The organism is Albidovulum denitrificans (assembly GCF_002973535.1).
GTDB classification, from domain to species: Bacteria; Pseudomonadota; Alphaproteobacteria; order Rhodobacterales; family Rhodobacteraceae; genus Albidovulum; species Albidovulum denitrificans.
Genome location: NZ_PVEP01000003.1, coordinates 275,605 through 333,275, shown reverse-complemented (window position 1 = coordinate 333,275; position 57,671 = coordinate 275,605). Strand labels below are relative to the sequence as shown.

At 65.6% G+C, this 57,671-nt stretch carries 49 protein-coding genes (2 of these 49 only partly in view); 18 read left to right on the top strand and 31 right to left on the bottom strand.

The features are described from left to right. The 3 genes in view from nusA to infB are tightly spaced (at most 23 nt apart) and all read left to right on the top strand, a layout consistent with a single transcriptional unit that may run on beyond the window. Positions 1-1,242, top strand: partial view of a transcription termination factor NusA gene (gene nusA, locus LX70_RS10375; protein ID WP_105514691.1) — the 3' portion only. 366 nt of this gene lie to the left of the window's left edge; 1,242 of the gene's 1,608 nt are visible here — the last part of the coding sequence; its start codon lies beyond the left edge, outside the window; its stop codon occupies positions 1,240-1,242. 23 nt (positions 1,243-1,265) lie between these two features. After that, positions 1,266-1,886 (top strand): RNA-binding protein, encoded by a 621-nt coding sequence (locus tag LX70_RS10370; protein ID WP_105514690.1) that lies wholly within the window; start codon positions 1,266-1,268, stop codon positions 1,884-1,886. Positions 1,887-1,891: 5 nt separating this feature from the next. Continuing rightward, entirely contained in the window at positions 1,892-4,420 is a 2,529-nt protein-coding gene (gene infB / locus LX70_RS10365; RefSeq protein WP_105514689.1) for a translation initiation factor IF-2, read from the top strand. A gap of 366 nt (positions 4,421-4,786) precedes the next feature. Here the strand turns inward: infB and LX70_RS10360 are convergent, their stop codons facing one another. Genes LX70_RS10360 through LX70_RS10350 form a run of 3 tightly spaced genes read right to left on the bottom strand, consistent with a single transcriptional unit; the run spans position 4,787 to position 7,411 of the window. Further along, positions 4,787-5,185, bottom strand: a complete 399-nt coding sequence (locus LX70_RS10360; RefSeq protein ID WP_105514688.1) for a (deoxy)nucleoside triphosphate pyrophosphohydrolase — start codon at positions 5,183-5,185, stop codon at positions 4,787-4,789. Beyond that, entirely contained in the window at positions 5,182-6,549 is a 1,368-nt protein-coding gene (gene argJ, locus LX70_RS10355; RefSeq protein WP_105514687.1) for a bifunctional glutamate N-acetyltransferase/amino-acid acetyltransferase ArgJ, read from the bottom strand. The genes LX70_RS10360 and argJ overlap by 4 nt, the downstream gene beginning before the upstream one ends. 22 nt (positions 6,550-6,571) lie before the next feature. Then, a complete protein-coding gene (locus tag LX70_RS10350) occupies positions 6,572-7,411 on the bottom strand; it encodes a peptidylprolyl isomerase (protein WP_105514686.1) in 840 nt (279 codons plus the stop codon). 187 nt (positions 7,412-7,598) lie between these two features. Between LX70_RS10350 and secA the strand changes: the two genes are divergently transcribed. Beyond that, complete coding sequence (secA, locus tag LX70_RS10345; RefSeq protein WP_105514685.1) at positions 7,599-10,310, top strand: preprotein translocase subunit SecA; 2,712 nt, start codon at positions 7,599-7,601, stop codon at positions 10,308-10,310. Between the two features lie 221 nt (positions 10,311-10,531). Further along, on the top strand, positions 10,532-11,554 hold the full coding sequence (locus LX70_RS10340; protein ID WP_105514684.1) for a hypothetical protein: 1,023 nt from the start codon (positions 10,532-10,534) through the stop codon (positions 11,552-11,554). A gap of 5 nt (positions 11,555-11,559) precedes the next feature. Here the strand turns inward: LX70_RS10340 and radC are convergent, their stop codons facing one another. The 9 genes from radC to LX70_RS10295 form a co-directional block, all read right to left on the bottom strand. After that, entirely contained in the window at positions 11,560-12,321 is a 762-nt protein-coding gene (radC, locus tag LX70_RS10335) for a RadC family protein (protein WP_105514722.1), read from the bottom strand. A gap of 62 nt (positions 12,322-12,383) precedes the next feature. Continuing rightward, positions 12,384-13,259, bottom strand: coding sequence for a DMT family transporter (locus LX70_RS10330; RefSeq protein WP_281260440.1), 876 nt, complete (start codon positions 13,257-13,259; stop codon positions 12,384-12,386). An 81-nt stretch (positions 13,260-13,340) separates the two neighbouring features. Then, positions 13,341-14,303 (bottom strand): imelysin family protein, encoded by a 963-nt coding sequence (locus LX70_RS10325; protein WP_105514682.1) that lies wholly within the window; start codon positions 14,301-14,303, stop codon positions 13,341-13,343. Between the two features lie 219 nt (positions 14,304-14,522). Next, positions 14,523-16,961, bottom strand: coding sequence for a DNA topoisomerase (ATP-hydrolyzing) subunit B (gyrB, locus tag LX70_RS10320; RefSeq protein WP_105514681.1), 2,439 nt, complete (start codon positions 16,959-16,961; stop codon positions 14,523-14,525). A gap of 113 nt (positions 16,962-17,074) precedes the next feature. Beyond that, positions 17,075-18,265: a dual-specificity RNA methyltransferase RlmN gene (gene rlmN / locus LX70_RS10315; protein ID WP_105514680.1), complete on the bottom strand. Its 1,191-nt coding sequence runs from the start codon at positions 18,263-18,265 to the stop codon at positions 17,075-17,077. 65 nt (positions 18,266-18,330) lie between these two features. Beyond that, positions 18,331-19,356, bottom strand: coding sequence for an L-threonine 3-dehydrogenase (tdh, locus tag LX70_RS10310; protein ID WP_211301695.1), 1,026 nt, complete (start codon positions 19,354-19,356; stop codon positions 18,331-18,333). Positions 19,357-19,367: 11 nt separating this feature from the next. Next, positions 19,368-20,558 carry a glycine C-acetyltransferase gene (locus tag LX70_RS10305; RefSeq protein ID WP_105514678.1) on the bottom strand — a complete coding sequence of 397 codons (1,191 nt, stop codon included), beginning with the start codon at positions 20,556-20,558 and terminating at the stop codon, positions 19,368-19,370. Between the two features lie 100 nt (positions 20,559-20,658). After that, positions 20,659-21,222, bottom strand: a complete 564-nt coding sequence (locus LX70_RS10300; RefSeq protein WP_425430586.1) for a helix-turn-helix domain-containing protein — start codon at positions 21,220-21,222, stop codon at positions 20,659-20,661. A 30-nt stretch (positions 21,223-21,252) separates the two neighbouring features. Then, positions 21,253-22,170: a LysR family transcriptional regulator gene (locus tag LX70_RS10295; protein ID WP_105514676.1), complete on the bottom strand. Its 918-nt coding sequence runs from the start codon at positions 22,168-22,170 to the stop codon at positions 21,253-21,255. Positions 22,171-22,286: 116 nt separating this feature from the next. Between LX70_RS10295 and LX70_RS10290 the strand changes: the two genes are divergently transcribed. The 5 genes from LX70_RS10290 (at position 22,287) to LX70_RS10270 (ending at position 29,598) form a co-directional block, all read left to right on the top strand. Beyond that, positions 22,287-23,495: an acyl-CoA dehydrogenase gene (locus tag LX70_RS10290; RefSeq protein WP_105514675.1), complete on the top strand. Its 1,209-nt coding sequence runs from the start codon at positions 22,287-22,289 to the stop codon at positions 23,493-23,495. 105 nt (positions 23,496-23,600) lie between these two features. Beyond that, positions 23,601-25,790, top strand: coding sequence for a dehydrogenase E1 component subunit alpha/beta (locus LX70_RS10285; protein WP_105514674.1), 2,190 nt, complete (start codon positions 23,601-23,603; stop codon positions 25,788-25,790). Next, positions 25,787-26,818, top strand: coding sequence for an ACP S-malonyltransferase (locus LX70_RS10280; RefSeq protein WP_105514673.1), 1,032 nt, complete (start codon positions 25,787-25,789; stop codon positions 26,816-26,818). The genes LX70_RS10285 and LX70_RS10280 overlap by 4 nt, the downstream gene beginning before the upstream one ends. Before the next feature lies 1 nt (position 26,819). Further along, positions 26,820-28,319 carry an L-piperidine-6-carboxylate dehydrogenase gene (amaB, locus tag LX70_RS10275; RefSeq protein ID WP_105514672.1) on the top strand — a complete coding sequence of 500 codons (1,500 nt, stop codon included), beginning with the start codon at positions 26,820-26,822 and terminating at the stop codon, positions 28,317-28,319. 199 nt (positions 28,320-28,518) lie between these two features. Then, positions 28,519-29,598, top strand: a complete 1,080-nt coding sequence (locus LX70_RS10270) for a saccharopine dehydrogenase family protein (RefSeq protein WP_105514671.1) — start codon at positions 28,519-28,521, stop codon at positions 29,596-29,598. Here the strand turns inward: LX70_RS10270 and LX70_RS10265 are convergent. The 9 genes from LX70_RS10265 to modB form a co-directional block, all read right to left on the bottom strand. After that, the gene (locus tag LX70_RS10265; protein WP_105514670.1) at positions 29,595-30,773 is read right to left on the bottom strand and encodes an OpgC family protein; all 1,179 of its coding nucleotides are present in this window, start codon (positions 30,771-30,773) and stop codon (positions 29,595-29,597) included. The two genes, LX70_RS10270 and LX70_RS10265, sit on opposite strands and share 4 nt — an antisense overlap. Next, the gene (gene mdoH / locus LX70_RS10260; RefSeq protein ID WP_105514669.1) at positions 30,766-32,541 is read right to left on the bottom strand and encodes a glucans biosynthesis glucosyltransferase MdoH; all 1,776 of its coding nucleotides are present in this window, start codon (positions 32,539-32,541) and stop codon (positions 30,766-30,768) included. Before mdoH ends, LX70_RS10265 begins: the two co-directional genes overlap by 8 nt. 1 nt (position 32,542) lies before the next feature. Further along, complete coding sequence (locus LX70_RS20740) at positions 32,543-32,719, bottom strand: hypothetical protein (RefSeq protein WP_211301690.1); 177 nt, start codon at positions 32,717-32,719, stop codon at positions 32,543-32,545. Beyond that, positions 32,719-34,293, bottom strand: coding sequence for an OpgD/OpgG family glucan biosynthesis protein (locus tag LX70_RS10255; protein WP_105514721.1), 1,575 nt, complete (start codon positions 34,291-34,293; stop codon positions 32,719-32,721). Before LX70_RS10255 ends, LX70_RS20740 begins: the two co-directional genes overlap by 1 nt. A 628-nt stretch (positions 34,294-34,921) precedes the next feature. Further along, complete coding sequence (locus LX70_RS10250; protein WP_170076170.1) at positions 34,922-36,139, bottom strand: S8 family serine peptidase; 1,218 nt, start codon at positions 36,137-36,139, stop codon at positions 34,922-34,924. Between the two features lie 59 nt (positions 36,140-36,198). Continuing rightward, on the bottom strand, positions 36,199-36,771 hold the full coding sequence (locus tag LX70_RS10245) for an anti-sigma factor family protein (RefSeq protein ID WP_170076169.1): 573 nt from the start codon (positions 36,769-36,771) through the stop codon (positions 36,199-36,201). Positions 36,772-36,775: 4 nt separating this feature from the next. After that, positions 36,776-37,354, bottom strand: coding sequence for an RNA polymerase sigma factor (locus tag LX70_RS10240; RefSeq protein WP_105514666.1), 579 nt, complete (start codon positions 37,352-37,354; stop codon positions 36,776-36,778). A 200-nt stretch (positions 37,355-37,554) separates the two neighbouring features. Beyond that, entirely contained in the window at positions 37,555-38,700 is a 1,146-nt protein-coding gene (gene modC, locus LX70_RS10235) for a molybdenum ABC transporter ATP-binding protein (RefSeq protein ID WP_105514665.1), read from the bottom strand. Next, entirely contained in the window at positions 38,697-39,395 is a 699-nt protein-coding gene (gene modB / locus LX70_RS10230) for a molybdate ABC transporter permease subunit (RefSeq protein WP_105514664.1), read from the bottom strand. Before modB ends, modC begins: the two co-directional genes overlap by 4 nt. A 214-nt stretch (positions 39,396-39,609) precedes the next feature. Here modB and LX70_RS10225 point away from each other — a divergent pair, with 214 nt between their 5' ends. After that, entirely contained in the window at positions 39,610-39,891 is a 282-nt protein-coding gene (locus LX70_RS10225; RefSeq protein ID WP_245885027.1) for a YMGG-like glycine zipper-containing protein, read from the top strand. Positions 39,892-39,912: 21 nt separating this feature from the next. On the opposite strand, the gene LX70_RS10220 is transcribed toward LX70_RS10225, so the two are convergent. Then, a complete protein-coding gene (locus LX70_RS10220) occupies positions 39,913-40,782 on the bottom strand; it encodes a branched-chain amino acid aminotransferase (protein WP_105514663.1) in 870 nt (289 codons plus the stop codon). 155 nt (positions 40,783-40,937) lie between these two features. Here LX70_RS10220 and LX70_RS10215 point away from each other — a divergent pair, with 155 nt between their 5' ends. The 7 genes from LX70_RS10215 (at position 40,938) to dxs (ending at position 47,262) form a co-directional block, all read left to right on the top strand. Beyond that, complete coding sequence (locus LX70_RS10215; protein ID WP_425430584.1) at positions 40,938-41,450, top strand: MarR family winged helix-turn-helix transcriptional regulator; 513 nt, start codon at positions 40,938-40,940, stop codon at positions 41,448-41,450. Further along, positions 41,447-42,157, top strand: a complete 711-nt coding sequence (locus tag LX70_RS10210; RefSeq protein ID WP_105514662.1) for a response regulator — start codon at positions 41,447-41,449, stop codon at positions 42,155-42,157. Before LX70_RS10215 ends, LX70_RS10210 begins: the two co-directional genes overlap by 4 nt. A gap of 15 nt (positions 42,158-42,172) precedes the next feature. Then, entirely contained in the window at positions 42,173-43,105 is a 933-nt protein-coding gene (locus LX70_RS10205; RefSeq protein WP_105514661.1) for a histone deacetylase family protein, read from the top strand. Beyond that, on the top strand, positions 43,102-43,338 hold the full coding sequence (locus LX70_RS10200) for an exodeoxyribonuclease VII small subunit (RefSeq protein WP_105514660.1): 237 nt from the start codon (positions 43,102-43,104) through the stop codon (positions 43,336-43,338). The genes LX70_RS10205 and LX70_RS10200 overlap by 4 nt, the downstream gene beginning before the upstream one ends. Continuing rightward, positions 43,339-44,199: a polyprenyl synthetase family protein gene (locus LX70_RS10195; protein ID WP_105514659.1), complete on the top strand. Its 861-nt coding sequence runs from the start codon at positions 43,339-43,341 to the stop codon at positions 44,197-44,199. It abuts the gene before it with no gap. Between the two features lie 10 nt (positions 44,200-44,209). Further along, entirely contained in the window at positions 44,210-45,262 is a 1,053-nt protein-coding gene (gene ltaE / locus LX70_RS10190; protein ID WP_105514658.1) for a low-specificity L-threonine aldolase, read from the top strand. A gap of 83 nt (positions 45,263-45,345) precedes the next feature. Further along, a complete protein-coding gene (gene dxs, locus LX70_RS10185) occupies positions 45,346-47,262 on the top strand; it encodes a 1-deoxy-D-xylulose-5-phosphate synthase (protein ID WP_105514657.1) in 1,917 nt (638 codons plus the stop codon). Between the two features lie 33 nt (positions 47,263-47,295). Here dxs and LX70_RS10180 read toward each other — a convergent pair whose 3' ends face one another. The 9 genes from LX70_RS10180 to LX70_RS10140 form a co-directional block, all read right to left on the bottom strand. Further along, positions 47,296-47,490 carry a hypothetical protein gene (locus LX70_RS10180; RefSeq protein ID WP_105514656.1) on the bottom strand — a complete coding sequence of 65 codons (195 nt, stop codon included), beginning with the start codon at positions 47,488-47,490 and terminating at the stop codon, positions 47,296-47,298. Positions 47,491-47,589: 99 nt separating this feature from the next. Further along, positions 47,590-48,642: a tRNA epoxyqueuosine(34) reductase QueG gene (gene queG / locus LX70_RS10175; protein WP_105514655.1), complete on the bottom strand. Its 1,053-nt coding sequence runs from the start codon at positions 48,640-48,642 to the stop codon at positions 47,590-47,592. A 72-nt stretch (positions 48,643-48,714) separates the two neighbouring features. Beyond that, positions 48,715-49,380 carry an FtsZ-binding protein FzlA gene (gene fzlA / locus LX70_RS10170; RefSeq protein WP_105514654.1) on the bottom strand — a complete coding sequence of 222 codons (666 nt, stop codon included), beginning with the start codon at positions 49,378-49,380 and terminating at the stop codon, positions 48,715-48,717. Between the two features lie 54 nt (positions 49,381-49,434). Then, on the bottom strand, positions 49,435-50,181 hold the full coding sequence (gene mtgA, locus LX70_RS10165) for a monofunctional biosynthetic peptidoglycan transglycosylase (protein WP_105514653.1): 747 nt from the start codon (positions 50,179-50,181) through the stop codon (positions 49,435-49,437). Positions 50,182-50,219: 38 nt separating this feature from the next. After that, positions 50,220-51,107, bottom strand: coding sequence for a Hint domain-containing protein (locus LX70_RS10160; RefSeq protein WP_105514652.1), 888 nt, complete (start codon positions 51,105-51,107; stop codon positions 50,220-50,222). 3 nt (positions 51,108-51,110) lie between these two features. Then, positions 51,111-51,701: a toxin-activating lysine-acyltransferase gene (locus LX70_RS10155; RefSeq protein ID WP_105514651.1), complete on the bottom strand. Its 591-nt coding sequence runs from the start codon at positions 51,699-51,701 to the stop codon at positions 51,111-51,113. Positions 51,702-51,821: 120 nt separating this feature from the next. Further along, a complete protein-coding gene (locus tag LX70_RS10150) occupies positions 51,822-52,745 on the bottom strand; it encodes a Hint domain-containing protein (RefSeq protein ID WP_105514650.1) in 924 nt (307 codons plus the stop codon). Positions 52,746-52,874: 129 nt separating this feature from the next. Then, positions 52,875-57,413 (bottom strand): glutamate synthase large subunit, encoded by a 4,539-nt coding sequence (gene gltB, locus LX70_RS10145; RefSeq protein WP_105514649.1) that lies wholly within the window; start codon positions 57,411-57,413, stop codon positions 52,875-52,877. Beyond that, positions 57,410-57,671, bottom strand: the 3' portion of a protein-coding gene (locus LX70_RS10140; RefSeq protein WP_105514648.1) for a GFA family protein. It continues 182 nt past the right edge of the window; the window shows 262 of its 444 coding nt (coding positions 183-444); its start codon lies off the right edge, out of view; the stop codon is at positions 57,410-57,412. Before LX70_RS10140 ends, gltB begins: the two co-directional genes overlap by 4 nt.

Here is a 57,671-nt window from a genome sequence, read left to right as displayed (position 1 = left end):
CTGCAAAAGGTGCGCGAGGCAGAGCGCGACCGCCAGTTCGAGGAATTCAAGGACCGGAAAGGCACGATCATCAACGGCGTGGTCAAGCGCGAGGAATACGGCAACATCATCGTCGATATCGGCCGGGGCGAGGCGATCCTGCGCCGGAACGAGAAGATCGGCCGCGAAAGCTATCGCCCGAACGACCGCATCCGCTGCTACATCAAGGACGTGCGCCGTGAGCCGCGCGGCCCGCAGGTCTTCCTGTCGCGGACCGATCCGCAATTCATGGCGGAACTCTTCAAGATGGAAGTGCCGGAGATCTATGACGGCATCATCGAGATCAAGGCCGTCGCCCGCGACCCCGGCAGCCGCGCCAAGATCGGCGTCATTTCCTATGACAATTCCATCGACCCGGTCGGTGCCTGCGTCGGTATGCGCGGCAGCCGCGTGCAGGCGGTGGTGAATGAGCTTCAGGGCGAGAAGATCGACATCATTCCGTGGAATGAGGATCAGGCGACCTTCCTCGTGAACGCGCTGCAACCGGCCGAGGTGGCCAAGGTCGTCATCGACGAAGAGGCGGGCAAGATCGAGGTCGTGGTCCCCGATGAGCAGCTGTCGCTTGCCATCGGCCGCCGTGGCCAGAACGTCCGCCTTGCCTCGCAACTGACCGGCCTCGACATCGACATCCTCACCGAAGAGGAAGAAAGCCAGCGCCGTCAGGCCGAATTCGCCGAGCGGACGAAACTGTTCATGGACGCGCTGGACCTGGACGAATTCTTCGCCCAGCTTCTGGTCTCCGAAGGCTTCACCAACCTCGAAGAGGTCGCCTATGTCGATCTGGACGAGCTTCTGTCCATCGAAGGCGTGGACGAGGCGACGGCGGAAGAGCTTCAGGCCCGCGCCCGCGACGTGATCGAGGAACAAAACCGCAAGGCGCTGGAACATGCGCGCGAGTTGGGCGTTGAGGATAGCCTTGTCGGTTTCGAAGGGCTGACCCCGCAGATGATCGAGGCGCTGGCCATGGACGACGTGAAGACGCTTGAGGACTTCGCGACCTGTGCCGACTGGGAACTGGCCGGTGGCTGGACCACGGTCAACGGCGAGCGTGTGAAGGACGAAGGCATCCTTGAGAAGTTCGAGATGAGCCTTGAGGAAGCCCAGCATCTGGTCATGACGGCGCGCATCCAGCTTGGCTGGGTCGACCCGGCAGAGCTTGAGGTCGCCGAGGAAACCGAAACCGACGAGGAGGCCGAGGCCTGATATGGGCCTCGGAGGAGCTGCATATGACCCGAGGGGGACGCGACAAGGCAGGGGATGAACCCGAACGGCGCTGCATCGTCACCGGCGATGTGCAGCCGAAGGCGGGACTCATCCGCTTTGTCGTCGGCCCTGAGGGCATCGTGGTTCCCGACCTCGCGGGCAAGCTGCCGGGGCGGGGCATCTGGGTGACGGCCGATCGCGACCTGATCCGCAAGGCCGCGGCGAAGGGTCTGTTTTCCCGCGCCGCCAAGGCGCCGGTGCAGGCGCCCGAGGATCTAGACGAGATGGTCGAACGCGGTCAGGCGAAGCGGGTCGTGGAACTCGTCTCGCTGGCGCGCAAGGCGGGCGGTGCGGTCGCCGGATTCGAGAAGGTGAAGGGCTGGCTCGCCGACGGAAAGGCGCGGGTCCTTCTTCAGGCTTCGGACGGATCGGAGCGCGGAAAAGGCAAACTCTGGACACCCGAAGGCGGGCGCTGGTTCGGCTGCCTGACCTCGGCAGAGCTTGGGCTGGCCTTTGGCCGCGATAGTGTGATACATGGCGCGCTTGCCGCTGGCAGACTCTCCGCGCGTGTTGTAGAGGAGGCGGCGAAGCTTTCGGGCCTCAGAGCGAAAAACGGCGGATCCGCCGCCGGGAAGGAATTGTAATCGGCATGAGCGAAACAGACGGCAAGAAACCTCTCGGTCTCGGTGGCGGGCGTTCCGGTCAGGTGAAGCAGAGCTTCAGCCACGGGCGTACCAAGAACGTCGTGGTCGAGACGAAGCGCAAGCGCGTCGTCGTTCCCAAACCGGGTGCGCCCTCTGGCACGGGTGGGGCCGGGTCGTCGGGTCTTGGCGATCCCTCGCGCCGCCCCGCAGGCATTTCCGATGCCGAAATGGAACGCCGCCTGAAAGCGCTTCAGGCCGCCAAGGCGCGTGAGGCCGAAGAGGCCGAGCGCCGCGCCGAGGAAGAACGCCAGCGCGAGGAAGAGCGGGAGCGCCGCCGCGCCGAGGCCGAGGCCAAGGAACGCGATGAGCGGGAGCGCGAAGAGGCGCTGAAGGCCAAGGCCGAAGAAGACGCCCGCCGTGCCGAAGAGGCCGAGGCGCGCGCCGCGCGCAAGGAAGAATTCAAGAAACCGGCAGCGGCCAAGCCCGCCGTCGACCAGGCCGCCGCGCAGGCCGCCGCCGCGCGCGCCGAGACCAAGGGCGTGCCCGTCGGCGGGCCGCGCAAGACCGACCGTGAGCGTGACAACCGCAGCCCCGAGCGCGACACCCGTGGCGGCCGTGGCGGGCGCGACGAAAACCGCCGCGCCGGCAAGCTGACCCTGTCCGAGGCGCTGTCCGGTGAAGGTGGGCGTCAACGCTCGCTCGCCGCGATGAAGCGCAAGCAGGAAAAGGCGCGCCAGAAGGCGATGGGCATGGGCCACAAGGCCGAAAAGCAGGTGCGCGATGTGCAGCTGCCGGAAACCATCGTGGTGCAGGAGCTTGCCAACCGGATGGCTGAACGGGCCGCCGACGTGGTCAAGGCGCTGATGAAAATGGGTATGATGGTCAACATGAACCAGCCCATCGACGCCGACACGGCCGAGCTTATCATCGAGGAATTCGGCCACCACGCCGTGCGCGTTTCGGACGCCGACGTGGAACAGGTCATCGACACGGTCGAGGACAAGGCCGAGGACCTGCAATCGCGCCCGCCGATCGTGACGATCATGGGCCACGTCGACCACGGCAAGACCTCGCTTCTCGACGCGATCCGTCACGCCAACGTCGTCTCGGGCGAGGCGGGCGGCATCACCCAGCACATCGGCGCCTATCAGGTGACGACCGAAAGCGGTGCGGTTCTGTCCTTCCTCGACACGCCGGGCCACGCCGCCTTCACCTCCATGCGCGCCCGCGGCGCGCAGGTGACGGATATCGTGGTTCTGGTGGTCGCCGCCGACGATGCGGTGATGCCGCAGACGGTCGAGGCGATCAACCACGCCAAGGCGGCGAAGGTGCCGATGATCGTGGCGATCAACAAGATCGACAAGCCGACCGCCAATCCGCAGAAGGTGCGGACCGACCTTCTCCAGCACGAAGTCGTGGTCGAGGCGATGTCGGGCGACGTGCAGGATGTCGAGGTGTCGGCCACGACCGGCCAGGGCCTTGATGAACTGCTTGAGGCGATCGCGCTTCAGGCGGAGATCCTCGAACTGAAGGCCAACCCGAAGCGCGCCGCGATGGGCGCCGTGATCGAGGCGAAGCTGGATGTCGGCCGTGGCCCGGTGGCGACCGTTCTGGTGCAGAACGGCACGCTGAAACAGGGCGACATCTTCGTCGTGGGCGAGCAGTGGGGCAAGGTCCGCGCGCTGCTCAACGACAAGGGCGACCGCGTGCAGGAGGCCGGGCCTTCGGTTCCGGTCGAGGTTCTGGGCCTGAATGGCACACCCGAGGCGGGCGACGTGCTGAACGTCGTCGAGACCGAGGCGCAGGCGCGGGAGATCGCGGATTACCGCGAGCAGGCCGCGAAGGACAAGCGCGCCGCTGCCGGTGCCGCGACGACGCTGGAACAGCTCATGGCGAAGGCCAAGGCGGATGAGAATGTCGCCGAGCTTCCGATCGTGGTGAAGGCCGATGTGCAGGGCTCTGCCGAGGCGATTGTTCAGGCTATGGAAAAAATCGGAAACGACGAAGTGCGTGTCCGGGTTCTCCATTACGGTGTCGGCGCGATCACGGAATCGGATATCGGCCTGGCCGAGGCCAGCCAGGCGCCCGTCATCGGCTTCAACGTCCGCGCCAATGCACCGGCCCGGACCGCGGCCAACCAGAAGGGTGTCGAGATCCGCTATTACTCGGTCATCTATGATCTGGTCGATGACGTGAAGGCGGCGGCGTCGGGCCTTCTGTCGGCCGAGATCCGCGAGAACTTCATCGGCTATGCCGAGATCAAGGAGGTCTTCAAGGTCTCTGGCGTCGGCAAGGTCGCGGGCTGTCTTGTCACCGAAGGTGTGGCGCGGCGCTCCGCCGGTGTGCGGCTTCTGCGCGACAACGTCGTGATCCACGAGGGGACGCTGAAAACCCTCAAGAGATTCAAGGACGAAGTGAAGGAAGTGCAGTCCGGCCAGGAATGCGGCATGGCCTTCGAGAACTACGAGGACATCCGCCCCGGCGACGTGATCGAGATCTTCGAGCGCGAGGAAGTCGAGCGCAAGCTGACATAGAAAAGGCAGGCCAACGGCCTGCCGACAGCACGAAAAAAAGGGCCGCCTGAAACCTCAGGCGGCCTTTTTTGTCACCGGAAAGCCCTCGAACAAAAGGCTGCCAACCCTGACGAGTATCTTTCCGTTTTCAAGCTGCCGTTCGAAGATTCCCTGAACGGAGACACAGCTTCCAAGAGTGATGGTCCGTAGCATCGCAAATCTCCCCAACTGCGGTGCCTAACTTACTCCTCCAACCCTTAACACTCGGCAAATCACATGCTCATAGTTTTGACACAGTTTTTTGAACATGGAAACAATATTGTCGTGCGACGGCCCCTGCGGCAAGATTTTTCCGCAACTGGCGGTTGCAAAACTGCAACGATCGGTTCAGAGCCAGTCCCGCAGGACGGGAATAAGCGGAATATCGGCGGGTGGCATCGGGTAGCTGGCAAGGTCGCGCGCGCGCACCCAGGCCAGTTTCTGCCCCTCTTGCGCCCGCACAATACCCTGCCACCGGCGGCAGGCGAAAAGCGGCATCAGAAGGTGAAAATCCTCGTAACTGTGGCTCGCGAAGGTCAGCGGCGCGAGGCAGCTTTTCCAGGTGTCGATGCCCAGCTCCTCATGCAACTCACGGATCAGCGCCACTTCGGGCGTCTCGCCGGGCTCAACCTTGCCACCCGGAAATTCCCACAATCCGGCAAGCGACTTGCCCTCTGGCCGCTGGGCCAGAAGAACCCGCCCATCGGCGTCGATCAGCGCGACGGCGGAAACCAGGACCGTCTTCACGACCGATAGTCGGCGTTGATGTCGATGTAGCGATGCGTCAGGTCGCAGGTCCAGACGGTGCGCGCGCCCTTGCCGATGCCAAGATCGACCGCGATCACAAGGTCTTCCTGTTTCATGTAGGACGCGCCATCCTCTTCCCGGTAATCGGGCGACCGCCAGCCCTTCTCGGCCACCAAGATATCGCCGAAACGGATGGTCAGCCGGTCGCGGTCGGCCTTCGCGCCGGATTTGCCGACCGCCGCGACGATCCGGCCCCAGTTCGGGTCCTGCCCGGCGATGGCCGTCTTCACCAGCGGTGAATTGGCGATGGACATGGCCACGCGACGCGCATCGGCGGCATCAGCGGCGCCGGTCACGCGAATCTCGACGAATTTCGTCGCCCCTTCGCCGTCGCGGATCACCTGATGGGCAAGATCCATCATCACCGCGCGCAGGCCCGCATCAAAGGCCCGCGCCGTGGCCGACCGCAGATCGGTAATCGGCGCGGCCTTGCTTTGCCCGGTCGCCGCAAGGATCAGCGCGTCCGAAGTGGAGGTGTCGCTGTCGACGGTGATCGCGTTGAACGTCTCATCGACATTGCGCGACAGAAGCTTTTGAAGCGCGGGCGCGGCGATCTTCGCGTCGGTGAAGATATAGACCAGCATCGTCGCCATATCCGGCGCGATCATGCCCGAGCCTTTGGCGATCCCGGCGATACGGATGGTGCCACCGTCGCCTTCCACCTCGGCCATCGCGCCCTTGGGGAAGGTGTCGGTCGTCATGATCGCGCGGGCTGCCATCTCGATCCCGCCGGGATCGAGCGCCGCGGTCAGTTCGCCGATCTTCGCGATGATCCGGTCATGCGGCAGCGGTTCCCCGATGACGCCGGTCGAAGACGAAAAGACCCGCGTTGCCGGTACGCCAAGCGCATCCGCCACCGCCCCGGTCACCTGATCGACCGAGGTCTGACCGGCCGCGCCGGTAAAGGCGTTGGCATTGCCTGAGTTCACAAGGATCGCCGCGCCGCTGGTGTCATCCACCTTGCCCTTCAGCTTCGCCTGGCAGTCCAGAACGCAGGCGGCGCGGGTCGAAGACCGGGTAAAGGCCCCGGCGATCGCCGTACCGGGCGCAAGCCGGACCAGCATCACGTCCTTGCGGTTGGCATAACGCACACCCGCCTCGACGGCGGCGAAGTCCACCCCGGCGATGACCGGCAACGCCGGGAAACCGCCCTTGGGGGCGAGGGGCGAAACGGGATTGGGCGCCTTGGCCTTCTTCTCCGTCCCGCCCATCCCGGCCTTTTCGCGCAGCCTGGTGCGCAGTTTCTTCACCCGTCCGCGGAGGGCTTTCGCCTCGGCCTTCCAGTCCTTGTCCTTCTTGGCCATAGCGACGCCTCCGAGCCGGTGATCAGTTGTCGAATATCTTGTCGCTCTTGATAACGGCGGGATCAATCCCGTCAGTCATCTTTTCGACCTTCGCGGTATCGGTGACCTCCTTCACGCGGGCTTCCACGGCCTTTTGCCGCAGATCGCCGGTCAGTTCGTCCTTGGCCTCGTCCAGCGTCGGCACCGAGGCGTCGCGGGTCTCATAAAGCTTGATGACATGCCAGCCGAATTCGGTCTGCACCGGGTCAGAGACCTGATCCACCGCAAGCGCCATCACCGCGTCCTCGAACGGCTTGACCATCATGCCCGCCGAGAACCAGCCAAGATCGCCGCCATTGGGGCCCGACGGGCCGGTCGACTTTTCCTTGGCCACGGTGGCGAAATCGGCGCCGCCGTCCAGTTCGGCCTTGATCGCCTTCGCCTCATCCTCGGTCGGAACAAGGATATGGGCCGCGTGGAATTCCTTCGCCGGGTCCGTGGTGCCGTATTTTGCGTCATAGGCCGCCTTCAGCGCGTCGTCGCTGATCGCGCCTTCAGCCGTCGCTTCAAGCACGGTCCCCGCCAGATAGCCCATGCGCTGGTTTTGCAGCGTCAGCTCATCCTTCTTCGTGGGCTTCGCGTCGGCGGCTAGGGCCGTCTGCTGGACAAGCTGGTCAAGGATGCCGTCGAACAGCGTCTTGTCGTCCAGTTGCAGGTATTGTGCGGGCAGCGTGTCGCGCAGAGCGATCATCTGGCCAAGCGTGATGTCGGTCCCGTTGACGGTGGCGACCACCGTGTCGGCGGTCGGGTCTTCGGCCCGCGCCATGGTCCCGACAAGGACCGCAGCGGCGAAAAGCGCCGGAAGAAGTGTCATATTCCGCATCAGGATGCTCCTGTTTGGGCCGTGGGACCCCACGGCGTTGACTATCTGGCGGCAGGCCCTTACATCGCGGTTGGTCCTGTGAAGACCGTGCCGTCCGTTGTTTCGCAGCCGTTCTAGGCAAGGCGCAAAGGCGCGGCAAGGCCGCCTTTCACACGAAACCGTCATGGGTAAGCCGAGCGGAGAAAACATGCTGGGTATCGGTACTATCGCGAAGAAGGTCTTCGGAACCCCGAACGACCGCAAGGTGAAATCGATCCGCCCGCTGGTAGCCAAGATCAACGCCCTTGAGCCTGAATTCGAGGCGCTGAGCGACGATGAGATCAAGCACCGCACCCACGCGCTTTCCAAACGCGCGCAGGAGGGGGAGGATTTGAACGCCATCCTGCCCGAAGCCTTCGCCAACTGCCGTGAGGCCGCGCGCCGCGCGTTGGGCCTGCGCGCCTTCGACGTGCAGCTTATGGGCGGGATCTTCCTGCATCAGGGCAATATCGCCGAGATGAAGACGGGTGAGGGCAAGACCCTCGTCGCCACCTTCCCGGCCTATCTGAACGCGCTGACCGGCAAGGGCGTGCATGTCGTCACGGTCAACGACTACCTCGCCCGGCGCGATGCGGAATGGATGGGCAAGGTCTTTGAACAGCTCGGCATGACGGTGGGTGTCGTCTACCCCTACCAGCCGCCCGAGGAAAAGCGCGAGGCCTATCGCGCCGACGTGACCTATGCCACGAACAACGAACTCGGCTTCGACTACCTGCGCGACAACATGCGTGGTTCGATCGAGGAGATGATGCAGCGCGGGCATAACTTCGCCATCGTGGACGAGGTCGACTCCATCCTCATCGACGAGGCGCGGACCCCTCTGATCATCTCGGGGCCAAGCCAGGACCGGTCGGACCTTTACGTGACGCTGAACCAGTTCATCCCGAACCTGACGGCCGAGCATTACAAGATCGACGAAAAAGCGCGTAACGCGACCTTCACCGAGGAAGGCAACGAGGTTCTGGAACAGCGGCTTCAGGAAGCGGGCGTCCTGCCGGAAGGCCAGACGCTGTACGACCCGGAATCGACGACCATCGTTCACCACGCCACGCAGGCGCTTCGCGCGCATACGATGTTCCACAAGGACCAGCACTACATCGTCCGCGACGGCGAGATCATGCTGATCGACGAATTCACCGGCCGGATGATGCAGGGCCGCCGCCTGTCGGACGGGTTGCATCAGGCCATCGAGGCCAAGGAAGGCGTCAAGATCCAGCCGGAGAACGTCACCCTCGCCTCGGTGACGTTCCAGAACTACTTCCGCCTCTACAACACGCTTTCGGGCATGACCGGCACCGCCGCGACCGAGGCCGACGAATTCATGGACATCTACAAGCTGGGCGTCGTCGAAGTGCCGACCAACCGCCCCGTCGCGCGCAAGGACGACCACGATCAGGTCTATCGCACGGCGCGCGAAAAGCTCGACGCCGTGATGAAGCGTATCCATAAGGCGCATGAAAAAGGGCAGCCGGTCCTCGTCGGCACCACCTCGATCGAGAAGTCCGAGGAACTGTCGGCGATGCTGACCAAGGAAGGCGTCGCGCATAACGTCCTCAACGCCCGCCAGCATGAGCAGGAGGCGAAGATCGTCGCCGATGCCGGCCGGATCGGCGCCGTCACCATCGCGACCAACATGGCCGGGCGCGGTACCGACATCCAGCTTGGCGGCAATGTCGAGATGAAGGTGCTTGAGGAACTCGCCGCCAATCCCGACGCCAACCCCGACGACGTCCGCGCGCGGATCGAGGCGCAGCATGCCGAGGAAAAGCAGAAGGTGATCGAGGCGGGCGGTCTTTTCGTCCTTTCGACCGAACGCCACGAAAGCCGCCGCATCGACAACCAGCTGCGCGGCCGCTCAGGCCGTCAGGGCGACCCCGGCCGCTCCACCTTCTTCCTCAGCCTTGAAGACGACCTGATGCGGATCTTCGGATCCGACCGGCTGGACAAGGTGCTGTCCTCGCTGGGCATGAAGGAAGGCGAGGCGATCATCCACCCTTGGGTCAACAAGTCGCTTGAACGCGCGCAGGCGAAGGTCGAAGGGCGCAACTTCGACATCCGCAAGCAGCTTCTGAAGTTCGACGACGTGATGAATGATCAGCGCAAGGTGATCTTCAGCCAGCGGCTTGAGATCATGCAGACCGAGGATCTTGAGGATATCACCGGCGACATGCGTCATCAGGTGATCGACGACCTCGTCGATACCTACCTGCCGCCGAAAAGCTACGCGGATCAGTGGAACACCGAAGGGCTTCTGGCCGAGACGCGCGACAAGCTGGCGCTTGACCCGCCGCTGGCGGCCTGGGCCGCCGAGGAAGGCGTGGATCAGGAGGTCGTGCGCGAACGTCTCTGTGACGCCAGCGATGCGATGATCGCCGAGAAGACCGAAGCCTTCGGGCCGGAGATGATGCGCCAGATCGAAAAGCAGTTCCTGCTTCAGACGATCGACGGCAAGTGGCGCGAACACCTCGTGACGCTGGAACATCTGCGCTCGGTCATCGGGTTCCGTGGCTATGCGCAGCGCGACCCGCTGGCGGAATACAAGACCGAGGCCTTCGCGCTTTTCGAACATATGCTCGACAGCCTGCGCATCGACGTGACGCAGAAGCTGGCGCGGGTGCGTCCGCTGACCGAGGAAGAACAACAGCAGATGGTCGCGCAGATGGCGCAGCAGCCGGACGCGCCGGAACAGATTCTGGAAGCCGCCGCCGCCGCGGCATTGGCCGAGGGCGATGCGCGCAAACCCCTGGTCGAGGGCTTCGATCCGGCAGATCAGGCGACCTGGGGCAATCCGGGACGGAACGATCCCTGCCCCTGCGGATCGGGCGAGAAGTTCAAGCACTGCCACGGCCGCCTCGCCTGAGTCGGCGGGCAGAGCAAAATGGTGTCAGCATTGTGACGCCGGGGCCAGTGTTGGCCCCGGCGTTTCGCGTATCTAGCGGGGGATTGACCCGCATCCCCCCAAATTCTGTGGCTGTCTGGACGAATTCGGATTCCGAATTGTCATGTCTCAGCCCCGATCATGCCCCGATCGTTCGCTAATCCTGAACAAAAGGTAAAGTTTTCCGGGGGGTGAGTCTTCCAATGAAACGCAGAATCCTGATGGCCGGCGCAACCTTCTTCCTTGCCGCCGCGACAGGCCATGTGATGCAGAACACGCATGAGATCGGGGCAGCCCTGCGCGGCGTCTTCGTCTCGGCCCCCAAACCGGCCGGGACCATCGTCGCCAGCGTCGCGCCCGTCGCCGCGCAGCCGAAGATGGCCGAGATTGCCGGGCCGCAGGTCGCGCAGGTATCGACCGATGCACTGCCCGATTTCCCCGCCGTCGCGGTGGGTGAGCTGAAATCCGGCGTCCTTCTTGCGGCCCGGATGGATGCGGTCGCGGATGACTACAAGCGCCCCGAAACGGATGCCGACAAAAGCTATACGGTCTTTGGCATTCCCTGCGGCGCCCCGGCCCTGACGCTAAGCCTTGGCGCCTCTGGCACGCTGAAAGCGGCACTTTCGGCGCCCTGCCACCCCGAGGAACGGGTGGTCTTCGACCATGCCGGGCTAAGCTTCGCGCTGATGACGGATGCAGCAGGCATGGTCAACGTCACCATTCCGGTGATGGCGACCGACGCCAAGGTGACCGCCAGCTTCGGCGACGGTGAAACGCTCACCTTCGAACGCCGGGTGGCCGATCTGGACCGCATGCGGCGCATCGCCATTTCGGGCGGCGCCGATCTGGGCCTGAACCTTTATCAGGACGGCGCGGCCTATGGCGCCGAGGGCTTTTTCTCCGCCAACCGTCCGGGCGACGCGGGCCTGACCGGTGGCGCAACGCTTGTGGTGCTGGGCGATCCGTCGCTTGACAGGCCGATGCTGGCCGAGGTCTTCACCGCCGCCGACACGGCCAACACCGTCGCGGTCGAGGCCGAGGCGACGACGACCGAGGCCAACTGCGGCACCACGCTGCGCGCCCGGTTCGTCACGATGGAAGGCGGCAAGCCGGGGATGAATGAAACCTTCGTTCAGGCCATGCCGGGATGCGATGCGATCGGTGATTTTGTCGTCGCGCCGCTGCCGGGCTGGGATGGCCCGCTGACCGTCGCCTCGCGCGACTGACGGGCTTACAAAAGCCCCTCGGACCGGAAGCTGAGATCGCGGGTCTTGCCGATGATGAGGTGGTCGTGAACGACGATCCCCATCGTCTCGGCCGCGTCACAGATCCGCGCCGTGATCTCGATGTCCTGCGGCGAAGGCGTGGGGTCCCCCGATGGATGGTTGTGGACCAGAATCAGCGCGCTTGCGGTGATTTCCAGCGCCCGCTTGATGACCTCGCGCGGGTAGACGGGAACGTGATCCACGGTGCCGCGCGCCTGTTCCTCATCCGCGATCAAAACGTTCTTGCGGTCGAGGTACAGCACCCGGAACTGCTCCGTCTCGCGATGCGCCATGGCGCTGCGGCAATAGTCGAGAAGCTGGTCCCATGAGGACAGCACCGGCCGGTGCATCACCTTCGCGCGGGCAAGGCGATGGGCGGCCGCCTCGACGATCTTGAGTTCCTGAACGACGGCGTCACCGGCCCCCTTGATCTCTTTCAACCGCTCCGCCGGGGCGGACAGGACCCGGTTGAAGTCCCCGAACCGTTGCAAAAGCGCGTGAGCCAGAGGTTTGACATCCTGACGCGGAATGGCGCGGAAGAGGACAAGTTCCAGCAGTTCATAATCGGGCATCGCGGCGGCACCGCCCTGCATGAAGCGGGCGCGAAGCCGTTGCCGGTGGTCGCGGATATAGGAGGGAAGCCGCACCCCCGGCAGCGGCAACCCGGCCGCCTCATCGGCGTCAAAGAGGGGCAGGGGCGCTTCGTGAAAGGCGGAGTGTGCGGGCATGGCCCAAGCGTCGCGCTCCATGGTGAAGGAAGGGTTAACACCGCCCTGTTGGCCGCGAAAATCTAACCGGCGCGGCTTTCCCGCAGGATCACGACCACGCCGCTTGCGATGATGATCGCGGCGCCAAGGTAGGTCGCGCTGTCAGGCACCTCGGCCCAGATCAGCCAGCCGAAAGCCGTCGCCCAGATCAGCGCGGTGTAATCCAGCGGCGCAACCAGCGTTGCGGGGGCAAGCCGGAAGGCCTGGGAAATCATCGTCATGCCTGCCGTTCCGAAAAGCGCGATGGAAACGAAAAGCCATACATCCTCGGCCCGGACCGGTAGCCAGACGAACGGTACCAGAACCCCGCTGAGAAGCGCGCCGGTTCCGGTCAGGTACAAAAGCAGCGTCCAGATGCTTTCGCGCGGATCGACCAGCCGCGAGCCCAGCATCAGAAACGCATAGACCAGCGCCGTCGCGACCGGCAGGAGAGAGACCGCCTGAAACGCAGCGCCCCCCGGACGGATCACGATCAGCACCCCGATAAACCCGACGATGACGGCAAGCCAGCGCCGCCAGCCGACCTCTTCGCGCAGGAAGAGGGCGGAGATCGCGGTGATGAAAAGCGGGGCCACGAAGATCAGCGCCGTCGCCTCGGCAAGGCCAAGATGTTTGAGGCTGGTGAAGAACAGGAACGTCGCCGCGACCCAGAGGAACCCGCGCAGAAGATGCGCCATGGGTCGGCGGGACAGAAGCGCGGACGGCCCGCCCAGAACCAGCGCGATCACCACCGCGACGGGCAGCGCGATCAGGTTGCGCAGGAACATGATCTGGAACGGTGCGTAATGGGCCGTCAGCGTCTTGGCCAGCGCGTCATTGGTGCTGAGGCAGGCAACACCGGCGCACATCAAAACGGCCCCGGACAGGCGCCGCCGTTTCTCATCTGCCAGTGTCTGCACCCGTCCCCCTTCGCGCCGCGTCCGGCGATGCTATCGGGCCGGGGGAGCAGATACCAGACGACGCGGCGCGTCGGGGGGACCCTACTGCGACGCCGTGCCCAGATCGGCACCGATCTCGGCCGCGACGGCATCCTGAATGCGGGCGATCTTCTGTTGCAGGATCTCAAGCTTCAGCCGCCCGGTCGGGTCCGCCGCGCCGGACATGTCGGGGTCGTCCAGACCCTCGGCATAGCCGATCGCCACGTCGAACGCGGCTTCGCTGCGCGGAACCGGGCCGGTGGCAAGGTCCATCGCCAACTGCCGCAAGGCCTTCAGCGACAGAACGACATTGCGCATCGACCGCCCCGACCGCCGCGCCTCGGCCAGGTCAGGGCGCGGGGCCTCGAAGGTCCCCATCGGGCGGCTAAGACGCTGGGTCTTGGTGAAATCGAGGCCGGTGAAGAGCGCGGTGAAGAGCGCCTCGCGCGCCGCGCTTTTGTCGGGATAAACCTCATTCCCCGCCGCGCCCGCCGTCGTCAGGCTTTTCGCATGGCCCGGCCATTCCGCGTTCATGTCGCGCGCCACCCGGTTCAGGTCGGCGGCAATGGCAAGCGTCAGGTGGCAGGCATAGTCGTTGCGCCCGTAGTCCGAAAGCGTCTCATCATAAAGCAGCCGTTCAAGCGCGAACAGACCGCGCCCGGCGACCGTGACCTTGGCGAACCCGCTTTCGCTGTCGACCGCCGGGTCCTTCGCCGCGACAAGCCCGACGACGGTCTTGCCCACCATGTCGCCATTGTCGGGCCAAAGCGCGATGGCAAGGTTGCGGCCCCTGTCGGCCAGGGGGCCGAACTGAAACGGGCTTATCGCGATCCAGGCGTCGAAGGTTTCCTGAAAGGCGGGGCGCAGGGCGGCGGGGCGGCAATCGACCAGCGCGCTGTTGACCAGCGCCTCCGTCTCCTCGCCGAAGCGGGCGAAGGCGGGCAGGATGTCCTTCGTCACCGCCGTATCGACATCGGCCATGGCGGGGCCGGCGATCAGGCAGGCAGTAAAGACGAGCATGCGCATCGGCGACTCCACAGGACACGAATCGGGCCGGTCCCGGTGTTACCGGGGGCCGACGTGACGCCATGGTCGCGCTGTGGTTGCGCGTCAAAGGGTCACGGGGACCGCCCTAGCACGGACGTTCGGGGCCGTCATGGTCGAAAAGGCTGTTTTCGGTGCCTGACTTCCGCGCCCGGCACCGAGCGTGCCGGGCTGCCTGTTATCGGAGGCCTGTGACGCGGGTCAGAAATCCAGGTTCTCTACGCTCAGCGCGTTCTGCTGGATGAACTCGCGCCGCGGTTCGACGACGTCGCCCATCAGCTTGGTGAAGATGTCGTCGGCCTCGGCCAGATCCTCGATCTTCACCTGGTTCAGCACCCGTGCCGAGGGGTCGAGCGTGGTTTCCCAAAGCTGATCGGGATTCATTTCCCCCAGACCCTTGTAACGCTGAAGCGTCAGGCCTTTCTCGCCTTCCTGAAGGATCGCGTCCAGCAGGTCGAGCGGGCCGTGGATCGCCTGATCGCGGTCCTTGCGGACCAGATGCGCCGCGCTGCCATAGATCTCGCGCAGCGCCTCGGTATGGGTCGCCAGACGGCGCGCCTCGCCCGAGCGCAGGATCTGACCGTCCAGTGTGCGCACCTCTTCGACGCCGCGCAGGAAGCGGGCGAAGCGCAGCCCCTGATCCTGCGTCGGGCGGCCTTCCCAGCCGCGTTCATATTCCACCGCGACCTCGTCGAGACGCCGGGCCACCTCACTTGCCACGCCCTGCGCATCGGCATCGACGCGGCCGGGAACGAGGGCGCCCGCGATGGCGGACTGTTCCAGGATGCGGGTCGGATAATGGGTCGGGAAGGCGTTCAGGATGCGCCGCACCACGCGGGCCTCTTCGACCACCCGGCGCAGGTCGGCGCCGCTGATCTCTTCCCCGGACTGAAGCCGCAGCACCGCCCCGTCGGTCCCCTGTTCGATCAGGAAATCCTCAAGCGCGGGCTGGTCCTTCAGATAGACCTCGGACTTGCCGCGCGTGACTTTGTAAAGCGGCGGCTCGGCGATGTAGAGATAGCCGTTTTCGATCAGCTCCGGCATCTGCCGGAAGAAGAAGGTCAGAAGCAGGGTGCGGATATGCGCGCCATCGACGTCCGCATCCGTCATGATGACGATCTTGTGGTAGCGCAGCTTGCCGATGTTGAATTCATCGCGCCCGATCCCGGTGCCAAGCGCGGTGATGAGCGTGCCGATCTGGTCCGATGACAGCATCCGGTCGAACCGCGCGCGTTCAACGTTCAGGATCTTGCCCCGAAGCGGCAGAACCGCCTGATACTTCCGCTCCCGCCCCTGCTTGGCGGACCCGCCGGCCGAATCCCCCTCGACCAGGAACAATTCGGTCAGCGCCGGATCCTTTTCCTGGCAATCCGCCAGCTTGCCGGGCAGGCTGGCGACATCCATCGCCGTCTTGCGCCGCGTCAGTTCGCGCGCCTTGCGCGCCGCCTCGCGCGCCAGCGCCGCCTCGATGATCTTGCCGACGATGGTCTTGGCTTCGGCCGGATGCTCCTCGAACCACTCCGACAGCTTTTCGTTCACAAGGTTTTCGACCGCAGGCCGCACCTCGGACGATACCAGCTTGTCCTTGGTCTGGGATGAGAATTTCGGGTCCGGCACCTTGACGGACAGCACGCAGGTCAGCCCTTCGCGCGCGTCGTCGCCGGTGAAGTCGATCTTCTCCTTCTTGGCGATGCCGCTGTCCTGGGCGTATTTCGTCAGCGTCCGGGTCAGCGCGCCGCGAAAGCCCGCCATATGCGTGCCGCCGTCGCGCTGGGGGATGTTGTTGGTGAAGGGCAGGACCGTCTCATGGTAGCTGTCGTTCCACCACATCGCCACTTCGACGCCGATGCCGCCGCGCTCCCCCACGATGAAGATCGGGTCGGGCATCACGGGCGTCTTGTGCCGGTCGAGATATTTCACGAATTCCCGCACACCGCCGTCGTAGAAAAGTTCGGTGCGCTGCAACTCGGCGCCGCGATTGTCCTCAAGGATGATCTTCACGCCGGAATTCAGGAAGGCGAGTTCGCGCAGCCGGTTTTCCAGCGTCTTGAACGAATATTCGAGGTTCGAGAACGTCCCCTCAGGGCTTTTGGTCCGTGCGGAGGCGAGGAAGCGCACCTCGGTCCCTTTCTCGCCCGGCTCCGCATCGCCGACGACGCGCAGCGGCTCGACCGTCTCGCCCTTTTCGAACTTGGCGTAATGTTCCTTGCCATTGCGCCAGACCCGTAGTTCCAGCCAATCGGACAGCGCGTTGACGACCGAAACGCCCACCCCGTGCAGACCGCCGGAAACCTTGTAGCTGTTCTGGTCGAACTTACCGCCCGCGTGCAGCTGGGTCATGATGACCTCGGCCGCCGAAACGCCTTCGGTCGGGTGCATGTCGGTCGGAATCCCGCGTCCGTTGTCGCGGACCGAGACGGAGTCATCGGCGTGGATACGGACCCTGACAAAGTCCGCATGACCCGCCAACGCCTCGTCGATGCCGTTGTCGACGACCTCATAGACCATGTGGTGCAGGCCGGACCCGTCATCGGTATCGCCGATATACATGCCGGGCCGTTTGCGCACGGCCTCCAACCCTTTGAGAACCTTGATGGAATCGGCGCCGTATTCCGCCGGAGTTTGCGCGTCGTCGGTCATGCCCGCCCGTCCTTGTTTTTGTGCGCATTTTATAGTCCGCCACGGGCGGATTGTCACGTCGAAGCCACAATATTTGGTGGTTGCCGGTTGCCTGCGCCCCGATCGCCCCGCGCCTAGCGCAGACCGGCCTCGGCCGCGATCTCCGCGCGGCTTTTCCGGGCGCGTTCGGTGGCCGATTTCAACTGCCCGCAGGCGGCCATGATGTCCTCGCCGCGCGGGGTGCGGATGGGGCTGGCATAGCCCGCCTTGTAGACGATGTCCGCAAAGGCCTCGATCCGCTCCCAGTCCGACCGCTCATAGGGCGCGCCGGGCCATTCGTTGAAGGGGATGAGGTTGATCTTGGCCGGAATGCCCCGGATCAGCTTGACCAAACGCTTCGCATCGGCGTCGCTGTCATTGACGCCCTTCAGCATCACATATTCGAACGTGATCCGTTCGGAATTCGAAAGGCGCGGATAGTCGCGCAGGGTATTGAGCAGCGTTTCGATGTTCCAGCGCTTGTTGATCGGCACCAGCCGGTCGCGCACCTCATCCGTCGTGGCGTGAAAGCTGACCGCCAGAAGGCAGCCGATCTCTTCCGCCGCCCGCGCGATTTCCGGCACCACGCCCGAAGTGGATAGCGTGATCCGGCGGCGCGACAGCGACAGCCCTTCGCCATCCATCACCACCTTCATCGCGTCGCGGACGTTGTCGAAGTTGTAAAGCGGCTCCCCCATGCCCATCAGGACGACATTCGACACCAGCCGCGTTTCATCCTTCGGCGCGCCGGGTTCGGGCCATTCGCCCAGATCGTCGCGGGCCAGCATCAACTGCCCCACGATTTCCCCCGCCGTCAGGTTGCGGACAAGCTTTTGCGTGCCGGTGTGGCAGAAGGAACAGGTCAGCGTGCAGCCGACCTGGCTGGAAATACAAAGCGTTCCCCGGTTCTCCTCGGGGATATAGACCATCTCGACCTCATGGCCCCCGGCGATCTTCAGGAGGTATTTCCGCGTGCCATCGGCCGAGACCTGGCGGGTGACGACCTCGGGCAGGGCAATCTCGAAATGCTGGGCCAGAAGCGCGCGGTAGTCCTTCGACAGGTTCGTCATCGCGTCGAACTCGCGCACGCCCCAGTGGTAGACCCATTGCCAGATCTGCCCCAGCCGCATCTTCACCTGCTTTTCGGGTGTTCCCGCCGCGATCAGCGCGTCGCGCAACTGATCCCGCGTCAGGCCGACAAGATTGACCTTGCCGCCTTCGGGCAGCTTGCGGGGAATGGTCAGCACGTCTTGCGTGACGGGCGCGGTCGGGGTCTGATCGGTCATCGGGGCATCCTCGGGCGGCAAGACAGCATCATATAGTCGATCCCGCGCCCGAACGGAACAGGCTGTCAGCCCCAGTCCAGCACGACCTTGCCGCTTTTGCCCGACCGCATCACCTCGAACCCGTCACGGAAGTCGTCGGCCTTGAATCGGTGGGTGATGACCCGGCGGATGTCGAGACCGTTTTCCAGCATCGCGATCATCTTGTACCAGGTCTCAAAGATCTCGCGGCCGTAGACGCCCTTGATCGTGATCGCCTTGAAGACGATGCGCGACCAGTCCACGGGACTTTTGCCCGGCGGAATGCCCAGCATCGCGATCCGCCCGCCCATCACCAGGTTTTCGACCATCTGGTCGAGTGCGGCCTGATTGCCCGACATCTCCATCCCGACGTCGAAGCCTTCCTTCATCCGAAGCGCGCCCTCGACCTCTTTCAACTCCTGCTTCGCGACATTGACCGGCACCACGTCCGTCACCGCTGCTGCCAGGTCCAGCCGGTCTTGGTTGACGTCGGTGATCACAACATGCCGCGCGCCGACATGGCGGGCGACGGCGGCTGCCATGATGCCGATGGGGCCGGCGCCGGTGATCAGCACGTCCTCGCCCACGAGATCGAAGGACAGCGCGGTGTGAACCGCATTGCCAAGCGGGTCGAGGATTGCGCCGATCTCATCGTCGATCTCGTCGGGCAGGGGGACGACGTTGAAGGCGGGCAGGCGCAGGTATTGCGCGAAGGCGCCCTGTTCGTTGACGCCGATCCCACGGGTTGCCGGGTCCAGATGAAACTTCCCGGCCCGGCTTTGCCGCGACTGCTTGCCGATCAGATGCCCCTCGCCGGAACAGCGCTGGCCGATGGTCAGCCCTTCGACATTCCGCCCGATCTCCACGATCTCACCGGCGAATTCGTGGCCCGTGACAAGGCCCAGCGGAACCGTCCGCGCCGCCCAGTCGTCCCAGTTCCAGATATGGATGTCGGTGCCGCAGATCCCGGTCTTGCGGATGCGGATCAGCACGTCGTCCGGGCCGATCTCCGGCACCGGGCGGTGTTCCAGCCAAAGCCCGGTTTCCGGTTTCGCCTTTGCCAGCGCCTTCATGTCGTTGCGCATCAGATCACCCCCACCGCCTTGCCCGCGTCCCGAAAGGCGTCAAGCGCGATATCCAGACCCGCCCGCGTCAGCCGCGCATTCATCTGCGTGCGAATCCGCGCCTGCCCCTTCGGCACCACCGGGAAGAAAAAGCCCGAGACATAGACACCCCGGTCGTAAAGCTCTGCCGCCATGGCTTGCGCCAGCTTCGCTTCGCCCAGCATCACCGGGATGATCGGGTGTTCGCCCGGCAGCAGGGTAAAGCCCGCCGCCTGCAACCCGTCGCGCCAGTAGCGTGCATTGTCGAACAGTTGCGCGCGCAGATTGTCCCCTGCCTCGATCAGGTCGATGGCGGCGATACCCGCCGCGACGACGGCAGGCGGCAGCGCGTTGGAAAAGAGGTAAGGCCGCGCCCGTTGCCGCAAAAGGTCGATCACCGGCTGCGGCCCGGCGATATAGCCGCCAAGCGCCCCGCCAAGGGCCTTGCCCAGCGTCCCGGTGAGGATATCGACATCGACCCCGGCATGGGCGGGCGTCCCGCGTCCCTCAGGCCCCATGAAGCCTGTCGCGTGACAATCGTCCACCATCGTCAGCGCGCCATATTTTTCCGCCAGCGCCACGATTTCGGGCAGTTTCGCCAGATAGCCGTCCATCGAAAAGACGCCATCCGTCGCGACCATGATGAACCGCGCGCCATCCGCGCGCGCCTGCCGCAACTGCGCCTCAAGATCGTCCATGTCGGAATTGGCGTAGCGATAGCGCTTGGCCTTGCAAAGCCGTATGCCGTCGATGATCGAGGCATGGTTGAGGGCATCGGAAACCACCGCGTCCTCCGGCCCCAGAAGCGGCTCGAACAAGCCGCCATTGGCGTCGAAACAGGCGGCGAAGAGTATGGAATCCTCCTTGCCGAGGAACCGCGCGATCCGCTCCTCCAACTGCCGGTGCAGGTCCTGCGTCCCGCAGATGAACCGGACCGAGGCCATGCCATAGCCGTGATCGTCCATCGCCGCCTTCGCGGCCGCGATCAGCGCCGGATGATCCGCCAGCCCAAGATAATTGTTGGCGCACAGGTTCAGCATGTCGCGCCCCGCGACACGGATAAGCGTTCCCTGCGCCGACTGGATCAGCCGTTCGCGTTTCATCAGCCCTTCGGCGTCGATGCCGCGCAGGGTCTCGGTCAGGTGATCGAGGAAACCGGCCTTGTCCGTCATGTCAGAATATCCTCCGTGATGATGGAATAATACCGCCATCCGTCGATATGTCAATATCCCGGATGCGCGTCCATCAAAACGGATTTTAGCCGATCCGGGCCTAGCTGTTCTGCACGATCAGGATCGCCCGCGCGGTGGTCCCGATCGCCTCGATCCTGTGTGGCCGATCGGCGAAATAGCGTGCGGTATCCCCGGTCCCCAACCGTGATGTCTCCTCACCCGAGGTGACGCCAAGCGTACCTTCCAGAACCGTCAGATGTTCGCGGCAGCCCGGCCCGTGCGGGTCGCTGACCAACTCGCCCCCCGCCTCGAACCGCAATTCATAGACCTCATGTTCCCCCGCGGCCTCGGCGGGCGACAGGATGCGGATGGTAACGCCCTGGCCCCGCCCGCCGATGACGGGCGCGTCGCTCGCGCGGATCACCTCGATCCCCGGCGCGGTGCGGCCTTCCAGCAGCCCCGCGAAATCCACCTGCAACGCCTGTGTCAGGTTCCAAAGCGTCGCGACCGTCGGACTCGATTCGCCGCGCTCGATCTGGCTGACCATCGACCGGCTGACACCGGACAGCTTCGCCACCGCCTCAAGGCTAAGCCCCTTGGCGCGGCGCGCCTCTTTCAGCGAGGCGGCAAGACGGTCATGGATCGAGGTGCGGGACGACATGATGGATAAGCCTGAGTTGTGATGCGGAAAAGGTCAACGGGGCAGCATCTCCAGCCCGTCGGGATCGGCGGCCTCATCCACCAGCCAGTCGCGAAAGGCCAGAAGCGGTGCGTGCCGCGCGCCGGTCTTTGGCCAGACCAGTTGATAGCTGCCCTCCACCCGGACCGGACCGCCATGGACGGGCAGAAGCCGCCCGTCCTCCAGATCGCTGCGGGCCAGAAACTCTGGCAGCAGCCCGACGCCAAGGCCATGGATGATCGCCTGAATCATCGGTGCGAACTGATCGAAGATCATCCCCTGCGGGACCGGGTCATGAACGCCGTGATGGGCGAACCATTCCGCCCAGGCGTTCGGTCGCGTCTCAAGCCGAAGAAGCGGTAGCGCGAAAAGATCGCGCGGGTCTTCGATCATCCGCCCGGACAGCAGGCCCGGCGCGCAGCAGGCGACAAGGCGTTCGTCCAGCAGCTTGACCGATTCGGTGCCGGGCCAGGTGCCGATGCCGAAATGGATCGCGGCATCGAAGCCTTCCTCATCGAAATCGAAGGGCTTCAGCCGCGTGGCAAGGTTGATCGTGATGCCCGGATGCGCCGCCAGAAAGCGTGGCAGTCGAGGGGCAAGCCAGCGGGTGCCGAAGGTCGGCAGGATCGCCAGCGACAGCGTCCCGCCCCCGGTGGGCGAGCCAAGCCGCATCGTCGCGCGGGAGATCAGTTCAAGCGCCTTCGCCACGTCCCGCGCATAGGCCAGCGCCTCATCCGTGGGCGTCAGGCGGCGGCGGTCGCGGACAAAAAGCGTGACGCCGACCTGTGTTTCAAGGCTCTGGATCAGGCGCGACACCGCCCCTTGCGTCAGGTGCAACTCTTGCGCGGCGCCAAGGGTCGACCCGGTGCGCACGACCGCCTCAAAGGCGCGCAGCAGGCTGACAGAGGGCAAAAGGCGACGGGGAAGGGCCATGTATGTGCGATACTCATATGTCTTGGTGAGAATAGCGCTGTATCGGCGGGCAAAACCAGCCCATAATGAATACCCGACACATTCCCGCACTTTCGCCACCAAAGGATGACTTCGCCATGGCTTTGAAACCCAAGGACGCCCCCGACCTGTCGCGCTTTGACTGGGAAGACGCCTTCCGGCTTGAGGATCAACTGACCGAGGAAGAGCGGATGCTGCGCGACGGCGCCCGCGCCTATGCGCAGGAAAAGCTGCAATCGCGCGTCATCGCCGCCTATCGTGAGGAAAAGACCGATCCCGCGATCTTCCGCGAGATGGGGGAGATGGGGCTGCTGGGCGTCACCGTGCCCGAGGAATACGGCGGTATCGGCGCCTCTTATGTCGCCTACGGCCTCGTCGCGCGCGAGGTGGAGCGGGTGGACAGCGGCTATCGCAGCATGATGTCGGTGCAGTCGAGCCTGGTGATGTACCCGATCTATGCCTATGGCTCGGAAGAGCAGCGCAAGAAATACCTGCCGAAACTTGCGTCCGGGGAATATATCGGCTGCTTCGGCCTGACCGAACCCGATGCCGGCTCCGACCCCGCCGGGATGAAGACCCGCGCCACGAAAACGGCGAATGGCTACGTCCTGAACGGCTCGAAAATGTGGATCTCGAACGCGCCGATCGCGGATGTCTTCGTCGTCTGGGCGAAGTCGGACGCGCATGGCGGCAAGATCCGGGGCTTCGTGCTCGACAAGGGCATGAAGGGTCTGTCGGCACCGAAGATCGGGGGCAAGCTCTCCCTCCGGGCTTCGGTGACCGGCGAGATCGTGATGGAGAATGTCGAGGTCGGCGAAGACGCGCTGCTGCCCAATGTCGAAGGGCTGAAAGGCCCCTTCGGCTGCCTCAACCGCGCGCGCTACGGCATCGCCTGGGGCGTGCTGGGCGCGGCGGAGTTCTGCTGGCACGCGGCGCGCCAATACGGCCTTGACCGCAAGCAGTTCAACCGGCCGCTGGCGCAGACCCAGCTTTACCAGAAGAAACTGGCCGACATGATGACGGAAATCTCCCTTGGCCTTCAGGGCGCGCTGCGGGTCGGCCGCCTGATGGACGAGGCGAAGGCGGCGCCCGAGATGATTTCGCTCGTCAAGCGCAACAACTGCGGCAAGGCGCTGGATATGGCCCGGATGGCGCGCGACATGCATGGCGGCAACGGTATCCAGGAGGATTTCCAGGTCATGCGCCACATGGTCAACCTTGAGACGGTGAACACCTATGAAGGCACCCATGACGTCCACGCCCTGATCCTCGGCCGCGCGATCACCGGGCTTCAGGCGTTTTTCTGAAGGGGGTTCATCGTGGCGCAAATACTCCCGCCGGAGGCGTCCGGCCTTGCCGCCAGATGCCTCCGGCGGGAGTATTTTTCCACAGTGAAGACATGAGGCTTTGGCATGGACCGCGCCGAGATCGTTCACGAAAACTTCCTGAGACGGGTTGCCGCGGGCGACCTGCCGCCGGGCGCCGCGCCCGTGGGGCCGTTGTCGCCGACCGGGGCGGTTTCGGTCTTCCGCTCGGCCTGCCTGTCGCGCGCGCTCGACCGGCAAAGCCGGGCGATGCAGAAGGCGGGGCAGGGGTTCTATACCATCGGCTCCTCGGGGCATGAGGGGCTGGCGGCGGTGGCGGCGGCGCTGCGGCCCACCGATACCGCCTTCCTGCATTACCGCGACGCGGCGTTCCAGATCGCGCGCGCCGCGCAGGTGCCGGGGCAGTCGATCGCCTGGGACATGCTTCTCAGCTTCGCGTCTTCGTCCGAAGACCCGATTTCCGGCGGGCGGCACAAGGTTCTGGGGTCGAAAACACTCTCTATTCCGCCCCAAACCTCCACCATCGCCTCGCATCTGCCGAAAGCTGTGGGCGCTGCCTATTCCATCGGCGCGGCGCGGCGGCACCGGCCGGAACATCAGGACCTGCCGGACGACTCCATCGTCTATTGCTCCTTCGGGGACGCCTCGGCCAACCACTCCACCGCGCAGGGCGCGTTCAATACGGCGGCCTGGACGTCCTATCAGTCGATCCCCCTGCCGCTTCTCTTCGTGTGCGAGGATAACGGCATCGGCATTTCCACCAAGACGCCGAAGGGCTGGATCGCCGCCAATTTCGCGCAGCGGCCGGGGTTGAAGTATTTCGCCTGCAACGGGCTGGATATCTTCGAGACCTTCCGTGTCGCGACCGAGGCGGCCGCCTATGTCCGGGGCCGCAAGAAGCCCGCCTTCCTCCATGTCGGCACGGTGCGCCTTTACGGCCACGCGGGCGCCGACATGCCCACCACCTACATGCCGCGCGAGGAGGTGGAGGCGGAAGAGGCGAACGATCCGCTGCTGCATTCCGTGCGGCTGCTGGGTCAGGCGGGCGCGCTCACGCCCGTCGAGGCGCTGGCTATCTATCAAGACACCTGCGCGCGTGTGTCGCGGATCGCGGAAGAGGCGGTGACCCGGCCGCGGCTTAAAACGGCCCGCGACGTGATGGAGAGCCTGATTCCGCCGAAACGGGCTTGCAAGCCGACCAACGGGCCGAGCGCCGAGGCGCGCGCCAGCGCCTTCGGCGGCGATCTGAAGGCGATGGAAGAGCCGCAGATCATGTCCCGCCTCATCAACTGGGCGCTGACCGACCTGATGCTGGAACACCCCGAGATTGCCCTGATGGGCGAGGATGTCGGGCGCAAGGGCGGCGTCTACGGCGTGACGCAAAAGCTCATCACCCGCTTTGGCCCGGACCGGGTGATCGACACACTTCTGGACGAACAGTCGATCCTTGGCCTTGGCATCGGCATGGCGCAAAACGGCTTCATCCCGATGCCCGAGATCCAGTTCCTCGCCTATCTCCACAATGCCGAGGATCAACTGCGGGGGGAGGCGGCGACGCTGCCCTTCTTCTCGAACGGTCAATACACCAACCCGATGGTCGTGCGGATCGCCGGGCTTGGCTATCAGAAGGGCTTTGGCGGACATTTCCACAATGACAACTCCGTCGCCGTCTTGCGCGACATTCCCGGCCTGATCCTCGCCTGCCCCTCGAACGGGGCGGATGCGGCGATGATGCTGCGCGAATGCGTGCGCCTTGCGCGCGAGGAGCAGCGGCTGGTGGTCTTTCTCGAACCCATCGCGCTTTACCCGATGCGCGACCTGCATGGAGAGAAGGATGCAGGCTGGATAAGGCTCTATCCCGCCGGAAATGAGGTGATTCCGTTCGGTGAGGTGGGTGTTCATGGCGATGGCACCGAACTTGCCATCGTCAGTTTCGCGAACGGCTATTACCTGTCGCGCCAGGCCGAGAAGCGGCTGGCGGAGAAGGGCGTCAAGGCGCGGGTGATCGACATGCGCTGGCTGTCGCCCCTGCCCGCTGACGCGCTGATCGCGGCGGTGAAGGGCGCGAAACGCATCCTGATCGTGGATGAGACGCGCCGCACCGGAGGGGTGGCCGAGGCGTTGATGGCGCTGTTCACCGAACGCACCGATCTGCCCCATGCCCGCATCACGGCGAAGGACAGTTTCATCGCCACCGGCCCCGCCTATGCCGCGACCATGCCTTCGGCGGACGGGATCTATGACGCGGCGATGACGCTGCTGGGGGGCAAGGCATGAAAACCGCCGTCGTGATCTGCCCCGGCCGGGGGACCTATACCAAGACCGAGCTTGGCTATCTGAAACGCCATTTCGCCGATCGCGCGCTTCTGACCGCCTTCGACCGTACCCGCGCCGCGCTGGGCCAGGAAACGCTGAGCGATCTTGACGGCGCGGCGAGCTATTCGGTGGCGAAGCATACACGGGGCGACAATGCCTCGGCCCTGATCTACGCTGCGACGTTGGGCGATTTCCGCGCCATCGAGGGCGTCAGGGTCGTCGCCGTTACCGGCAATTCGATGGGCTGGTATTCGGCCCTGGCCTGCGGCGGCGCGCTGACCGCCGAAGCGGGGTTCGAGGTGGTCAACACCATGGGGACCCTGATGCAAGAGGCGCTGATCGGCGGGCAGATGGTGCATCCTTGCGTGGGTGAGGACTGGGTCCCCGACACCGCCCGCAAGGCCGGGCTGCTGGCGAAGGTGGCAGACATCGACGCGCGGCCGGATCATATCCTTGGCCTGTCCATCGACCTTGGGGGCATGCTGGTGCTTGCCGGGAACGATGCGGGCCTGAAAGCGTTTGAGGCCGAAGTTCCGCCGGAACAGGGTCGATTCCCGATGCGTCTGGCAAACCACGCCGCCTTCCACACCGCGCTTCAGGCCCCTGTCGCCGAACGTGGCCGCGCCCGCCTGTCGCCCACGCTGTTCAGCCAGCCGAAGCTGCCGATGATCGACGGGCGCGGTGCGATCTGGTGGCCGGGCGCGACCGACACACACGCGCTTTGGGACTATACGCTGGGCCATCAGGTGACGGAGACATATGACTTCACCAAGGCCATCCACATCGCCGCGCGGGAATTCGCGCCGGATCTTTTCATCGTCACCGGCCCCGGCACCACGCTGGGGGGCGCTGTGGCACAAAGCTTGATCCTTGGCCGCTGGCGCGGCATGGGTTCAAAGAGCGATTTCCAGACACGCCAACACTCTGCGCCGCTGCTCGTCTCCATGGGTATGGACGACCAGCGCGCGACCGTCACGAAGGGAGACTGACATGAGCCACAAGGATGTGCTGAAGGCCGCGGGCCTGAGCGAGGCGGAGATTTCGGGCGGCACGCTGGCCGTGCATTCGCCGATCGACGGCGCCGAGGCCGCGAAGGTGCGCGAAACCACGGCGGCGGAGATGCCTGCGATCATCGCGACGTCGCAGGAGGCATTCAAGGCCTGGCGGCAGGTCCCGGCCCCGCGCCGGGGTGAACTTGTCCGCCTGCTGGGCGAGGAACTGCGGGCCTCGAAGGAAGAGCTGGGCGCGGTCGTGACGCTTGAGGCGGGCAAGATCCTGTCCGAGGGTCTGGGCGAGGTGCAGGAGATGATCGACATCTGCGACTTTGCCGTGGGCCTTAGCCGCCAGATTTACGGCCTGACCATCGCCTCGGAACGTCCCGGTCACCGGATGATGGAAACCTGGCATCCGCTTGGCCCCTGCGCCGTCATCACCGCCTTCAACTTTCCCGTTGCGGTCTGGTCCTGGAACACTGCGCTGGCACTTGTGTGCGGCGATCCGGTGATCTGGAAGCCGTCGGAAAAGACCCCGCTGACCGCGATGGTCTGCATGAAGATCCTCGACCGCGCGCTGAAGCGGTTTGGCGACGCGCCCGAGGGGCTGGTGCAACTGGTGATCGGCGGCCCGGATGTGGGGGAGGCGCTGGTGAATTCCAAGGACGTTCCCATCGTCTCGGCCACCGGATCGACCCGCATGGGCGGTATCGTCGGGCCGAAGGTTTCCGCCCGCTGGGGCCGCCCGATCCTGGAGCTTGGCGGAAACAACGCGATGATCGTCGCGCCCTCGGCCGACCTCGACATGGCGGTGCGCGCCATCGTCTTTTCCGCCGTCGGCACGGCGGGGCAGCGCTGCACCTCACTGCGCCGCCTGATCGCGCATAACTCGATCAAGGACGATCTGGTGGCGCGGCTGGTCAAGGCCTATGGCAGCCTGCCCATCGGCGATCCGCGCAAGGGGACGACGCTGATCGGCCCGCTGATCGACCACGCCTCGCGCGACCGGATGCAGGCCGCGCTGGAACAGGCGAAGTCCGAAGGCGGCACGATCCACGGCGGCAAGACCGTTGCGACGGGCGTGCCGCAGGGCGGCGCCTATGTGCAGCCCGCCGTGGCCGAAATGCCGAAGCAGACCGACACGGTGCGCACCGAGACCTTCGCGCCGATCCTTTACGTCATGGGCTATGACACGCTGGATGAGGCGATCGCGATCCAGAACGACGTGCCGCAGGGCCTGTCCTCCTGCATCTTCACGCTGAACATGCGCGAGGCGGAAACCTTCCTGTCCTCCGTCGGGTCCGACTGCGGCATCGCCAACGTCAATATCGGCCCTTCGGGCGCCGAGATCGGTGGCGCCTTCGGCGGCGAGAAGGAAACCGGCGGCGGCCGCGAAAGCGGTTCGGACGCCTGGAAGGGCTACATGCGACGCCAGACCAACACGATCAACTATTCCGCCGACCTGCCGCTGGCGCAGGGCGTAAAGTTCGACATCTGAGAGAAGGCGGTGCCGTCCCGGACCTGATCCGGGACCTCCGTTGAAACAAGAGGCCCCGGATCACCTCCGGGGCTTCGTCATTATGACCGGCCGTGCCGTCATATTTTATCTCAACCCCTGACAATCCGCCGAAATGACGCGCGCAATCGACGGCCGGCCGCGTGAATCTGTCCGTAAACCAACGGACAGGAGAGTTTCGATGTCATTCACCAAAGTCGCCGTTCTCGGCCTCGGCAAGGTCGGCCACCTGGCGGCGGAGCTGCTGGCGGAGGCGGGGTTCGACGTCACCGGCATCGACGCGCGCAAGGTCGCGGACACCCCCTTCCCGACCCGCACCGCCGACCTGACCGATACCGCCGCGCTGGGCGCGATCCTGAAGGATCAGGAGGCAGTTCTGTCCTGCCTGCCCTATCACCTGAATATCGGCATCTCTACCGTCGCCCACGGCCTTGGCCTGCATTACTTCGACCTGACGGAAGACGTCCCCACCACGCAGCACATCCGCGACCTCGCCAAGACCGCGAAGGGCCTCATGGCCCCGCAATGCGGCCTCGCCCCCGGTTTCGTCGGCATCGTCGGCGCGCATCTGGCCGAACCGTTCGACAAGGTCCGCTCCATCCGCCTGCGCGTGGGCGCGCTGCCGCAGAACCCGACCGGGCTTCTTGGATACGCCTTCAACTGGTCGCCCGAGGGTGTGGTCAACGAATACCTCAACGATTGCGAGGTGATCGAGGAGGGGGTTCACAAGACCGTCTCGGCGATGGAATGGTTGGAGACGATCTATATCGACGGGCTGAAGCTTGAAGCCTTCACCACCTCCGGCGGCCTCGGGACGATGTGTGAAACCTATGCCGACCGGGTGGAGAACCTCGATTACAAGACCATGCGCTATCCCGGCCATGTTCAGTTGATGAATTTCTTCTTCCACGAGCTTCTGATGCGCGAAAACCGCGAGGCGGCGGGCAGGATCCTGACCCATGCCAAGCCGCCGGTGGATGAGGATGTCGTCTACCTTCACGTCGCCGCCGAGGGCTGGACCGGCGGGCAGTTGAAGCGGACCGAATTCGTGCGCGCCTATTATCCGCAGGAGATTGCAGGTCGTCGGCGCACGGCGATCGCCTGGACGACCTCGGCCTCGGTCGTGGCGGTGATCGAGATGGTGAAGGCCGGAAAGCTGCCGCGGCAAGGCTTCCTGAAGCAGGAAACCATCCCGCTTGACGCCTATCTTGCGACAAAGACCGGGCAGTACTTCAACGCGGGCCTGCGCGGGCGGCGTTAGGCGCGGGCGGGCAGGGCGGGGCCGGTGGCGACCCGCCCGCCGGATGGTTTGCGGTTGCGGTCGAGGAAGGCCGCGAAGGCGATCATCACCACGATGCCCCCGGCAATCAGCGACCCGTCGAGGATATGCGACGGTATCACCGCAAGCTCCTTCACCGCGCGGGCGGCGAAGGACAGAAGCGTCCCCATCGCGAAGACCGGCAGCGCCTGCCGCCCCAGGACCGCCAGCGGCGCCAGCGCCGGATGATCGGCCGCGCGGCGGAATCCGGGGATGGTGCTGATCGCATAGGCAAGGGCCACGACATGCAGAAGCCGGGGCAGCGACACATATGTCTTGTCGAAGGCGGTAAAGAACCAGGGCGCGCCGTGATTGGCCGCCCACCAGAGCGCGGTCCCCGCCGCCCGCCCCAGCGCGTGCCATTTCAGCCAGACCACCGCGAGGATGACAAAACCCCAGGCCAGCCAGGCCAGCCACGGCCGTAACGGCACGAACCGCGCGCCGCGCTTCATCGCCAGCCCGGTCAAGAGGCCGATCACGAACAGAAGTTGCCAGGAGAACGGGTTGAAGAACCAGCCGCCGGGAAGCGGATAGGCCGGCAGGTCGAGCCGGAACCACCCCGCAGCGAACCAGAGCGCGACAGACCCGGCAAGCGTCCAGACCGGCCAGCGTCGGCCCAGCAGGATCAGCGCCGGGGCGGCCAGCAGCAGGACGGCGTAAAGCGGCAGGATGTTCACATAGCCGAACTGGTGCCCCAGCGTCGGCACCCCGATCAGGACGCCATAGGGGTCGCTGAAGAGGAACTGGAAGTTATCCTTCTGCGCCAGCGTGATACTGCCGCCAAAACGCCAGGTCGCAAAGACGATGGCGATCGCCCAGAAGGACAGGAACAGGTGGGTAAGGTAAAGCGTCCAGGCCCGCTTCCACACCTTCGCGATCCCCGGCCAGAGCGGCTTGGCCGACAGACCGCCCGAATAGGCCAGCGCGGCGGAGATGCCGGAGATCATCACAAACCCCTCGGCGGCATCCGAGAAGCCGAAATTGCGGTTGGTCAGGTTCTCGAACACCGTGCCGGGGACGTGGTTGATGAAGATCATCACAAGGGCAAGGCCCCGAAGCACGTCGATCCGCCCGTCACGCTGGCGCGCGGGCGATTGCAGGGCGCTGCGATCAGGCATCGGCGGTACCCCGGCCCGGTTGGGCGCCCGTGCCAAGCGCAGCGCCCGAGGTCTGCCCCCAGCGCGCAAGGATCGCGTCGTGCCGCGCAAGGATCGGCGGCAGGGCGCGTTCCTCGGGCATCCCGAACACCGCCGACCCCGCCGCAGAGCGTGAGGTCCAGGCGATCAGGACCGGCGACAGGATCATCGGGCCAAGCACCGGCAGCAGCCAGGGCAGCAGCGCGGGGATCCAGTACCATGAGGCGACAAGACCCAGAAGCCCGACCGTGACCATGAAGTGGCAGGCCTCGAACGCCTCCATCAGGGTCAGCCGCGCCTCGCCCCGCCGGTTCGCGGGCCAGCCGCCATCGGCGCCGCGCAGGACCTGAAGCACGGACCGGGTCTGGAAGGCCATCAGGATCGGGGCGATCACGCTCGACAGCGCGAGGTCCAGGACCGAGGACAGGACGACAGAGGCAGGCCGCCCGAACTGCCGCAACCGGCCGCCCATCGCCGCCTCGATCACGATCAGGAGTTTCGGCATGATCAGAAGGCCGACGATCCCGATCGCAAGGCCGATCGCCTTCGCCGTCTCATCGCTGGGAAAGACCGGGAAGAACTGGTGCGGGTCGGGGAAATAGTCGGGCGGCGGCAGGTTCGCCCGGTCGAGGAGAGAGGAGATCAGGAACCCGCCCCAGAAGACCGGGGCGATATAGGCCATGATCCCAAGGCCCAGCGACATGCGGCTCCACCCCGGCAGACCGGCTGCACCGATGACGCGGGAATGCTGAAGGTTGCCCTGGCACCAGCGCCGGTCGCGCTTGGCATGTTCAATCAGGTTTTCCGGCCCTTCCTCATATGACCCGCCCAGATCGGGGTCGAGGCGCACGATCCACCCCGCGCGGGCCAGAAGCGCCGCCTCGACGATGTCATGGCTAAGGATATGGCCCCCGAAGGGCGGCGGCCCGTCCAGTTCCGGCAACCCACAGGACCCGGCCCAGGCGGCGGTACGGACGATGGCGTTATGGCCCCAGAACGGCCCCGCGGCCCCCTGAAGCCGCGCCAGCCCGCGCGCGAAGACCGGCGAATAGAACCCGGCGGCGAATTGCATCGCGCGGCCGAAGATCGACTGCGCCCGTACCACGACGGGAAGCGTCTGAAGCAGGCCAAGGCGTGGCTCCGCCTCCATCCGCCGGATCATCTCAAGGATCGACTCCGCCTCCATCAGGCTGTCCGCGTCAAGGATCAGGGCAAAGTCATAGGCCCCGCCGCTGCGGCGGAAGAAATCCGCGATATTACCCGCCTTGCGTCCGGTATTCTGGCTGCGGCGGCGGTAGAAGAGCCGCCCCTCGCCGCCGGTTTCGGCCATCAGGCGATTGAACCAATAGGCTTCGCCCGCGATCACCTCGGGCCGGGAACTGTCGGACAGGATCGCAAAGTCGATCCGCGCCGGGGCGTCGTGCAGCGCCTCCATCATCGCCGCCACGCGGGCGAAGGTCGCGGCGGGGTCTTCGTTGCAAACCGGCATCAGGAGCGCGGTCTTGCCCCGGATCGGCTGCGCCGCGACCGTTGCCCTTCGCGCGGGCCAAAGCCCGATCAGCGACAGCCCCGCGCCCCAGGCGAGCCAGGCGGTCGACAGCGCCAGCAGGGCGGCGCTGAGATAGGCATAGACGGTCAGGCCCGCAGCCGAGGAATACTGAAGGAACAGCGCTGCCGCCCCGCTTCCCGCCAGCACGGGCAGAAGAACGGCAACCGAACGCAGGGCGATCAGTCTGGACCGGCTGCCCATGTCAATGGTTCACCGTGCGCCGCGCCGCGCCGAAAAGGCCGCGCAGGACGGTGAGCGCCTGTGGCGCCTCAAGCCGTTGCGTGGGCATCGCGAGGGGGGCGTCGGGCAGCGCGGCAGCGGCCGGGATCGGCAGGATCACCGCCTCGGCATCGCGTTCGGAAAGCACCTCGATATTCATCACTTCACCCATTGGAATGACCAGATCTCCGACAGTTTCCTGCCGTAGCCTGCGATATGTGCCGTCATCTCCACGACCGCGCCGTCCTTGGCCGCGATGTCGGCGGCCATCCTCCATGTCGGTTCACCGGGAAGCTTCGACAGGGTCAGCACATCGACGGTCCCCCCGGACACGCTCAGCACCGGTGACACCTCCGTGTCGCTGTCCGGCAGGCGGCCAAGCATTCCGCCGTGGAAATCGACCACGAACTTGCGCGTGTCGGGCGGGTTTTCAACCCCCGCCGCCCCGCCCACACCGCTTCGTGTGGCCCGGACGATGGCCCGGTCGTCGGAATAGTCGGGTTCCAGCCGACCCCAATGCAGCCTGTAGGCGAATTCGCGCGCATCGCCCGCCTTTACCGGCTGGTCGGGAATCCAGAAGGCGCCGATATTGTCATGCACCTCGACATCGGTCGGAAGCTCGAAAAGCCGGACCTTGCCCGCGCCCCAGTCGCCGATCGGCTCGACATCGACCGAAGGCCGCAGGTCATAGCGCGCACCGGCGTCCTGGTAATCGTCGAAATCCCGCCCCCGCTGGTGCAGGCCGAAGCGCTGCGGCTGCGTCTCGCTGTAATAGGAGGTCGCAAGCCGCGCCGGATTGTCGAGCGCGCGCCAGATCACGTCACCATCCGCCCGCACGATCCTGAGGCCGTTGCTGTCATGGACGCGCGGGCGGTAGTCGAGGAACCGCGCCCGGTTCACATCGGCGAAGAGGAACATTGAGGTCAGCGGCGCGATGCCAAGCTGTTCGACGTCATTGCGGAAGAAAAGCCGCGCCGTCACCTCGACTGTGGTGTCGACGCCCGGCGTCACGATGAAACGGTAGGCCCCGGTCACGCTCGCGCTGTCAAGCGCGGCGTAGATCGTCACCCGCTCATCCCCCGGCGCCGGACGTTCCAGCCAGAAACCGCTGAAGCGCGGGAATTCCTCGGCCTTGGTCAAGCCGCTGTCGATGGCCAGACCGCGTGCCGAAAGGCCGTAAGTGTTGCCCTGTCCCAGCGCGCGAAAATAGCTGGCCCCGACGAAGGAGATGATCTCATCCATCTTGTCGGCGCGGTTCAGCGGATGGGTCAGCTTGAAGCCCGCCACGCCGGGAAGCGCGGTTGCGGGGGGGACGTCCTCTTTCAGATGGCCGCGATAGTCGAAATCGTCGGTGGTGAAGGTCAGTTCGGTCGCGCGCCCGTCGATGACCTCATGCAGGCGCACCGGCTCCTTGAACAGCCAGCCGAGGTGGAAGGGCAGCAGGTTCCAGGTGCTTTCCGCCGATTTCCACCGCGCCTTGGCGGGGCGGAACTGGATATGCTGATAGTCGTCATAGTTGAGGTCGGTGAAAAGCGGCGACAGGACCTCTGCCTCGGGCGCAGGCTGGGCCGCCCGCGCGCGCGCGGCGTCGGTCAGCAGGTCAAAGCTGAAGGGTTCGCCCTGCACCGCATCGGCCTGCGCCCAGAGGGGGGCGGGCAGCGCCAGCATGGTCAGCGCGGTGGTCCCCGCCGCGGTCAGGAACAGCCGCCGCGAGGGCGACCGGAGATCAGTCATGTTCGGAATCATTCTTCAACGTTTGCAATAGCCTGGCAGCCAGCCCGACTCATCGGGCGTCACCATCGCGCATTCATACCGCTTCTTGCATTTCCGCAAGAGGAATGCGCGTGCAGCATTCGCAAAAGGCGAGGGGAGGCACCCAACAGGAGGTTCTGCGCCCATCCAGAGGCCCCCGGATCGGCGCCATTCCGCCGGGCGCCTAAAAATTAGGCAGATGCGGGACCGTGGGCCGAGGGTACGGGATGCGCTGGGCGATGCAGGGAAAGTAAACCGGACGGGGCCGCGCCTGTCGCCCGCGTGAAAAGGGCGGAAGCGGCCAACACCTCGTATGCTTGCGCACCCGTACAGCGTTGACCGCTCCCGCCGATCGATCAGTCAGAAACTCGTTACTTCAAGCACACCCGACAGGACACAACGATCGACGTCTGGAGGAGGCAGCCACTCTTACACCTGAACTCTTGACCTTGGTGATCTGCCGGCCGTTCCGTGAGTACAGCCCGCCGACACTCATCCCCAAATATCTACCCACACCCATTGTCTGTTAGTTGCGCCCCATAGGGTTCGGTTCAAAAGAAATTCAGATTTTCCGAAAAAAAACTTCCGGCAGGCCGTCGCGCCCGTCCGCTCAGCAGCCCGGAAGCTGAAGCAGGCCCCAGCCGAAATCGGAATCATGCCCCGCCGCCCCAAGGTCACGGGCGTCGCGCTTCAGCGCATCGACGATGGCCGTCTTGCCGCGCACGCCCTTGCCGACCTCATGCGCGATGATCGCCGAAGCGATGGCGGCGGCATAGGACGTCCCCGAACGATAGGAACGCCCGCCGCTGTCTGAGACCAGAAGATCGACGCCCGGTGCCGCGAAATCCACCTCATCGCCCCGGTTCGCGGCGCGATAAAGCCGAAGTCGCGCGTCGATGGCCGTTACGGCGATGACATGCGGATCGGCGGCGGGGTAGGCGACCTGCCCACGCCCCTGATTGCCGGTCGCGGCGATAAGCGTCGCGCCGCGCGCGCTGGCCGTTGCCATCAGCGTGGAAAGAACCCGGTTGTCCGGCCCCGACAGCGACATGTTGACGATGTCGACATTATCGCCAAGCAGCCAGTCCAGACCCCTGGCGAAATGATCCAGCCGCATGCCGTTGCCTTCGGCCTTGTTCCCCTGCGCGAAGGCCACCGCCGAATAGATCTGTGCGCCGACGGCAAGGCCTTCGTCATCGCGCGCCCCCGGCTGACCGGCGATCAGCGAAACGAGGCCCGTCGCATGGCCCGGATCGGCCGCCGTGTCGGTGTCATCCAGTACCGTCCGGCTGACGATATTGATCTTCGAAAGGCCCGGCGCGGCGGTATCGACGGGACCGTCGATCAGGCCGATGCGGACATTGCCGGGCAGGGCGCAGGTCCGGTTCACAGGCGCGCCCACCAGGTCCGCCGCATAGCTTCGCGACCCGCCCGAGGGGGCAAAGATGCTGTTGCGGTCCAGCGCGACGCTGATCCCCGCGCCCAGAAGACGGCGCTGGAGCGCGGAGGCCGAGATGCGTTCGTTCAGATCGACGGCCACCATCGACAGGCCCAGCGACCCAAGGTCCTGGCGCCGCAGGACGGTCGCACCCAGCGATTCAATGTACTCGGCCGCGCGGTCCATCGCCGCGGGCGTGCCGACTGACAGATATTCGACGCGGCCATTGCCCAGCGTCCGTGACCGGCCAAAGGTCATCAGGCGGGAGCGGGCGGGCGTCTCATTCCTCTCCCGCGCGCGGGCGCGCTCCCGGTCGGTGGGCTTGGTCGACTCACCAGAGGGTTCACTGCCTTCAGACGTCGGCTCGGCGGCGAAAGCCGCCCCGATCATCCTGCCCTCTCCCGCTCCGAGGACAATCGCCAAAGCGGCGACGGTCGCAACAAACGCTTTCATTCTGCCTTTTGCGCACTCTCGACTATCTCGCCCGCTGCCAGAAGGCGGCCCACCACGGTCCCGGCATCGGCGCCTTCGGGCAGGTCTACCCGATAGAGCCCGATCGCGGAAGGCCCGTCGACGATCACCCCGTCGACCGACAGAAGCAGGGTTGAGATCTGTTCCGCCGTCGCGCCCGGACGGAAGGCGACGATCAGCGCGCCTTTCGCCACCGGCCCGCTGGCCTGTTCATAGATCGCGTCCTCCGGCCCCCGGTCAAGCGACGGCCAAAGCGCCATCACGCCGACACCAAGGATGAAGGCCGCCGCAAGCGCCGCGACCGAACGCAGCGCCGACCGCCCCGGCTGCTGCCGCCCGATGTCGCGCCGCAACCGCGCCAGACCCAGATCGCCGGGCGCGGCAGAGGCGGGGTCATCCGACCGCACCGCCCCGGAAATCGCGGACAGAAACTCAAGCTGCTGGCGCAGCCCTTCATTCGCCTTCAGCGCCGCCTCGACGCGGGCATGTTCATCCCCGCTCAGCGATCCGTTCAGATAGAACGGCAGAAGTTCTTCGATCTCACGTTGCACGTCGTTACCCATTACGTCCCGAACCCCTGACAGCGCCCTTTGCCGACAAACACCGCAGCATGAGCTGCTTGGCGTGATAGACCCTCGATTTGACCGTCCCCTCGGGAATGCCCATGACCGCCCCGATATCCGGGTAGCTCATCTCTTCGAAGAAGGTCAGCTCAAGCACCATCCGATGCTCCTCGCTCAACCCCTTCAGGCATGCCCGCACCGCCGTTGCATCTTCGGCGGCTGACAACGCCGTCGCGGCATCGGGGCTTTCGTCGATCTGGTCCGGCAAACTCTCCTGATACGTTACCCTTTCACCCTTCCGGTGAACCTCCATCGCCTTTCGCCAGGCGATTGCGAAGATCCATGTCTGGGCCTTCGACTGCCCCCGGAACGCCGCCGCGCTGCGCCAGACCTCCAGAAACACGTCATGGAGTACGTCGGAGGATCGATGCGGATCGTTCAATTTTAGGATGAGAAAGCGGTAGAGCGGCCGTTCGAGCCTGCGGTAAAGCGTGTCAAACGCCAAACGGTCGCCGACCGCGATGGCCGCGACAAGCTCGTCGACGCTGTTCTCCTTCGCATTCACGCCCATTGGCCTTTCGGTCTGCCGACCCGCCCGCGCGATCCCGCCGGCATCGCAGGCTGGTCCGTCGTCATCACGTCCTTCATCCCCGTCGGACGCCTTGATGAGCCGCCTTCACATCGGTCAAGCAAGGCCCTGAATCAATAGTTCCGTGGCGGCAGATCGAAATATCGGCACGGTATTGCGTAATGACACGCATTGGTCCCCCGTTACGGGGGAAATCCGGGCGTATTTGTCCCTTTCCCGCCCTGCGGCCCTTCGACCGGCACAGAATGCCCGACACTGTCGCGCGCGACGGAGACGGCCTTGAGGACGGCATGAACCTGTTTGCCCGGCGCAAGACCCAGCGCGACGGCCGACCGCCGGGTGATCCGCGACAGGATCGGGCTGCCCCCCACGTTCAACTGGACCAGCGCGCCGGGGCCGTCACCCAGCCGGATGTCGCTGACCTCGGCCGCAAGGACGTTCAGCGCCGAAATCCCCTCGGGCCGGGTTTGCGCGATCATCACGTCCTGCGCCATGATCCGCAGCCGCACCGCCGCGCCCGGCCGATCGGGAACGCCCGGCACCCAGACCGGCCCGCCCGGCGTCGCAAGCCGCGTCAGCCCGTCCTCCTCCTGCGCCGCGACCGTTGCGGGCAGGATGGTCCCGATCTCGCGCTGGCCGAAGGTCGGGGCGATGGCCGGGTCGGCAAGGATCGCCTCTGCCGGGCCAGATGCCACCACCCGCCCGCCATCCAGCAGCACGATGGAGGTGGCAAGGCGCGTCACCTCGGCGACCGAATGGCTGACATATATGATCGGCAGATGCAGGTCGTCGCGCAGGCGTTCCAGATAGGGCAGGATTTCCGCCTTCCGGGCGGCGTCCAGTGCGGCAAGCGGTTCGTCCATCAGCAAAAGCCGCGGCCCCGCAAGGATCGCGCGCGCCAGCGCGACGCGGCTTTTCTCCCCCCCCGACAGGGTCCGGGGCTGGCGCTGAAGCAGGGGGCCGATGCCCAGAAGATCGACGATCAGGTCCCGGTCCCGCCCGGCCCCGCGCGAACGGCCGAACCACGCGCCATAGGACAGGTTCCGCGCCACGGTCATATGCGGGAACAGTCGCGCATCCTGAAAGACATAACCGACCCGGCGCCGGTGCGGCGGCACGTCTATGCCCTTCGCGGCGTCATATAAAACCTCTCCCCCCGCGACGATCCGGCCCGAATCCGGCCGTAACAGACCCGAAATTGCGTTGACGACGGTGCTTTTCCCGGCCCCGGAATGCCCGAAAAGCGCGGTCACGCCGCCCGCGACGCGGAACTCTGCCTCAAGCCGGAACGCCCCGATCCGGTGGCTTATGGCGACCTCCAGCGTCATGCCCGCCCGATCCTGCGCGCAATGCGTTTCGACAGCCATTCCGACGCCAGAAGCGCCGCCATGGCGATAGTGACCGAAACCGCGACAAGCCGCAGGGCGGAGGCATCGCCACCGGGGACCTGAAGGAAGCTGTAGATCGCCGAGGGGATCGTCTGCGTCTGGCCGGGGATGTTCGACACGAAGGTGATTGTCGCGCCGAATTCCCCCATCGCCTTGGCAAAGGCCAGAATCGCGCCCGCGACGATGCCGGGCAGGATCAGGGGCAGGGTGACGGTCAGGAACACCACCGGCCCCGGCGCGCCCAGTGTCCTTGCCGCGTCCTCAAGCCCCGGATCGACCGCCTCGATCGCCAGCCGGATGGCGCGCACCATCAGCGGAAAGGCCATGATCCCGGCCGCCAGCGCCGCCCCGGTCCAGCGGAACGCGAAGACGAGGCCGAACCAGTCGTCAAGGAACCGCCCCACCGGCGCGGTCCGGCCCAGTGTCAGCAGGAGAAGATAGCCGGTGACGACCGGCGGCAGGATCAGGGGCAGGTGGACGATCCCGTTCAAAAGCGCCTTGCCGCGAAAGGACCACCGCGCCAGCGCATAGGCCACGAATATCCCGAACGGCAGCCCCACCACGGCGGCCCAAAGCGACACCCGAAGCGACAGCGCCACCGCGCGCCATTCATCCGCTGTCAGCCAGTCCACCATCCTCGCCCCGTTCCGGCCCTGTCAAAAGCAGGGAGTTCGATATGTTTCCAAAAACATATCTCCAATCCCGGCGCGCTTGGCAAGCGTAACTTCCCGGCGCCTTTCCCAGACCCATCGGCCAAATGCCGCCGGTTCCGAAAACCTTCAGGGAACACACCGCCCGGCCCGGCGTTGCCCCCCCACGGCTTCAATGAATCCAATATGGGAGAGCCTCATGAATCTGATGAAACACAAGCTGCTTCTCGCGCTGCCCTTCGCCCTTACCCTCGCGGCCTGCGAGACGACGGGCGATCAGACGATGGCCACCGGCGCCCTGACCGGCGCTGCCGTGGGGGCGATTGCCTCGGATGACGGCGACCGGCTGGAAGGCGCCCTTCTGGGTGGCGCGGCCGGTGCCGCTGTCGGCAGCATCGTCGATCAGGCGAACCAGCCGCAGCAGTGTATCTACACCTATCCCGACGGGCGGTCCTACCGCGCGCCGTGCCGCTATCCGTAAGACAAGACCCTCGTGCGCGCGTCAGGCGCGCACGAGTTTCTCATAATCGGCGGCGACGCGCTTTGTCAGTTCGCCCACCTCGAAGGTGTAATCGCCGATCTGCCCGACCGGCGTGACCTCGGCCGCCGTGCCGGTCAGCCAGCACTGCTCGAAGCTTTCCAGTTCTTCGGGCATTATGTGGCGCTCATGCACCTTGATCTGCATGTCCTTCAGCATCCCGATGACGGTCTGCCGCGTCAGCCCGTTCAGGAAGCAGTCGGCCTTGGGCGTGTGAACCTCACCATCCTTCACGAAGAAGATGTTGGCGCCGGTCGCCTCGGCGACATAGCCGCGATAGTCGAACATCATCGCGTCCGAACAGCCCTTCGCCTCGGCGGCGTGCTTGGACATGGTGCAGATCATGTAAAGCCCCGCCGCCTTCGCCTCGGACGGGATCGTTTCCGGCGACGGCCGCTTCCATTTCGAGATGTCGAGCTTGGCACCCTTCAGCTTCGCGTCGCCGTAATAGTTGCCCCATTCCCAACCGGCGACGGCCAGCCGCACCGGGTTGCGCTTGGCCGACACGCCCATGTCTTCGCCCGCGCCGCGCCAGGCGATGGCGCGGACATAGGCGTTGGTCCAGCCATTGGCCTTCAGCATCGCGTCCTTTGCCGCGTCGATCTCTTCGGCGGTATAGGGGATTTCCATGTCCAGCAGATTGGCCGATTTCCGCAGCCGCAGCGAATGTTCGTGGCCCTTGAAGATCTTGCCATCATAGCACCGCTCCCCCTCGAAAACGGAGGAAGCATAGTGCAGCGCATGGGTCAGGATATGGACCTTGGCATCGCGCCAGTCCACCAGCGTCCCGTCCATCCAGATCTTGCCGTCACGATCATCATAGGCCCCGGCCATCACAGTCCTCCTCGGGCAAGCCCGTTTTCCGAATGTTGCGCAAGTTTGGTCCGATGCGGACATAAAGTTGCGTGATTTCTGCGACTCGCTATCAATTCGACCTTGGAAAGTCAACATCACTGACATAAAATCAGAGAGAGGCCAGCAGGGACGGCATGATGCAAGGCGGGAGGACGGAAACGGGCGGCGGCGAAAGCCTGCTGTTCCTGACCGACGAACAGCTCCGCAAGGGGATCGAGGCGATGTATTTCGCCTACCGCGCCTTCACGGCCGATCCCGACCGGATTCTGGAAAACTACGAATATGGGCGCGCCCATCATCGCGCGATCCATTTCATCAACCGCCAGCCGGGGCTGACGGTGAACACGCTTCTGACCATGCTTGGCGTCACCAAGCAGTCGCTGAACCGTGTCCTCAGGACGCTGGTCGAGGATGGCCTGGTCGAGGCCCGCGTCGGCCGCCGGGACAAACGCGAACGCAACCTTTTCCTGACCGAAAAGGGCTCTGCCCTGGAACGTGACCTGTCCGAGGCACAGCGCGCCCGGATGCGCGCCGCCTACCGTTCCGCCGGACCCGCCGCCGTCACCGGCTTTCGCCAGGTGCTTGAGGCGATGATGGACCCCGAGATTCGCCGTCATTACCTGTCGATGAAGGATGGCGCGCCATGAGTCCCCAGCCCGAGGTTCACCTTCTGATCGTCGATGATGACGAACGCATCCGGTCGCTCTTGCAGAAATACCTCATGCGGAACGGCTTCTGGGTTACCTCCGCCCGCGACGGCGCCCATGCGCGGCGGCTTCTGGCCGGGCTGGACTTCGACCTGATCGTGCTTGACGTGATGATGCCCGGCGAGGACGGCATCAGCCTGACGCGCGACCTGCGCCGCAGCCTCACGACGCCGATCCTTCTCCTGACCGCCAAGGCCGAGGCCGACGACCGTATCGCCGGGCTTGAGGCCGGGGCGGACGACTACCTGGCCAAGCCCTTCGAGCCGCGCGAACTGCTTCTCCGCATCAACGCCATTCTCCGCCGCACCCCGCCCGAGGTCGAAACCCGCCTGCCGCGCGTCCTGCATATGGGGCCGGTGCGCTACGACGTCGACCGGGGGGAGATGTGGCGCGGCGACGACCTGATCCGCCTGACCGCGACCGAAGCCGCGCTGATGCGCATCTTCGCCGCCCGTCCGGGCGAGGCGGTCAGCCGCACGCAACTGGTCGAGGATCTGGGCCGGGGCGGCGGCCGCGGCGATTCCGCGCAGGAACGCGCCGTCGATGTCCAGATCACCCGTCTCAGGCGCAAGGTCGAAACCGATCCGAAGCAGCCGCGCTACCTTCAGACCGTGCGCGGCGCGGGCTACATGCTGGCGCCCGAATAGCGGGAAGGCCGCGACATGACGACGCTTCTTTTCAGCCATGACAGTAGCCTGTCGCACCTGACACCCCCCGGCCATCCCGAACGGGTGGACCGGATCACCGCTGTCAGCCGCGCGCTGAACGCGCCCGCCTTCGCCGCGCTGGATCGCCGCGAGGCGCCGCTGGCAGGGGAAGCAGAGGTGCTGCGCTGCCACGCCGCCGACTATCTGGCAAAGGTCCGCGCCGCGCGGCCGGGTGAAGGCTTGGCGCAGCTTGACCCCGATACCTTCCTGTCGCCGGGGTCGTATGAGGCCGCCCTGCGCGCGATCGGCGCGGCCGAAGCCGCCGTCGATGCGGTTCTGGCGGGTGAGGCCGCCAACGCCTTCGTCGCCATGCGCCCGCCCGGCCATCATGCCGAACGTGGCCGCGCGATGGGGTTCTGCCTGTTCGGAACAGTCTCTGTCGCGGCCAGATACGCGCTTGATCACCATGGCCTGTCGCGCGTCGCGGTCCTTGATTTCGATGTCCATCACGGCAACGGAACGCAGGGCCTGCTGTGGGATGAGGCGCGGGCGGTCTTCGTCTCCTCCCACCAGATGCCGCTTTACCCCGGCAGCGGCGCGGCGACGGAAACCGGCGCGCATGGCCAGATCGTGAACCTGCCCTTGCGCCCCGGCTCGGGCGGGGCAGAGATGCGCGCGGCCTGGGAAGCGGCGCTGGCCCGCGTTTCCGACTTCGCCCCCGACCTGATCCTGATCTCCGCCGGGTTCGACGCCCATCGCGACGACCCCCTCGCTGGCCTGAACTGGACCGAAAGCGACTTCGCCTGGATCACCGGCGCGATCTGCGATCTGGCCGACAGAACCGCCTCGGGCCGGGTGGTATCCTGCCTTGAGGGCGGCTATGATCTCGCCGCGCTGGCGGCATCGGTCGAAGCGCATGTCACTGTCCTGATGGAGCGCGGCGCATGAGCGATCTTTCCACCCTCAGCTTCGAAGACGCCATGAAGCAGCTGGAAGAGGTCGTCCGCGCCCTTGAATCCGGCAATGTCGAGCTTGAGAAATCCATCGCCCTTTACGAGAAGGGCGCGAAGCTGAAGGCGCATTGCGAGGCCAAGCTGAAAGAGGCGGAGGAGAAGGTCGCGAAGATCACCCTCGGCCCCGATGGCAAACCCGCAGGCACCACCCCCGTCGAAGGTCTCTGAGTGTTTCACGAACGCCTGACCCGCGCGCAGTCGAAAGTGCAGCAGGCGCTTGACGACGCATTGGCGTTCCATCCCGATCTGCCCGTCATTCAGGCCATGCGCTACGCCCTACAGGGCGGCAAGCGCCTGCGCGCCTTCCTTGTCCTTGAAAGCGCCCGCCTTCATGGCATCCATGAGGGGGAGGCGATGCCCGCCGCCGCCGCGGTCGAGGCGCTTCATGCCTATTCGCTGGTCCATGACGATCTGCCCTGCATGGATGATGACGACCTGCGGCGCGGCCGTCCCACGGTGCATGTAAAATGGGATCAGGCAACCGCTGTCCTTGCCGGTGACGCGCTTCAGACGCTGGCCTTCCAGCTTTGCTGCGACCCGGCGCTGGGCGCCCGGCGGATCGACCTTGTCGTCGCCCTTGCGCAGGCCTCGGGGGCCGAGGGGATGGTGCTGGGCCAGGCGCTTGACATCGCCGCCGAAACCGCCGCGACGCCCCTGACTCTGGAGGAGATCACGCGCCTTCAGGCGGGCAAGACCGGCGCGCTGATCGGCTTTGCCGCGACGGCGGGGGCGATCCTTGCCGGGGCGGATCCGCGGCCGCTGGAACGCTACGCGAAGGCGCTGGGCCTCGCCTTCCAGATCGCCGACGATATTCTGGATGTCGAGGGCGACCCCGACAAGGCGGGCAAGAAGCTGGGCAAGGACGCGGCGGCGGGCAAGGCGACCTTCGTTTCGCTGCTTGGCCTCGACGGCGCCAAGACCCGCGCCCGCGCGTTGGTGGATGAGGCAGAGGAGGCGCTGGCGCAGTACGGCATGGCCGCCGACCCGCTGCGCCAGGCGGCCCGTTTTACAATCAGTCGTGACACCTGAGGAGGATCAAATGAGTGTCTATTCCGGCATGAAAGCCGCCTCTCCCGCCGCCAACACGATCTGTGACCTGCGCAGCGATACCGTCACCCGGCCCGACGCCGCGATGCTGCGCGCCATCGCCGGGGCCGAGGTCGGCGACGACGTCTATGGCGAGGACCCGGACGTCAATCGCCTTCAGGCGGAGACCGCCGAACTGCTGGGCAAGGAGGCCGGGCTGTTCCTGCCCTCCGGCACGCAGTCGAACCTTGTCGCGGTCCTTTCCCATTGCGGGCGCGGGGATGAGGTCATCCTTGGCGGTGCCTATCACGTCTACCTGCATGAGGCCGCCGGGGCCTCGGTCCTTGGCGGCGTGGCGCTTTGCCCCGTGCCGGTCGGGCCGTCCGGCGGCGTCGCGCCGGGCGATGTGACCGGCGCCATCAAGCCCGATGATCCCCACCATCCCGTCAGCCGCCTGCTGAGCCTTGAGAACACCGTCAATGGTCAGGCCGTTCCCCTTGCCGACATGCGCGCCGCTACCGAAGCCGCGCGGACGGCGGGCCTGTCGGTCCATCTCGACGGCGCGCGGTTCTTCAACGCCGTGACCGCGCTGGGCTGTGCGCCTGCCGATCTGGCGGGCCTTGTCGATACCGTCTCGGTCTGCCTGTCAAAGGGCCTTGGCGCGCCCGTCGGCTCTGTCCTTGTCGGCCCGGCCGATCTGATCGCGCGCGGGCTGCGGCTGCGCAAGATGCTGGGCGGCGGGATGCGGCAGGCCGGTATCCTCGCCGCGGCGGGGCGCCACGCGCTGACCCATAACCGCGCCGGGCTGGCCGAGGATCACACCCGCGCCGCGCGGCTGGCCAAGGCGCTGGGCGATCTGGGCGTGGGGCAGGTCAGCCACGCCACCAATATGGTCTTCTTCACCCCCGCCGCGGACGGTCACGCCGACCTGCGCGCGGCGCTGGCGGCGCAAGGCATCGTGATCGGCGGCCAAAGCCCCGCCATCCGCATGGTCCTGCACCGCGATGTCGATGATGCCGCGCTGGACCGCGCCATCGCGGCCTTTCGCGCCCATTACGGCGGCTGACTGCACGAAATCTGCAAGCCATCGCGATTGTTCCTGCACGTGATTCCGGCTAAACCGGCCGAAACCACACCGGGGCCGCCGCTTTGACCGACAGACCGAAGACACCGACGCTTGACCGTGTGACCGTCCCCGCCGACCTCAAGTCCCTGACGGATGCCGACCTGCGTCACCTCGCCGACGAATTGCGCGCCGAAACGATCAGCGCGGTGTCCGTCACCGGCGGGCATCTGGGCGCCGGTCTTGGCGTCGTCGAACTGACCGTGGCCCTGCACGCTGTCTTCGACGCACCGCGCGACAAGATCATCTGGGACGTCGGCCATCAGTGCTATCCGCACAAGATCCTGACCGGGCGGCGCGACCGTATTCGCACGCTGCGCCAGAAATCGGGCCTGTCGGGCTTTACCAAGCGGTCGGAAAGCCCCTATGACCCCTTCGGCGCCGCCCATTCCTCTACCTCGATCTCCGCCGCGCTGGGCTTTGCGGTGGCGCGTGACCTTGGCGGCGATGCGGGCGATGCCATCGCCGTCATCGGCGACGGCGCGATGAGCGCGGGCATGGCCTATGAGGCGCTGAACAACGCCGGTCACCTGAAAAAGCGGCTCTTCGTCGTGCTGAACGACAATGAAATGTCGATCGCACCGCCGGTTGGCGCCATGTCCGCCTACCTCTCTCGCCTCTACGCCGGCGCGCCGTTTCAGGAGCTGAAGGCCGCCGCGAAAGGCGCGGTCAGCCTGCTGCCACCGCCCTTCCAGGAAGGCGCCCGCCGCGCCAAGGAAATGCTCAAAGGCATGACCGTCGGCGGCACCATGTTCGAGGAGCTGGGCTTTTCCTATGTCGGCCCCATCGACGGGCATGACATGGACCAGCTGCTTGGCGTCCTGCGCACCGTCCATGACCGCGCCACCGGGCCGGTTCTGATCCATGTGCTGACCAGGAAGGGCAAGGGCTTCGCCCCCGCCGAACGTAGCCCCGACAAGGGCCACGCGACCGGCAAATTCGACCCTGTTACAGGCGAACAGAAGAAAGCGGCCTCAAACGCGCCGTCCTACACCAAGGTCTTCGCCCGGTCCCTGATCGCCGAGGCGGAGCGGGACGACAAGATCGTCGCCGTCACCGCAGCGATGCCGGACGGGACCGGGCTGAACCTCTTCGCGGAACGCTTCCCGCGCCGTTGCTTCGACGTGGGCATCGCCGAACAGCACGCGGTGACCTTCTCTGCCGGGCTGGCCGCCGGCGGGATGAAACCCTTCTGCGCGCTCTATTCCACCTTCCTGCAACGCGGCTACGATCAGGTCGTCCACGACGTCGCGATTCAGCGTCTGCCGGTCCGCTTCGCCATCGACCGCGCGGGGTTGGTTGGCGCGGACGGCGCGACCCATGCCGGGGCCTTCGACGTGGCCTACCTCTCCAACCTGCCCGGCATCGTGGTCATGGCTGCGGCGGACGAGGCAGAGCTGGTCCACATGGTCGCCACCGCCGCCGCTATCGACGACCGCCCCTCGGCCTTCCGCTACCCACGCGGCGAAGGTGTCGGCGTCGACATGCCCGAACGCGGCCAACCGCTTGAAATCGGCAAGGGCCGGGTCATTTCCGAAGGCGGCCGCGTCGCGATCCTGTCCTTCGGTACCCGCCTGGCCGAGGTGCTGAAGGCGCGTGAGGCGCTGGCCCAGCGTGGCCTTGCCCCGACCGTCGCCGATGCCCGCTTTGCCAAGCCGCTCGACCGCGACCTGATCCTGCAACTCGCCGCGCATCATGAGGCGCTCATCACCATCGAGGAAGGCGCCATCGGCGGTTTCGGTTCTCAGGTGGCGCAGCTTCTGGCGGAAGAGGGCGTCTTCGACCACGGGCTGAAATTCCGCTCCATGGTGCTGCCCGACACTTTCATCGACCAGTCCTCGCCCGAGGATATGTATGCCACCGCAGGCATGAACGCGCCCCAGATCGAGGCGAAGGTGCTGGACGTTCTGGGCGTTACCCGTATTGGCGAAAAGCGCGCCTGAACCTCACGCGCGCCTCATGATCTCTCTCGTCGTTCAGGCCTCCAGACCGCGTTCGATCCGGGTGAAGGCCTTCAACCGCGCCGCGTCGCTCCGGGTCTGCGCCCGCTCATGCAGGGCTTTCGTCGCCGGATGGCTGCCCGCGCCGCCATGGCTGCGCTCCACCTCGGCATAATGTTTCGTCCGGCCTCCGTCCGACGGTTCGCGGCGGTCTGCAAGATGACGGCTCATGAAATCCTCCTCGGTTTCCTTGCCCCATGACGGGGGACGATACCTCAAGGATGGGGGCGAATCGCGTATTTTTCTACCCCGCGCACGCGGAACGTGATCTCAGCGTGCCGATTTCAGCCGCCGAAGCGCCCATTGCGCAGCATCGGCCACGGCCGGGTCCGCATCCGCCAAAAGGCTCTCCACCAGCGGACTCAACGCCTCCTCGCCCGAATTTCCGATCGCATAAAGCACGTTGCGCACGAAACGGTCCCGCCCGATCCGCTTGACCGGGCTGCCCGAAAACCGCGCCCGGAACGCGGCATCGTCCAGGGTGGCAAGCTCCGCCAGCGGCGGCGCGCCCACTCGCGCGGCATAGCCCGCCTCGCGCGCCGCCACCGCGAACTTGTTCCACGGACAGACCGCAAGGCAATCGTCGCAGCCATAGATCCGGTTGCCGAGCGCGCCGCGCAACGCCTCGTCCACCGGCCCCTTGTGTTCGATCGTCAGGTAGGAAATGCACCGCCGCGCATCCAGTTGATAGGGCGCCGGAAATGCGCCCGTCGGGCAGATGTCCAGACAGGCCCGGCAGGACCCGCAATGGTCAACCTCCGCCCCGTCCACGGGCAGGTCCAGCGTGGTAAAGATCGCGCCCAGGAAAAACCAGCTTCCCAATTCGCGGCTTACCAGATTGGTGTGCTTGCCCTGCCAGCCCAGTCCCGCCGCCTGCGCCAAGGGCTTTTCCATCACCGGCGCGGTATCGACGAAAACCTTGATTTCCGCCGGAACAGAGCCTTTTTCGGCCGCCTCGATCAACCACCGCCCAACCCGCTTCAGCCGCTTCTTCACAAGGTCGTGGTAGTCGCGCCCCTGCGCATAGCAGGAAACCGCCGCCCGGTCCGGCCGGTCCAGAACCGCCAGCGGGTCGCCCTCGGGCGTATAGACCTCGGCCAGCATCACGACCGACCGCGCCTCGGGCCAAAGCGCCGCCGGATCGCCGCGCCAGCCCATCCGCTCTGCCATCCAGCCCATCTGCCCGTGCCGACCCTGATCGACAAAGGTCGCCAGCCGCCCCGCCGCCTCGGGGATCGCATCCGGGCGGCAGATCCGGGCGGCGGCGAACCCCTCTTCGACCGCCTTCGCGACAAGCCGGTGTTTCAGCCCGGCGGCATCCATGGCGGCGCCCCTTTCATCGTGGCCGAAATACTCCGCGGGGGTCCGGGGGTGCGAAACCCCCGGCGCTCTCCCTCAGAAATCGAGGTCGGCATAATGCGCAGGCGGCGGAAAGCCCGGCACCTGATCGGCCAGAAGCGACCGGAATGACGGCCGCGACTTGATCTTCGCGTACCAGTCCTTGACCGTCTGGCTCCGGTTCCAGTCCACGTCCGAGATATAGTCGAGCGCCGAAAGATGCGCGGCGGCAGCGAAATCGGCCAGCGTCATCTCATTCCCCGCCAGCCAGCGGCGCTGTTCCAGAAGCCAGGCCATGTAATCGAGGTGATACTTGATGCGAGTAGAGCCGGACTTGACGTTCTTGCTGTCCGGGTAACCCAGCTTCATCACCTTCTTGTTTACCCGCTCATAGACGAGCTTCGAGGTCACTTCCTCATGGAACTTGTCGTCGAACCAGGCGCAAAGGCGGCGCACCTCATAACGCCCGGCGGCATCGCGCGGCATCAGTTTCGGCTCGGCGATGGTCTCATCCAGATATTCGCAGATCGCCTGGCTTTCCGACATCACCTTGCCGTCATGGCGCAGGATCGGGATCTTGCCCGCCGGGTTGCGGCGCATGAATTCGGGTGCCTGTTCCCAGTACCGCTCCTCGACCAGTTCCACCTCAACCTTCTTTTCCGCCAGCGTCAGGCGAACCTTGCGGCAGAAGGGCGACAGCGGGACATGGTAGAGACGGGTCATGGGCGCTCGGGCAGGGATGGGGTTGCCCCCTGATAGCGGCCCCTCCCGCCCGGTTCAATCCTCGAAACAGGCGGCGCGGCCATCGGCGCGGATCGTCGCCGCCCCGTCAAGGATCGCGCGGGCGCGGCCGCGCAGATAGCCCGAGGGGTGGCCGGGATTGCGCCCCTTCGGATCGGGCAGGGCGGCGGCGATCAGCGCGGCCTGTGGCGGGCTGAGCTTTGCCGCGCTGACGCCGAAATAATGCTGCGCCGCCGCCTCGACGCCGAAGATGCCCTTCCCGGTTTCCGCCACGTTCAGATAGACCTCAAGGATACGGCGCTTGGGCCAGAACAGCTCCACCACCGGGGTCATCAGCGCCTCAAGCGCCTTGCGCGGCCAGCTGCGCCCCTGCCAGAGAAAGACGTTCTTCGTCACCTGCTGGCTGATGGTCGAGGCGCCGCGCCCCGCGCCTTCGTTCATCGCGGCCCGGATCGCCTTCATGTCAAAGCCCCAGTGTTCGCAGAAATTCGCGTCCTCCGAGGCGACGACGGCCCGCGCCATTTCCGGCGCCATATCCTCGATCGGGACCCAGACCCGGTCGACGCCGCCCTGCCGCCAGCCTTCGGCGATCAGGTAGGGCGTCAGGCGCGGGTTGATGAAGATGCCAAGGATCACCAGCAGCAGGAACAGCGCCACAAGCGCGACCGCCCCGCGCCCCGTCCAGCGCAGGACCCCGCGCAGGGTCAGACGGGGCAGGGGCCTTTTGGCCGCCGCCTTGCGGGATTTCGTCGGTTTGCGCCGGGTGCTGCTCGTCTTCGCCATTTGCCGACATTAGCCATGCGCGGCCCCGCAGGGTCAAGTCACGCCGCGCCGGTTTCCAGCAGTGCCGCGCGCAAAACCCGCGCCTCGGTCCGGGTGGCGCAATAGGCGGCGGCGGCGCCTTCCGCCAGACCGGGCAGATCGTCGAAAAGCCGACGCAACTCCGCCTCTGTCCGCGCGATCTCACCCGCGACCGCGCCGCCGGGAAAGAAACTTTCGGTCAGCATCCCCTCGGCCCAGATCATCTCATGCCGGTCGAACATCAGGTGCAGATAGGTCACCTCGCCCCCTGGCAGGCGCCGCACGGTCTTGCCATCGACCAGATGGGCGGCGGCGACCAGAACCTCGGGCGCGCCACAGTGAAGCTCGGCCGCCCATCCGCCGATACAGACCCTGTGCTGTGGCGAAACGATGATCTCGCGGCGGTTGCCCAGTGTCCCCGCCGCGATGGCGATCGGGGCAAGGTCCCCCTCTGCCGCGACCCGCCGCCTCCCGGTCCAAAGCACGGTGCGTGCGCCGTGGTCGCGGGTCAGGACCATGTCGCCCGGCACGATCCGTTCCACCGGGCGCTGGCCCTGCGGCGTGGCGATCAGCGTGCCGGGGGTGAAGCAGGGCGGGGTCGTACCCTGGATGGTGATCGTGATGACCTGGGTATCGGTCCCGCCGCCATCGCTGAGCTGCACCGTGAAGGTGTCGGTCAGCGTGTCGCCGGTGTTCAGCGCCGCGACGACCGGGTTGGTGTCGTTCAGGTCATAGGTCCAGTTCCCGGTCGCATCGACGCTGGCGATGCCATAGGCGGGCGCCCCGCTGATCGACCAGGTATCGGCCCAGATATTGGCGCTGCCGTCGTCAAGGTTGCCGCCGATGACAAGCCCGCTGCCTTCGGTCACGCTGCCGGTGAAGGTGCCGGTGATGTTCGGCGCGCCCATGTTTCAGCTTTCGTCGAGATGGCGGGCGAAACGGGCGGGCGAAAAGACCCTCTCATCCACCCGGCCCCCGGCGGCGGCACGGGTCCATTCGATGATGCGATAGCTGTCGCTGCCCTCGGTCAGCCATAGCGCGCGAAGCCGCCGCAGCGCCGGGTTCTCCGTCAGGCGCGGGACGATTTCCCGCATGTGGCCAAAGGGCGCGACGAAGTCGATCAGCCAGACCGAGGGGCCGCCGTTCCACTCTTCGGCCCGCAGGGGCGTCCGTTTCAGCGCAAGGCGCCGCTCCACCTCGGGCGACAGGCCCGCCCAGCTGACGAAGGCGCGCGGAAACCCGTCCGAGCGGAAGATGTGATACTGTCCCAGTCGCAGCGCCGGTTCAAAGGTCGAGGTGGCGGCGGCAAGGCTGCGCCCGGCGTGAAACGGCACCAGCGCGGCAAGGTAGAACATCGCGCCGAAATCGGCGTAAAGCCCTGCGTCGAGGTCGAACCATCCATCGGGGAAGGGCGGCTTCGGGTCGGACCCGCCCCGGTCACGCTGACGCAGGGCGGCGAAATGACGCGCCGCGCGGTCGGCAAAATGCCCCGGTTCGTGCATTCCGTCCCCTGCACATCAGTCAGGGGGTGCGTGACCGGAACGACACCCCATGCCCCACCAACCCGGTCGACCGGATGATAGGGATGGGGGGTCAGGCTGTCAAATACACCTTCCCTAGTGTCAGGAGGCGATCAGACGATCCTCATGGCGCTGGCCGATCCGCCGTGCCACGGGCGCGCCCTCGGCCCGGATGCGCAGGATCTCGGGGAAGATGCGCACCACCTCATTGAACATCGCCCGGTCGGCGGCAAGGATCTCGCTGCCCGGATAGAAGCTTTCGGTCGGGGTATTCTCGGCAAAGATGATCTCATGCCGGTCGAAAAGCAGGTGGATATAGTCCACCTCATCCACCGGCGCGCGGGTGATGCCGGGCTGGCCGACAAGGTGTTTCGCGGCCACCAGAACCTCGGCCTGGCCGGTGCAAAGCTCGGCCCGCCAGCCGGTGAACAGCATCCTATGCTGCGGCGAAACCCGCAGGTCGCGCAGGTTGTCCAGCGTCCCCGCCGCAATCGCCACCGGGGCAAGATCGCCGCGCCCCTCGACCGTCCGCCGCCCGACCCAGCGCAAGGGCTGCGCCCCGTGGTCGAGCGTTTCGACCAGGTCGCCGGGGACCAGCGTCTCGACCGCGACTTCGCCGCCCGGGACCCGGATCAGCGTGCCGGGCGTGAAACAGGGCGGGCCGAAATTGCTGACCGGCGTCTGGGTGGAGGTATTGACCCAGGTGGAGGACTGGAAGGTTGCGTCCTGAAGCACTGTGCCGTCGGTGGGCGTAAAGACCGCATAGGTTCCGCCTGCGCCGTCATCGACATAAAGCGTCACCCCGGTGATGGTGACGGTCGAGCCGCCCATGATGACGGTGATCGTATCCCCGACCCAGACATTCATCACCTGCGCGCCGTTGAACGTATCCCCCGTCGCGGTGCCGATGAACCCGTCATCATCGCTGTCGGTGAAGTTCACCTTCTGCACGGTCAGCGACGTGCCTCCGGGGGGCGCGCTGCCGGGGTCCATGTAGAAGAACTGGTCGATATAGGTCTGTGGCATCGTAAGCTCGTTTTTACACGCAGCTGTTGTAACAGCCTTTGCTGCTGATTGAATGAAAAAAGTAAGACCAAAAAGTGAACGGCCCCGCAGATGACTGGCGGGGCCGTTCCGTGTCGCGCGGGGCGGTTTTTATTCCGCCGGAACCGCTTCCCTGTCGCGGCTGAGGGGGTGGGCCAGATGCGGCATCATTTCCTTCGGGCAGACCTGAATGAAATTCGCCCGCTCCTCGGCCCAGTCGGTCAGGATTTGCCTGGCTTTGAGGCTGCCGGTCTCTGCCGCGTGACGCTCGATCAGACCCTTCAGCTCGGCTTCCCAATGCGGCACAGTGACCGCGCAGGTGACCAGCGTCTCAAGGTTCATCAGCTCTTCGGCCGTCCCGTCGGGGTCATGGATATAGGCCATGCCGCCGGTCATGCCGGCGCCGAAGTTCGCCCCGATCCGGCCAAGGATGACCGCGACACCGCCGGTCATGTATTCGCACCCGTTCGAACCGCAGCCCTCGATCACCACCTTCGCGCCGGAGTTGCGAACCGCAAACCGTTCCCCCGCGCGGCCGGCGGCGAAAAGATGGCCGTCGGTCGCGCCGTAAAGCACGGTGTTGCCGATGATCGTGTTGGCCGATGCCGTCAGTGGCGACACCATCGGCGGACGCACGACGATCATTCCGCCCGACAGGCCCTTGCCGACATAGTCGTTGGCATCGCCCGACACCTCAAGCTTCAGCCCCGGCGCGGCAAAGGCGCCAAGCGATTGCCCGCAGGAGCCCGAGAGCTTCACCGTCAGGTGGTCCGGTTGCAGGCTGTTCCGCATCCCGAACTTCTTGACGATCAGGCTGGATGCGCGCGTGCCGATGGTGCGGTGGGTGTTCCGCACGGCATAGGACAGCTGCATCTTTTCGCCATCCTCGAAGAAGCGGTGGCCGTCCTTGATGATCTCGGCATCAAGGGTATCCGGCACCGCGTTGCGCGGCTTCGAACGGTCATAGACGATCCGGTCCGCGCCATCGACGGTGATCAGCAGCGGGTTGAGGTCGAGGTCGTCAAGATGCGCCGCCCCCCGGCTGACCTGGGTCAGAAGATCGGCCCGCCCGATCACCTCATCCAGGCTCCGCGCGCCGATATTGGCAAGCAGTTCGCGCACCTCCTGCGCGTAGAAGGTGATGAGGTTCACGACCTTGTCGGCATTGCCGGTGAACTTGGCGCGCAGCTTTTCGTCCTGCGTGCAGACGCCCACCGGGCAGGTGTTCGACTGGCACTGGCGCACCATGATGCAGCCCATGGCGATCAGCGCGGCGGTGCCGATGCCGTATTCCTCGGCCCCCATCATTGCCGCGATGACGATGTCGCGCCCGGTCCGCAGCCCGCCATCGGTGCGCAGCGTGATCCGGTCGCGCAGCTTGTTCATCGCCAGAACCTGATGCGCCTCGGTCAGCCCCATTTCCCACGGCAGGCCCGCGAATTTGATCGACGTCGCGGGCGACGCGCCGGTGCCACCGTTATGGCCGGAGATCAGGATCACATCCGCCTTGGCCTTCGCCACACCGGCCGCAATCGTGCCGACGCCGGAAGATGCCACCAGCTTCACCGTCACCTTGGCGCGCGGGTTGATCTGCTTGAGGTCGTAGATCAGCTGCGCGAGGTCCTCGATACTGTAAATATCGTGGTGCGGCGGGGGGGAGATCAGCGTCACCCCCGGCGTCGAATGGCGCAGCCGCGCGATCAGCTTCGTCACCTTCATGCCGGGCAACTGTCCGCCCTCGCCGGGCTTGGCGCCCTGCGCGACCTTGATTTCCAGCTCCTCGCAGGCGTTCAGATATTCCGCCGTCACGCCGAAGCGCCCCGACGCCACCTGCTTGATCTTCGCCGACGGGTTGTCGCCGTTCGGTTCCGGCAGGAAATGCGCCGGGTCCTCGCCGCCCTCGCCGCTGTCGGACTTGGCGCCGATGCGGTTCATGGCGATGTTCAGCGTCTTGTGCGCCTCGGGCGACAGCGCGCCAAGCGACATCCCCGGCGTCACGAACCGCTTGCGGATTGAGGTGATGCTTTCCACCTCCTCGATCGGCACCGGACGGCCCAGCGGCTTGATGTCCAGCAGGTCGCGGATATGGATCGGCGGATTGGCCCGCATCGCGGCCGAATACTGCTTCCACAGGTCATAGGACGCCCGGTCGCAGGCCGATTGCAGAAGATGCATCGTCTGCGCTTCCCAGGCGTGCTTTTCCCCCGACCGGCGCGATTTGTAGAAACCGCCCACCGGCAGAATATCGGTCCCGGCGGTCCAGCCGCGCCCATGCACCTCTTCCAGCTTCAACTGAATGCCCGACAGGCCGATACCGGAGATACGGGAATGCATGCCGGGGAAATATTCCGCCACCATGGCCCGGCTCAGGCCCACCGCCTCAAAGTTCAGACCGCCGCGATAGGAGGAGATGACCGAAATCCCCATCTTCGACATGATCTTCAAAAGCCCCGCATCGACCGCGTCGCGATAGCGGCGCATGGCGTCGATCAGGCTGCCCTCGATCAGGCCGCGGCGGATGCGGTCGGCGATGCTGTCCTGCGCCAGATAGGCGTTGACCGTCGTCGCCCCGCAGCCGATCAGCACGGCGAAATAATGCGGATCGACGCATTCGGCCGACCGCACGTTGACCGAACAGAAGGTCCGAAGCCCCTTGCGCGTCAGCCAGCTATGCACCGCCGAGGTCGCAAGGATCATCGGCATCGCGACCTTTTCCGCGCCCTGATGTTCATCCGTCAGGACAAGGTGGCCCGCACCCGACCGCACGGCATCTTCCGCCTCGGCCCGGATACGCTCAAGCCCAAGGCGCAGCGCCTCCGGCTCGCCATCGGTGGCGAAGGTGCAGTCGATGATGGCGACATTGCCGCTGAACTGGCGCACCATCTCGTCGAATTCGGCATTCGCGATAAACGGGCTTTCCAGCACCAGAATCTCCGTCTGGCTGCTGTCTTCGTCCAGCACGTTCTTGAGGTTGCCGAACCGCGTTTTCAGGCTCATCACCCGGCTTTCGCGCAAGCTGTCGATGGGCGGGTTGGTGACCTGGCTGAAGTTCTGCCGGAAGAAATGCGACAGCGGCCGGTAGACCGACGACAGAACCGCGGGCGGCGTGTCGTCACCCATCGAGGCGATGGCTTCCTTGCCGTCCTCGGCCATCGGCGCCAGCACCTGTTCCAGCAGTTCCAGCGAGAAACCCGCCGCGACCTGCCGCTTGCGCAGCTCCGGCCCCTCGAACAGCGATTTTTCCGGCACGTCGCGCATGATCGCGTTCAGATCGACGACCTTCTCGATCCAGTCGGCATAGGGCTGCGCGGCCGAGAGTTTGTCCTTGATCCCGGCGTCGTGGTAAAGCTTGCCCTCTTTCATGTCGACGGCGATCATCTGACCCGGCCCAAGGGCGCCCTTCTCGCGCACCACGGCCTCATCCACCGGGACCATCCCGGCCTCGGACCCCGCGACCAGAAGACCGTCGCCGGTGACGACATAGCGCAGGGGGCGCAGCCCGTTGCGGTCAAGCCCGCCGCAGACCCAGCGCCCGTCGGTCATGGCCAGCGCCGCCGGCCCGTCCCACGGCTCCATCACCGCGTTGCAATAGGCATACATGTCCTGCCAGGCCTGCGGCATCTCAACCGCCGACTTGGACCAGGCTTCCGGCACCATCATGGTCTTGGCCATCGGCGCGGAACGTCCTGCGCGCACCAGAACCTCGAACACCGCATCCAGCGCGGCGCTGTCCGAAGACCCCTGCGGCACGATCGGCTTGATGTCGCCCGCCTGATCGCCAAAGGTCGACGATGCCATGCGGATCTCATGGCTTTTCATCCAGTTCAGGTTGCCCTTCAGCGTGTTGATCTCGCCGTTATGGGCGAGCATGCGGAAGGGCTGCGCCAGCCACCATTGCGGGAAGGTATTGGTCGAATAACGCTGATGATAGATCGCAAAGGCGCTTTCGAACCGTTCGTCCTTCAGGTCGGGATAGAACTCCGCCACCTGCTCGGCCAGCATCATGCCCTTGTAGATGATCGACCGGCAGGACAGCGTGCAAAGATACATCCCCGAGATGCCCGCGGCGGCGGCGGCCTTTTCGATCCGGCGGCGGATGACGTAAAGCTCGCGCTCGAACGTTTCCTCATCCGTCCCCTTGGAGTTCTTGATCAGGATCTGCTCGATCTCCGGCCGGGTCGCGTTGGCCTTCTCGCCCAGCACCTCGGTATTCACCGGCACATGGCGCCAGCCATAGATGTAATAGCCCGCGCGCAGGACTTCCGTCTCGACGATGGTCCGGCAGGCCTCCTGCGCGCCGAAATCGGTGCGCGGCAGGAAGACCTGACCCACGGCGACCAGCGCCTTCATGTCCGGCTCATGCCCGGTGCGGCGGATCTGGTCGTAGAAGAACTTGACCGGGATCTGCACATGGATGCCCGCGCCGTCGCCGGTCTTGCCATCGGCATCGACCGCGCCCCGGTGCCAGACCGCTTTCAGCGCGTCGATCCCATGCTCCACCACCTTGCGGCTGGCTTTCCCGTTGATCGCGACGACAAGCCCGACCCCGCAGGAGGAATGCTCATCCTCGGCGCGATAAAGACCGTTCTCCGCCATCCAGGCGCGGTTGGTTTCCTCGATTGCCACCCAGTTCTGGTCAAACCCGGTCATTGGCCTTCTCCTTCTGCGCTGACGCCAATCGACGCCAGGAATTCCGCTTCGGTCATCCGCCGGTGATCGCCCGCGAAGGCGTAGCCCTCGGGCTTGCGGTCGACATAGATCTCTTTGGTCAGCGGGAAGCCCGCCGCATTTTCGAACAGCCCGGCCGAGACGGCGTGGGTATCCGCCCCCGGCTGGGTGAGCCGATACCAGAGCGGCGATCCACAGGCGCCGCAATGCGCCCGCTCCGCCCAGTCCGACGAGGCGAAG

Bases quoted from the DNA above. Each gene is read 5' to 3' on its own strand.
- LX70_RS10370 (WP_105514690.1), top strand. From the start codon at position 1,266: ATGACCCGAGGGGGACGCGACAAGGCAGGGGATGAACCCGAACGGCGC.
- infB (WP_105514689.1), top strand. From the start codon at position 1,892: ATGAGCGAAACAGACGGCAAGAAACCTCTCGGTCTCGGTGGCGGGCGT.
- argJ (WP_105514687.1), bottom strand. From the start codon at position 6,549: ATGGCCAAGAAGGACAAGGACTGGAAGGCCGAGGCGAAAGCCCTCCGC.
- LX70_RS10350 (WP_105514686.1), bottom strand. From the start codon at position 7,411: ATGCGGAATATGACACTTCTTCCGGCGCTTTTCGCCGCTGCGGTCCTT.
- secA (WP_105514685.1), top strand. From the start codon at position 7,599: ATGCTGGGTATCGGTACTATCGCGAAGAAGGTCTTCGGAACCCCGAAC.
- LX70_RS10340 (WP_105514684.1), top strand. From the start codon at position 10,532: ATGAAACGCAGAATCCTGATGGCCGGCGCAACCTTCTTCCTTGCCGCC.
- radC (WP_105514722.1), bottom strand. From the start codon at position 12,321: ATGCCCGCACACTCCGCCTTTCACGAAGCGCCCCTGCCCCTCTTTGAC.
- LX70_RS10325 (WP_105514682.1), bottom strand. From the start codon at position 14,303: ATGCGCATGCTCGTCTTTACTGCCTGCCTGATCGCCGGCCCCGCCATG.
- gyrB (WP_105514681.1), bottom strand. From the start codon at position 16,961: ATGACCGACGACGCGCAAACTCCGGCGGAATACGGCGCCGATTCCATC.
- rlmN (WP_105514680.1), bottom strand. From the start codon at position 18,265: ATGACCGATCAGACCCCGACCGCGCCCGTCACGCAAGACGTGCTGACC.
- tdh (WP_211301695.1), bottom strand. From the start codon at position 19,356: ATGAAGGCGCTGGCAAAGGCGAAACCGGAAACCGGGCTTTGGCTGGAA.
- LX70_RS10305 (WP_105514678.1), bottom strand. From the start codon at position 20,558: ATGACGGACAAGGCCGGTTTCCTCGATCACCTGACCGAGACCCTGCGC.
- LX70_RS10295 (WP_105514676.1), bottom strand. From the start codon at position 22,170: ATGGCCCTTCCCCGTCGCCTTTTGCCCTCTGTCAGCCTGCTGCGCGCC.
- LX70_RS10290 (WP_105514675.1), top strand. From the start codon at position 22,287: ATGGCTTTGAAACCCAAGGACGCCCCCGACCTGTCGCGCTTTGACTGG.
- LX70_RS10285 (WP_105514674.1), top strand. From the start codon at position 23,601: ATGGACCGCGCCGAGATCGTTCACGAAAACTTCCTGAGACGGGTTGCC.
- LX70_RS10280 (WP_105514673.1), top strand. From the start codon at position 25,787: ATGAAAACCGCCGTCGTGATCTGCCCCGGCCGGGGGACCTATACCAAG.
- amaB (WP_105514672.1), top strand. From the start codon at position 26,820: ATGAGCCACAAGGATGTGCTGAAGGCCGCGGGCCTGAGCGAGGCGGAG.
- LX70_RS10270 (WP_105514671.1), top strand. From the start codon at position 28,519: ATGTCATTCACCAAAGTCGCCGTTCTCGGCCTCGGCAAGGTCGGCCAC.
- LX70_RS10265 (WP_105514670.1), bottom strand. From the start codon at position 30,773: ATGCCTGATCGCAGCGCCCTGCAATCGCCCGCGCGCCAGCGTGACGGG.
- mdoH (WP_105514669.1), bottom strand. From the start codon at position 32,541: ATGGGCAGCCGGTCCAGACTGATCGCCCTGCGTTCGGTTGCCGTTCTT.
- LX70_RS20740 (WP_211301690.1), bottom strand. From the start codon at position 32,719: ATGAATATCGAGGTGCTTTCCGAACGCGATGCCGAGGCGGTGATCCTG.
- LX70_RS10255 (WP_105514721.1), bottom strand. From the start codon at position 34,293: ATGACTGATCTCCGGTCGCCCTCGCGGCGGCTGTTCCTGACCGCGGCG.
- LX70_RS10250 (WP_170076170.1), bottom strand. From the start codon at position 36,139: ATGATCGGGGCGGCTTTCGCCGCCGAGCCGACGTCTGAAGGCAGTGAA.
- LX70_RS10240 (WP_105514666.1), bottom strand. From the start codon at position 37,354: ATGGGCGTGAATGCGAAGGAGAACAGCGTCGACGAGCTTGTCGCGGCC.
- modC (WP_105514665.1), bottom strand. From the start codon at position 38,700: ATGACGCTGGAGGTCGCCATAAGCCACCGGATCGGGGCGTTCCGGCTT.
- modB (WP_105514664.1), bottom strand. From the start codon at position 39,395: ATGGTGGACTGGCTGACAGCGGATGAATGGCGCGCGGTGGCGCTGTCG.
- LX70_RS10225 (WP_245885027.1), top strand. From the start codon at position 39,610: ATGAATCTGATGAAACACAAGCTGCTTCTCGCGCTGCCCTTCGCCCTT.
- LX70_RS10220 (WP_105514663.1), bottom strand. From the start codon at position 40,782: ATGGCCGGGGCCTATGATGATCGTGACGGCAAGATCTGGATGGACGGG.
- LX70_RS10215 (WP_425430584.1), top strand. From the start codon at position 40,938: ATGATGCAAGGCGGGAGGACGGAAACGGGCGGCGGCGAAAGCCTGCTG.
- LX70_RS10210 (WP_105514662.1), top strand. From the start codon at position 41,447: ATGAGTCCCCAGCCCGAGGTTCACCTTCTGATCGTCGATGATGACGAA.
- LX70_RS10205 (WP_105514661.1), top strand. From the start codon at position 42,173: ATGACGACGCTTCTTTTCAGCCATGACAGTAGCCTGTCGCACCTGACA.
- LX70_RS10200 (WP_105514660.1), top strand. From the start codon at position 43,102: ATGAGCGATCTTTCCACCCTCAGCTTCGAAGACGCCATGAAGCAGCTG.
- ltaE (WP_105514658.1), top strand. From the start codon at position 44,210: ATGAGTGTCTATTCCGGCATGAAAGCCGCCTCTCCCGCCGCCAACACG.
- LX70_RS10180 (WP_105514656.1), bottom strand. From the start codon at position 47,490: ATGAGCCGTCATCTTGCAGACCGCCGCGAACCGTCGGACGGAGGCCGG.
- queG (WP_105514655.1), bottom strand. From the start codon at position 48,642: ATGGATGCCGCCGGGCTGAAACACCGGCTTGTCGCGAAGGCGGTCGAA.
- fzlA (WP_105514654.1), bottom strand. From the start codon at position 49,380: ATGACCCGTCTCTACCATGTCCCGCTGTCGCCCTTCTGCCGCAAGGTT.
- mtgA (WP_105514653.1), bottom strand. From the start codon at position 50,181: ATGGCGAAGACGAGCAGCACCCGGCGCAAACCGACGAAATCCCGCAAG.
- LX70_RS10160 (WP_105514652.1), bottom strand. From the start codon at position 51,107: ATGGGCGCGCCGAACATCACCGGCACCTTCACCGGCAGCGTGACCGAA.
- LX70_RS10155 (WP_105514651.1), bottom strand. From the start codon at position 51,701: ATGCACGAACCGGGGCATTTTGCCGACCGCGCGGCGCGTCATTTCGCC.
- LX70_RS10150 (WP_105514650.1), bottom strand. From the start codon at position 52,745: ATGCCACAGACCTATATCGACCAGTTCTTCTACATGGACCCCGGCAGC.
- gltB (WP_105514649.1), bottom strand. From the start codon at position 57,413: ATGACCGGGTTTGACCAGAACTGGGTGGCAATCGAGGAAACCAACCGC.